The following is a 55,992-nucleotide window of genomic DNA, read 5'->3' on the forward strand; positions in this document are numbered from 1 at the left end:
ATCTTGTGCCTCTTCAAGGTTGCCGAAATATTGCCCCATGGCGACAAAGGCACGCCCAGGTTGCAGTGACAACCACTGCAAAGGCGACAAAACCAAGGCCACCCCCGAACGAATGGGTTGTGAAATTTGCAAACGGTGGTCAGCGGCCATCAGCAAGATGGACAACAAGCCCAACAGCAACATCTTCGAGGTCGAAGAAAGGCCCTGCCGAAAAATCGGCGGGGCGCTGCGCTCAATCGTATCCAGAGCCATGGTTCAGTTGCACCGGATGATGGGGGTCAATCGTCTGCAGGTCCACGCCCGAGCGTTGACCTGCAGTGCTTTACTCGCTGGTGAAAATGCTGCCCAGCTGGTCCATGCGCTCCAGTGCCATGCCACAACCACGCGCCACACAGGTCAGCGGGTCTTCGGCCACCAGCACCGGCAGGCCGGTTTCTTCGGCCAGCAAGCGGTCCAAGTCACGCAGCAAGGCACCACCACCGGTGAGCATCATGCCGCGCTCAGCAATGTCGGCACCCAATTCGGGCGGGGTTTGCTCCAGCGCGGTCTTGACGGCCGAGACGATTTGGTTGAGCGGATCGGTCAGGGCTTCAAGGATTTCGTTGGAACTGATGGTGAAGCTGCGTGGCACGCCTTCGGACAGATTGCGGCCTTTGACTTCCATTTCCTTGACTTCACTGCCTGGAAAGGCCGAGCCGATGTTTTTCTTGATCGATTCGGCTGTGGGTTCACCAATCAGCATGCCGTAGTTGCGGCGGATGTAGCTGATGATGGCTTCGTCAAACTTGTCACCGCCCACGCGCACGCTGCCTTTGTAGACCATGCCGCCCAGCGAGATCACGCCCACTTCGGTGGTGCCGCCGCCAATATCGACCACCATGGAGCCCGAAGCTTCTGACACAGGCAAGCCCGCGCCGATGGCTGCGGCCATGGGTTCTTCGATCAGGTACACCTCAGAAGCGCCTGCGCCGAGTGCCGATTCACGAATCGCACGGCGCTCGACCTGGGTGGAGCCGCAAGGCACACAAATGATGATGCGGGGGCTGGGGCGGAAGGTGCTGCGGGGGTGCACCATGCGGATGAACTGCTTGAGCATCTGCTCGGTGACGGTGAAGTCGGCGATCACGCCGTCCTTCATGGGGCGAATGGCTTCGATGTTGCCAGGCACTTTGCCCAGCATGGCCTTGGCTTCGTGGCCCACCGCTTGCAAGGTCTTTTTGCCTTGGGGGCCGCCTTCGTGGCGAATGGCCACAACCGATGGCTCATCAAGGACAATGCCTTTGTCGCGCACAAAAATCAGGGTGTTGGCAGTGCCCAGGTCAATGGCCAGGTCGCTGGAAAAATAACGGCGGAATGAAGAAAACATTCGGAAATCCTTAGGTGCCACAACCCATCCGCTTGGGGATTCAGGGTGGGTGCGCACAACAATCAAATCTGGGTTTGCGTGCAGTCAGGTGTCAAGAAGGTTCTTGTCACTGCAGCAAACACAGGATAATACCCGATCCCCTGGTCACTCGTACGCACACAAGCCTTGCGAAACCTGGAAAAACTGACCTTTTACCTCCCGTTTAAACCATGTCGCTGACCTCACAGGATATTGCCCGCATTGCAAACCTCGCCCGGCTGGAACTCAAGCCGGACGAAAGCGAGCGCATGCTCACTCAAATCAACGGCTTTTTTGGCATCGTGCAAGCCATGCAGGCGGTGGACACCACCGGCATCACGCCCATGGCCCACCCCGTGGCGGCCATTCAGGACATCACGCTGCGCCTGCGCCCCGACCTGGCGAGCGAACCCAACCAACGCGATCTGAACCAGCAAAGCGCCCCCGCCGTCGAGCGCGGCCTGTTCCTGGTCCCCAAAGTCATCGAGTAAGCCATGAGTGATCTGCACAACCTCAGCGTGAAAGCGCTGGCCACCCTGCTCCAAACCAAAGAAGTCAGCGCCGTCGAAGTGGCCACGCGCTTTTTGGCACGCATGGGCGGCAACCCGCACAACGCTTTTTTGGACATCGACAGCGAAGTGACGCTGGCCCAGGCCCAAGCTTCGGACGCCAAGCTGGCCGATGGCACAGCAGGCCCCCTCGAAGGCGTGCCTGTGGCGCACAAAGACGTGTTCGTCACGCAAGACTTTGCGACCACCGCAGGCTCCAAAATCCTGAGCGGCTACCGCTCGCCCTTTGACGCCACCGTGGTGCAGCGCCTGCGCACGGCGGGCATGGTCACTTTGGGCAAGCTCAACTGCGACGAATTCGCCATGGGTTCGGCCAACGAAAACTCGGCCTATGGCCCGGTGCAAAACCCTTGGGACACGGCCCGTGTGCCTGGCGGTTCGTCTGGCGGCAGCGCGGCCGCTGTGGCCGCTGGCCTGGCGCCTGCCGCCACGGGCACCGACACAGGCGGCTCGATCCGCCAGCCCGCCAGCTTTTGCGGCATCACCGGCATCAAGCCCACCTATGGTCGCGCATCCCGCTACGGCATGATCGCCTACGCCTCCAGCCTGGACCAAGCTGGCCCCATGGCCCGCAGCGCCGAAGACTGCGCGCTTTTGCTGAGTGCCATGTGCGGCGCGGATTTGGACCGTGACTCGACTTCGCTGGACATGCCCAGTGAAGACTTTTCGGCATCGCTCAACAGCTCCATTGAAGGCCTGCGCATTGGCATTCCCAAAGAGTTCTTTGGCGAAGGCTTGGCGGCAGATGTGCGCGCTGCGGTGGACAACGCCTTGCGCGAGTACGAAAAACTCGGCGCCAAGTTGGTGCCCATCAGCCTGCCGCGCACCGAGTTGTCCATCCCGGTGTACTACATCATTGCCCCGGCCGAAGCCAGCTCCAACTTGAGCCGCTTTGACGGCGTGAAGTTCGGCCACCGCGCCAAGGACTACACCGACCTGGTGGACATGTACAAAAAGACCCGCGCTGAAGGCTTTGGCAACGAGGTCAAGCGCCGCATCATGACGGGCGCTTATGTGCTGAGCCACGGCTACTACGACGCCTACTACCTGCAAGCGCAAAAAATCCGCCGCATGATCGCCGACGACTTCCAAAACGCGTTCAAAGAATGCGACTTGATCGCAGGCCCTGTGGCCCCCTCGGTGGCCTGGAAGTTTGGCGAGAACGCCAACGACCCGGTGGCCGATTATTTGGCCGACATCTTCACCCTGCCCGCCTCGCTGGCCGGCCTGCCCGGCATGAGCGTGCCCGCTGGATTTGGCGCGGGCAACATGCCCGTGGGCCTGCAGCTGATCGGCAACTGCTTCAAAGAAGCCCAGCTGCTGAACGCTGCGCACCGACTGCAACAAGCCACCGATTTCCACCTTCGCAAGCCACAAGGCATTTGAGCCATGCCCTGCCTCCTCAAAGCGTTCGCCCGCCCCTCGCTGAGTGCTGCGTCATCGCGAGCGAAGCGTGGCGATCCATGGACTGCCGCGTCGCATGCGCTCCTCGCAGTGACGGCCACAGGCCACTTGTGATTCACCGGATAAACACACCATGAGCAAACTCGTCCAAGGTTACGAAGTCGTCATCGGCTTCGAAACACACGCCCAACTCTCGACCCACAGCAAGATTTTCAGCCGTGCGCCCACCGCCTTCGGCGCTGAAGCCAACACACAAGCCTGCGCGGTGGACATGGCTTTGCCCGGCACGCTGCCCGTGATGAACATCGGCGCTGTGGAACGTGCGATTGAATTTGGCCTGGCCATCAACGCGCACATCGCCGAGCGCAGCATCTTTGCCCGCAAAAACTACTTCTACCCCGACCTGCCCAAGGGCTACCAGATCAGCCAGTTCGAGATCCCTGTCGTTCAAGGCGGCGAAGTGTCGTTCTTTCTGGAAGTGGGCAAAGAGACCGTGCGCAAAACCGTGCGCCTGGAACGTGCCCACCTCGAAGAAGACGCGGGCAAGTCGCTGCACGAAGACTTCATTGGGCAAAGCGGCATTGACCTCAACCGTGCAGGCACGCCCCTGCTGGAAATCGTGACCCAGCCCGACATGCGCAGCAGCGAAGAAGCCGTGGCATACGCCAAAGAGCTGCACAAGATCGTCACCTGGATCGGCATCTGCGACGGCAACATGCAAGAAGGCTCGTTCCGGTGTGATGCCAACGTGTCGGTGCGCAAACCTGGTGACCCGCTGGGCACACGCCGCGAGATCAAGAACCTGAACAGCTTCAAGTTCATGCAGCAGGCGATCGACTACGAAGTGCGGTGGCAAATCGACCAAATCGAAGACGGCCACACCATCCAGCAAGCCACCGTGCTGTTCGACCCCGACACGGGCGAGACCCGCGCCATGCGCACCAAGGAAGACGCCGCTGACTACCGCTACTTCCCCGACCCAGACCTGCCACCACTGGTGATCGGCCGCGACTGGGTCGAGCGCGTCAAAGGCGAGATGGCCGAGCTGCCGCGTGTCATGGCCGAGCGCTTCGTCAAAGACTACGCCCTGCCCGAATACGACGCCACACAGCTGACGCAAAGCAAGGCGGTTGCCGCCTACTTTGAAGCCACGGCCAAAGCCTGCGGCCAAGCCAAACTGGCCAGCAACTGGATCATGGGCGAAGTCTCACGCCGCCTGAACGCGAGCGAAATGGCGATTGAGCAAGCGCCCGTGAGTGCGGCCCAACTGGCCGCCCTGATCGGCCGCATCAGCGACAACACCATCAGCAACAACGCCGCGCGTCAGGTGTTTGAAGGCCTGTGGAACGGCGAAGGCGAAGTCGACGCCATCATCGAAGCCAAAGGCCTCAAGCAGATGAATGACACGGGTGAGCTGGAAAAGATCATCGACGACGTGCTGGCCGCCAACCCCAAGATCGTGGAAGAGTTCAAGGCGGGTAACACCAAAGCCCTGAATGGTTTGGTGGGTCCGATCATGAAGGCCAGCAAGGGCAAGGCTAATCCGGGGCAGGTGAACGCTTTGTTGATGAAGAAGCTGGGCTAAACATGGATTCGGCGATCACTGAAGTCCCACGACTTGTACGTGACTTGTACAAGGTGGTCGCTGAATTGGAGTTGCTGTTTGAGACCAAAAATAAAAAATTTACCCCAGACGGCCATCTTGTCGGAAGTCTTGGGGAAGTACTTGCTGCCCACACGTATGGGCTTGATCTGTATCCCAACTCGCACCCAGGCCATGATGCCGTCAGTAAGGATGGTCGAGAAGTTCAGATTAAGGCTACACAAGGTAACAGGGGTGTAGCACTGCGAAGCAAGCCAGAGCATCTGATTGTCTTGCGCATCTTTCCGAATGGACAGTCAGAGGAAATTTTCAATGGGCCAGGGGATTGTGTGTGGGATGTTTGTGGCAAAAGGCTGCAAAAAAATGGCCAACATCCTGTCGCCCTTTCAACTTTAAAAAAGCTGATGGATACACAGGTTACCCAGGCTCAGCGCTTGCCGAAATTGAGCTGATACCGCGTCCCCCGCCCCGCCCCGGTCTGCACCAACACCCCCATCTCGCACAGCGCCGTGAGTTCACGGTAAGCCGTGGCGCGCGACACGCGGCACAGGTTCACGTATTTCTCGGTGCTGATGCCGTTGGCAAATCCCTCAGGCCCCACGTCATAAAGTTTGTTGATCGCCTTGGTTTGTGTGGGCGTGAGCTGCGGGTGTTGCTCGCGCAGTTCTGACCAGAAGCGGGTTTTGCGCATGGCCGCTTGCATGTGGTCCCAGGTGGCATCGGCTGCTTTGTGCACACAGCCCACGAACCATTGCACCCAAGGCGTCACATCCATGTTGGCCTGTCCGGTGGCCGCTTGCAGCTGGGCGTAGTAGCCTGCCCGGTCCAACCACATTTGCTGCGACAGGCTCCACAAGCGTTTGTCGGTTTTCAGGTCTTGCGCCAGGGCCATTTCAACCAGCGCTCTTCCAACGCGGCCGTTGCCGTCTTCAAAGGGGTGAATGGCTTCGAGCCACAGGTGCGCCAGCGCCGCACGCACCAGTCCATCGGTTTTGCTCAAGCTGCTGTTGAACCATTCAATCAGCCGCGTCATCTGTGCGTGCACGTCGGCCGAATCGGGTGCCTGGTAGTGCACGATGTCGGGCTTACCCATGCGGGGCGTCACGATTTGCATGGGTTCGGCATGGTCGCGGTAAGCGCCAGTGCGTATTTTCTGGATGCCGCTGCGTCCGGTAGGGAACAAGGCAGCTTGCCAGCCGTACAGAGTGTCGTGGCTCAAGGGCTGCTGGCTTTGTTCGATGGCCGCCTGCAGCACGTCGAGCGTGGCTTCGGTCCTTGCATCACGATCTAGCGCTTTGGCGTCAGCCATGCGCAAGCGCCGGGCGGCTGAGGCCCGCACCGAATTGACTTGCAGAATCTCACCTTCGATCTGCGCCGTGGCGATGGCTTCGTCGGCCCAGCCTTGCAGTTCCAATGCGCCCAAGTCCATCAGTTGCAGATGGCTGGCGAGTCCCATTGACCGCCCTTGTGCATAGCGTGCAGCGGCCAACGCCGGTTGCAGCGCGGCCAGATCGACCTGAAATTCAGGCCAGTAAGGGAATTGCCAGAGGTACATGAAGCGTATTTTAGAGATTTGCGCTTCATTCGTGAAGCGTAAATGGCATTTTTACGCTTCAAACCCTATCGATAGACCTCACGCCGATTACCGATGCGCAGCACGCGCACCAGGATTTTCTGGTCCTGGATGTCACAGATGATGCGCCAGTCACCCACGCGGTATTTCCAGTAACTGCCCAAGCGCTGACCCGAAAGTGCTTCGCCGATGTCGCGGGGGTTGGTCAAGCTGCTGACGCGTGTGCGCAGAAAACCCACCAAACGGATCTGGATGGGCTGATCGAGTTTGCGCAGGTCCTTAAGGGCGTCCGGGTCAAATTCAATTTGCCAGGCCAAGCTCGCGCTCCACGTCTTCCAGTGAAATGGTTTTGCGGTTCTTGCGTGCGCGGGCCTCAGCCAGGAAATAGTCTTCCAGGTCATCGATGTGTTCGAGGATGGCTTCGCGCGCCAGCGCGGTCTTGGTCAGACCGGTCTCTTGGGCCAATTGACCCAAGCGTGTTTCGATGCTTTCGGGCAGGCGGATGGCAAGCATGGTTGATTCCCTTTGAACAGTTGCTATACAAGTATAGCCAGTCAATCTGTTTCCACCAACTCAACGAATCTGCAGCAACGCCTTGATCTTGGCGCGAACTTCCTGCAGCACCTCTTCAGACACCGCGCCCTTCTTTTGGGCTTTGCGCACGCGCCAGTCCAGTGACTTGACCTGGTCCGACAAAACCACACACGGCTTTGCGCTGATTTGAGTCAGTACTTCAAAAGGGTAGCCCTTGATTTGCGTGGACAAGGGGCAGCAGATCATTAACCCCTTTTTAGCGTTGTAAGCCGACGGACTGAGTACCAGTGCTGAGCGATGACCGGCATGCTCATGTCCCGCTTGTGGGTCGAGCTCTAGCCAAACAATGTCACCGGCTTCTGGCACATAGGCTCGCGTGACCATCAGAGGGCTTCCTGCCCAACTGGCCCGCCAAAGTCCACCGCGTCATGGGTGTTCTCGTCGGTCATGCCTGCCAACAGGTCTTCTAATTTGTATTCGGGCTGGGTAGCGGGCTCGATGACGATTCGACCTTTCGTTGCCGTGATGATGACGTGCTGCTCCAAGTCGAATGCGGCCGACTTCATGACTGCGCTTGGCAGGCGCAATGCAGGGCTATTGCCCCATTTGCGGATAACGGCATCCATGTCATTCTCCTTTTGTGTCTACATTGTAGATACATTCGGTGGATTTGAGGCTGCTTGCCGTTTTCCAATATGGCCGACTCTCAATCAAGCCATCACATCGCGTCATGAGCATCCAGTGCTTGCACCGGCACCGCAGCCTGCTTGGCCTCGAATTTCTGCTGGTTGGCGGGTGTCCGTGCCACATTTGCACGGCGCATTTTTCAGTGAACACCGTGCCAGTCTGCGCCGCTCTGCACTGACACAAAGTCGAGGCTGAAGCCAACGATCGACAACACCTGTGAAGATTGAAAACTTCACGCAGGTCGAATCAATTCACAAATCGGTTTTCAGGTCTGCACCATCCATCAGCCCAGAGCAGCACGCCACAGTTCATGCTGCACACGCTGCTGTGCGGCCTTTTCGCGCAAGTTGGCCGGCTTGCTGATGCGCAGTTTGTGGGGTGAACCTTGGCGCAACACCTCCATCGTCAGCCCCAGACCGGATTGACCAAACTCTTCAAGGATGTGTTTTCGCCGGGCCTCTGCCATGGCCAGCAACACGTTTGCGCTGTCGTGATTTTTCAGGAAGGTCATCACTTGTCGGCAATCGGCGCATTGACAGCGCATGACCGGCACCACCATGGACCAGTCGCCTTGCTCGGGCAGGGCTTTGGCCAGTGACAGATCCAAGGCCTGTTTCACACGTTCCCGCAAAGTGGACCAACCCGCAACAGCGTGCGCCACTTTGTCCAATTCGATCAACAGGGGGCTGAGCACAACGAGCGAGTGGGAGCCCAAACCTTCATTCAGTTGACGAACCACGTCAGCGGCCAGTGGGGTGCTGGGTAACAGCAATCCGATGCGAATGAGTTCGGCCGCAAATTGGCTGCGCCAAGGCCATGCCGTATCACGCGCTTGGGGCGTCAAAGTGATCCATTGGGATTCAAGTTGTTGCCAAAGCTGGCACCTGGCCTGTGCGAAGCGCTCAATCCAGGACAAGTCAAGCCCCGCTTGCATCATGGCGGGTATCAGCTCGGTCTGCCCCAGCAAATGCTCTCGCAATGTTGTACCGCCGTAGCTGTATGCCCATTCACTGAGAACGCGTTTTACCTGAGACTCCAGGTCATGCTTTTGCAGCCAACGACTGAGCAACTCATCGCAGAACTTCTGGCCATGCGCCTTGACCAAGACGGCCAAGCCACCGGCGTGCCCCGCGACAAACACCCATGGCGAGGCCGTCTCCAGCAACTCAAGCGCCAGTTGCGGGTCTGACAAACTGGCGGCAATCAGGCACTGGTCGGTAAAGCGTTGGGGGTTTTCGCTTTGAAAACGGAGCAATCGCGCTTTAACGGCCTGCACCGTGCTCAGAACTTTGGCCGCTTGCTCGGATTGGCCCGCCAGCGCCACCAAAGCTTGCAAGGCCTTGTCGGCATCCAGGTCAAACTGTTGCAGCAATTCACTCGACTGGGGCCACAACACCACTGCGGCACGCCGATACCAGTAGTCCAGCGTTTCGCCGTAATTGCCCATGTAGCCTTCATATTCGGAGTTGACCAGATCGTCTTCATCGGTCTCCCGGAGACTGACAATGTCGTGGTCACGCACTTGAAGGTGTCCGATTTTTTGCACCACATGGTTGGTGTCCACCCAATGGTCCAGCGTGGTGCTGTGCTCAATGAGTTCGTCACGCTCGGGCTCTGCCTGTCTTTTGTGAGGCCTGCGGTAGTCCACATCGCTCAGATTGGCCGTCCACATTTCGTGAATTTCGGCCAAGGCCAGGTAAACGCGCAAACCCAGCGCATCGGCTGCGCTGCGCAGGGCTTGTGCGTGCGTTCTGTCATGGCCCTTGAGCAAGCCCCAGCTCAATCCCTTTTGTGAATATTCGTGGTCCAGAAAGACCACCAGACGCTGTTTGGAAGATGCACCATCTTGCGGCTGAAAGTGCTGTTGCAAAGCCGCCTGCAAAGCCGGACTGTGTGCTGTCTTGGTCTGCGTTGAATCAGGGCGCAGGACCACGTTGAAGGTCAGCACCACCCGATGGCCTTGCTGGACAGGGCGCACCTCATGGTGGCAATCGGCATAAAAGGCACACCACTGGATCTGGTCCGTGTGCAAATGCTCGGACTGAAAGCGGTGCACATCGTCCCCCTGATGCAGCACCAAATGCCCCCCCAAATGCGCGCAGGGCCAGACCAGCACCAAGGTCAACACCATGCCCGGCATTTTTTCGGTGTCCTGGTGCATCTTGAAAAACTGCCCCGGCCCATAAACCAGCGCGTTGTGCAGGTGGGCTTGCAGGGGCACGCCTTGCAGCCCCATCGCTTGCTGTACAGACACTTCTATGTCTGGCCACACGGCGTCCCAACCCGAGAGCGTTATGGAAGAGGCTTTGATCTCGCTGGTATCGCGAACCGCCTTGTCGAGCAAGGTTTGATCGCGCAAACCGAACGAGGCTGCACTGGCCAATTCGCACAATCGGCCCAGCTCGGGAGCTTGCAAAAATGGCGGCAAGGCCCCCAGACCTTTCACGTTTACAGACAGCGCCTGCACAGGAAAAGCGCCTTGGGCATGGAAACTTATTGGCACCGATCCAGCCTTTGGGGCCGGAAGATCAAGGGGTGCTTCAGCGATGAGGGCTTGAACAATGGCGGGGATCGTCATACAAAAACAGAACAAGACGTCACGGGATTGGACACAGTGTTTTGATTTTTGCACAGATGGTTCACGCCTTTGAATGGCGTCAACATGGCGTCAAGACAACGTGCCTATCGGCGCAGGGCAAGCGCCAATAGCGTTTTCAAACACGCTGTTGTGACGCCATCCGCCCATGCCGATGACCGATGCGCTGATCAATTGAAAAGACTTTTTGCTTGCAAGTCACCCTAGCAAAGGCACCACTTCCTGCTCAATCACTCCAAACACGCTCTCACCGTTCAGGCCTTTCATCTCGATGCGGATGGTGTCGCCGTACTTCATGTATTCGGTGCTGGGCTGGCCGTCCTGGATGGTTTCGATGGCACGTTTTTCGGCGATGCAGCTGTAGCCTTTGGGCCATTGTGGCTTGCCCTTGACTTGCACACTCTTGTTGCTGACCGTACCGCTGCCCACGATGGAACCTGCGCGAACATGGCGGGTTTTGCAAAGGTGCGCGATCAGCTGGCCAAAATGAAAGGTCATTTCGGGTCCGGCTTCGCACATGCCCACTTTGCGGCCATTCCAGGTGCATTGCATGGTCAAGTGCACGCGTCCCCCTTTCCAAGCCTCACCGAGTTCATCGGGCGTCACGGCCACAGGGCTGAAGGCAGTGGCAGGTTTGCCTTGCAAGAAGCCAAAGCCCTTGGCCAACTCGTTCGGAATCAGGTTGCGCAGGCTCACGTCGTTGGCCAGCATGATCAAGCGCACGGCCTCGATGGCATCGTCGGCGGGGGTTTGCATGGGCACATCCCCCGTGATGACCGCGATCTCGGCCTCAAAGTCGATGCCAAACGCTTCGTTGGCGCACACCACCGGGTCACAGGGGCCCAACAGATCATCGCTGCCGCCCTGGTACATCAGAGGGTCGGTGTAAAAGCTGCTGGGCACCTCGGTGTTGCGTGAGGCCCGTACCAGTTCCACATGGTTCAAATACGCTGAGCCATCGGCCCACTGGTAGGCACGCGGCAAAGGGGCCATGCAGCGCTCGGGGTCAAAGGGAAAAGCGTGACGGGCTTTGCCTTGATTCAAGGTGGTGTACAGGTCTTGCAGTTGGGGTGCCAGAAAATTCCAGTCATCGAGCGCTTGCTGAAGCTTGCTGGCGATGCCCGTCGCATAATGCGCGGTGCTCAGGTCACGCGAGACCACCACCAACTGACCATCGCGTGAGCCGTCTTTGTAGGTCGCCAATTTCATCTTGAAGGTGTCCTTGTGTGGTGGCCGCTGCTCACATGGGGAAACACGGCAAAATTACGTATTGTTAAACTCATTTAACTAAACGGAAAAATTAATTTTAGACCATATGCCCAGCCCAAGACCCGCAGACACCCCCCTGATTGAGGACAAAGAACGCGCGGGCATCCAGTCGGTTGAGGTGGGCTTTGCACTGCTCGATGTGCTGGCACAAGCCCCTGGCCCTCTCATGCTGCGCGACCTCGCGGGCTCGGCGGGCATGAGCGCAGCCAAGGCACACCGTTATTTGGTGAGTTTTCAACGCCTGCACTTGGTGGTGCAAGATGGCAACACCCGCTACGAACTCGGCCCGGCCGCGTTGCGCTTGGGACTGGCCTCATTGTCTCGGTTGGATGCGGTCAAGCTGGCGCGTGAGCGATTGCCAACATTGCTGGACCAAACCGGCCACACTTTGGCTTTGGCGGTCTGGGGAAACCGTGGCCCAACGCTGGTCCATTGGCAAGAGACCCCCTTGACCGTGCCGGTCAATTTGCGCTTGGGCGATGTGATGCCTTTGCTGTCGTCCGCCACCGGCCGTTGTTTTGCCGCCTTCATGGGCCACGGCGGTGGGGTCGACAAAGCCCAACCCATGATCGAATCGGAGTTGGCTTTGGTTCGCAAACTCGGTCGCACCGACTTGCCCTCGACACAGGCCCAAGTGCGTGCCATTTTGGAAGAAACCCACCACCAAGGGTTGGGTCGGGTGGTCAACGTCTTGTTGCCCGGCATCTCGGGCTTTTGTGCGCCTGTGTTCAATGCCGACGGGCATTTGGCCTTGGGCGTGGTGGCTTTGGGTTCTTCTGCCACGCTGGACACGGACTGGCACGGCTCGGTGGCCAAACCTTTGCGTGCATTTGCCGCCTTGCTTTCCAGCGATTTGGGTTGGCGTCCAACTTGAGCACGGCGTCCATGACGGCCCCGCACCCCTTCTCTTCACGGACGGGCAGACCCGCCAAAAAGACGCTCTTGCTTTTGGCGGTGGCGGTGCTGGCTGTGCACATGGCTTTGCTGTTGGGCATGGGTGATGCTCGGATCTGGCGTTTGCAAGACCCGCCCACGCGCGTGGGTGCCATGCAAACCCGCACCATTGCAAGCGCCACCGTCAGCCCCATACGTCTTTCAATGCCCAAACCTCAGGCGCCCAGCCAAACCCGCATAGCGCAAGTGGTCAAGCCCCCTGTTGCACCCAAGCCTTCACTACCGGTGCCGGCCCCAGCCCAAAGTCCAGAGCTGGCAGTCACCGCCACCCCTGACGACGTGGCCAAAGCACCCGATGAAGCCCCACCGGATGCCTCGGCTTCAGCCCCCCATTCAGCGCCCTTGGCCCAGCTTGATCCCAACAACACCAACACAACCGATCTACCGACCAGCGCCCCCCCCACTGAGGTGACTCCCCCCGTCAATCCAAGGGTGGACGCATCGTCACCGGCCGAACCCCAAGCTGTGCCGATCACGCCAGCGGAGCCGATTGCGTCGGCCACCATGGCCCTGCCCGGCATCCCTTTGGGCGCAGTGCCATCTTCGACTTTGCTCAGTTACCGCTTAACAGGCCAAGAAAAAGGCCTCCAGTACACCGCCAGTGGCAGCTTGAGCTGGCAACACAACGATGCCCGCTACGACATGACACTGACGGTCAAAGCGTTTTTGCTTGGCTCGCGGCAATGGCGCAGCCAAGGACAAATTTCATCCACAGGACTGCAGCCCATCCGGTTTTCGGACAGTTGGCGCAGCGAACGTGCCAGCCATTTTGACCAGGCTGGCCAGCGCATCGTGTTCAGCAGCAATGCACCAACGGCCGTTTTGCAAGCCGGTGCGCAAGACCAAATCAGCCTGTACGCCCAATTGGCGGCTGCCATGGCCGCCGATGGCGCACGTTTTGTGCCGGGCACCCGTTTGCAAATCCAGATTGCCACCGTGCGCGACGCTTTGCCCTGGCTGCTGACCTTGGACAAGGTGGAAACCATCACCGCCAATGGCGTGGACCTGCAGGCCACCAAATGGGTGTGTCAACCGCGCAACCGTTTTGACGCCCAAGTCGAGTTTTGGGTGGCCCGCGAACACCAGTGGTTGCCCGTGCGCATTCGCATCACCCAAGTCAACGGCAACTTCATTGACCTGAACCTGATAGGCCAAGCCCCCTTGTCCCCTTTGCCCGCCAGCAACACACCCGGTTAAAAACCCCTTGCGACTCACGTTGTTACAAACCGCCTGACTTGACGGGGACAACTTGAGGGAGAATAAAGTCATGAACTTGCTCTATGAATCTGAAACTTTTGCTGTGATGCACATGCTGGCCAATGCACCCAGCGAATCATCGCCCGCCCCCAGCAAACCCATGCTGGAGCGACATGGTTTTGAAATCGTGGACAAACGCTCGGGCAAAGAGGTGTACCTGGACGGCTCTTGGGCCGAAATGTTTCAGCAACAAATTCAAGCCTGGCAGCAGCACACCCCTACGCAAGAAGAAGTCGAAGACACGCTAGAAGGCTACACAGGTCTGGCCCAGCAGCCTGTGGTAGTGCACTGACCCCACTTGGCGATGGCTCCAGGTCGGTGGCTTCAGCCCCGACCAACACCGGTGATCCATCCTGTCGGGGCTCAAGCCACCAAGCTGCAAAAAACCGCCCTCAGGCGGTTTTTTTACGCCTGTTGATCCACTGGAACAGCGGCCCCACCAACATCAGCACCGCCACCAGACGGCAAACCTGAAACGCCGTGACCACGGGCACCCCCAACTGCAAGACCTTGGCCGTGATCGCCATCTCGGCAATGCCACCGGGCGAAGTGCCCAAAATCAGCGTGGCCGGGTGCAGCCCGGTGGCCCAGGCCAGCAAGCCGCCAAACCCGACGGACAAAGCCATCATGACCCCACTGCCGATCGCGGCCGACACCAACCAGCGCGGCGCGGTGTGCAAAAACTCACGCTGAAACCGCACCCCCAGACTCACGCCAATGACCAACTGCGCGGCATTCGACAAGTCCGTCGGCACCGCCGACCAGTTCACGCCCGACAGAGTCAGGCACATCGAGGCCAGCAAAGCGCCCATGAACCACGGGTTGCTGCGCTTGAGCCACCTCATGACCAGCGCACCTGCTGCCGTGGCCAGCCCCAGCCAAAACAAGCCAGGCCACTGCGCCACACGCGGTCCCGACAACAAACGCGCATCGACCTGCAAGCCCCAATGGCTTTGCGCCCACTGCATCGCAAAAGGCACCGACATCACCACAATGACCAGCCTTACGCTGTGCGCTGCCGCCACCAAATCGGTGCGTCCCCCATGGCGCTCGGCCAGCAAGGTCATCTCGGACGCGCCGCCAATGGCACTGGCAAAGTAGCTGGTGGCTCGCCCTGCACCGGGCGGCAGGTGCGCAAAATCGGCCGCATGTTGACGCTGCAGCCACAGGCCAAACAAGCCGCCCAGCACCAGCGCCCAAAGCACAGCCAGCACAATCGCCCACCACAGGCTGACCACCAGTGCGCTGACTTGCGGCGTGAAATACAGGCCCAAAGCTGCGCCAATGACCCATTGCCCGGCGTTGCGCAGCATGTGGGCACTGCGTGTGGGCGCACCCAGTACCGAAGCCAGCGCCGTCGCCAACAAAGGCCCCAGCATCCAGGGAATGGGGGTGTGCAGCCACACGCACAGCTCGGCAGCAACCAGCGCCAGCAGCAAGGTCAGCGCCACACGGGTCAGGTCATGAAAATTCATCGGCTCAAAAAAAGACCGCCCAAACGGGCGGTCGGGTGATGGTCATCAAAGGGCCGTCAGGCGTGACGGCGGATGCTGTCGGCCACGGTCTGCACAATCTGGTCGATGTGCGCGTCTTCCACGATGTAGGGCGGGCAAATGACAATGTTTTCGCCCGCAGGTCGCACCCAAACGCCTTTGTGGAAGCAGTCCATGAAGATGTCATAGGCCCGCTTGCCAGGCGTGCCGGGGATGCTGGCCAATTCGACCGCGCCAGCCAGACCCAGCGTGCGGATGCCAATGACGTTGGGCAAGCCCTTCAAGGCACTGTGCATCGCGTCGCCCAGCACCCGGCCTTGCTGGCCCGCGCGGGCAAACAGGTTTTCTTCCTTCATCAAGTCCAGCGTGGCAATGGCCGCTGCGCAAGCCACAGGGTGACCGGAATAGGTGTAACCGTGGAAAAACTCGATGGCATGCTGCGGTGAATTGGCGTTCATCATCGCGTCGTAGATGAAATCGCGGCAAATCACACCGCCCAAGGGAATCACGCCGTTGGTCACGGCCTTGGCGAAGTTCAGCATGTCGGGCACCACGCCGTAAAAGTCAGCGCCAAAGTTCACACCCAAGCGACCAAATCCGGTGATCACCTCGTCAAAAATCAGCAAGATGCCGTGCTTGTCGCAAATCTCGCGCAGGCGCTTGACATAGCCTTGGGGCGGGATGTACCAGCCCGCGCTGCCTGCAATGGGCTCGACGATCACGGCGGCCACGTTGCTCGGATCGTGCAACACCAAAATGCGGTTTTCCAGCTCCAGCAGCGGGTCTTCGGCCCACACAGGTTCTTCGTGGTGGATGTAGGGGTGGTTGACCGGGTCATGAATGAAGCGCATGTGGTCAACCCGGGGCAGCAGTTGTGCACCGAATGCCTTGCGGTTGGCCGGCAAGCCACCCACGCTCATGCCGCCAAAGTTGACGCCGTGATAACCCTTTTCACGCCCAATGAACACCGTGCGGTGCCCCTCGCCCCGAGCGCGGTGATAGGCCAGCGCCACTTTCAGGGCGGTGTCGGCCGCTTCCGAGCCGGAGTTGCAAAACAGCACCTTGTTCAGGTCACCAGGGGCCATGTCGGCAATCATCTGCGCTGCTTTGAAGGCCTTGTCGTTGCTGGCCTGAAAAGCCGTGGCGTAGTCCAGCGTGTCCAGCTGGTTTTTGATGGCCTCGTTGATGGGTTTGCGGTTGTGTCCCGCGCCCACGCACCACAGGCTGGAGATGCCGTCGATGACCTTTTTGCCATCGTGCGTGGTGAAGTGCATGCCTTCGGCCCCCACAAAGACCCGGGGGTCCTGGCGGAATGTGCGGTTGGGGGTGAAGGGCAACCATTGGTTGTCCATGGGGATGTCATGGTTGTTCACGAACGCACTCCTTGGGTTGAATCAGGTGGAATCCTAGTTTAAAGGACGGCCACGCCCCATGCAGGCGCGTGAATGACACAAAGCCAATGCAGGGCTGATGAGACCGAGACCTCAATACCCCCTCTCAAAGCCACTTTGACACACCGTTTGCAGCATTTTTCTTCTCCCCGAACGGATACCCCCTGTTCCTGACGACCAGAATCCATCAAAATAAAAGAATGCTTTTTAATTAAATATGAGGTGGTATGCACACATCAAAAACAATGCCATGGATTCTGCTGTGGGCCGCGCTGGGCTCCAGCGTCTTGGCAGCACAAGAGCTCAAAGTCAAAATCACGCCCACTTTGAGTGCTGTGGATGTGGTTCATGGGGGGCAAGCCGTGCGGATACAACGCATCCAAGACACGGGCCACAAAATCATTGACGACTTCGCCAAAACCTCTCGCCCCTGTCCGGAGTTCTGTATCCATGCGATGGTCGTCGCGCCTGGCGTGGAAACCTTGGGCGAGTTGGAATTGTTGGACTTCATGAGCCAGCAAGTGCCCAGCGGCAGAGGCTTGGTGATCGACGCTCGCTTGCCTGATTTCCACAAAATCGAAACCATCCCCACCTCCATCAACATTCCCTTCACGGTCATCAAAGCCGACAACCCGCACATTGGCCAGATCCTGAGCGCCTTGGGGGCAGAACAAGGCAGCAACAAACGTTGGAACTACCAAAAAGCCAAGTCCCTGGCCTTGTGGTGTAACGGTCCTTGGTGCGACCAATCTTCGCGTGCCATTCGGTCATTGCTCAGCTTGGGCTATCCGCCCGCCAAGCTCAAGTACTACCGGGGTGGCATGCAAGCCTGGAAGTCCTTGGGCCTGACCACCGTGGTGCCCGCTGCGGTGACCCCCTCCTGAGAAGTCCTCACCTGTCCCTTTTTTTGGAGAACCCTCATGCAAGCCATTCCTGACGTTGTCATCAAAAACGGGCGCATCGTCACCGCCCACGAAGCCGAACATCGCCGCCTTTACAAAGCCGCATGGCTCGTCGCCACCTTGCTCGCCACCGGCATGGGAGGCTATTTGTTCGGCCAATACCAAGCCACGCCACCAGCCACCACACCTTCAGTGGCCACACTGTCCGTGTGGCCAGCCCCTGTCCAACCCACATCGTCTTTGGCCGCAACGGCGCCCACGACCCCATTGCCCCAAGCTGCGGCTTCATCGTTGACGCAAACCCGCCCCTCACCCACAAACAGCACCTCAACCCTGCAAGCCGCCGTTTCGGCCTCTTTGCAAAATGTCTCCCCACCATCGGGCAACGAGAAGCAATTTGTTCAGGCACAACAAGACTACTTGCGACAGTCACAAGAAACGCCGGAACAAGTCAAAGCGCACCTGGACCGTTTGGCTACCCAACCTGACGCCCTGCAAGCGCACAACCGATCAGTGACCAATCGCGTCACCGCCACCGCAAGCCACGCCTCAGCCCAAGATTTAGAAAAAGCGGTGCTTGCCTCGCACAAAGCTTCACAAGCCCTTCCCACCCAAGATGCACTGACCGGTGCACTGAAAAAAGAGGCCACCCTGCACGAGGCCGAAGCACAAACCTACGTTGTGCGTACAGGTGACACCCTTTGGGCGATTGCCAGACGCATGTACGGCGACCCCCACCAATACAAACGACTGTTTGAAGCCAACCCCAGGGTGCTGGCCGCCCCCGAACACATTTTCCCGGGCCAAGTTCTGCGGGTCCCAGCTTGAAGGTTTGATGGGGTCGGATGGCAGGTACTTTGTGCAATGCGCGACAATCTCACCCCATGAATCCCATTGCGACGACCACCTACATCCTGACCCTCTCCTGCCCTGACCGCACCGGCATCGTGCACGCCGTCTCGGGTTTTTTGCTGGAGCGAGGGGGCAACATCGAAGAAGCGGCCCAGTACAACGACCACGACACGGGTCTGTTTTTCATGCGCGTTCAGTTTGCCTGTGACCAGATCGACGGCGACACCCTGAACGCCCAGTGGGCCGCATTTGCCCAGACCTTTGACATGAAGTGGGACCTGCACGCCACAGCGCAGCCCATGCGCACCGTGATCATGGTCAGCAAGGAAGGCCACTGCCTGAATGACCTGCTGTTTCGCTGGAAAAGTGGCTTGCTTCCCCTGGACATCCGCGCCATCGTGAGCAACCACCGCGAGTTCTACCAACTGGCGGCCAGCTACAACGTGCCCTTTCACCACATTCCGGTGACCGCCGCCACCAAGCAACAGGCTGAAGCCAAGCAATTCGAAATCATCCAGGCCGAAGGTGCCGAGCTGGTGGTATTGGCCCGTTACATGCAAATTTTGAGCGACGACCTGTGCCGCAAGCTGGCCGGTCGCGCCATCAACATCCACCACAGCTTTTTGCCCAGCTTCAAGGGGGCCAAGCCTTATTACCAAGCGCACGACCGGGGCGTGAAGCTGATTGGGGCCACCGCCCACTACGTGACGGCCGATCTGGACGAAGGCCCGATCATCGAACAAGACGTGGCCCGTGTGGACCACAGCAAGACGGTGGAAGACCTCACGGCACAAGGCCGCGACACCGAAAGCCAGGTGCTGGCGCGCGCCGTCAAGTGGCACAGCGAGCACCGCGTGCTGATCAACGGCCACAAAACCGTGATCTTCAAATAAAAAAGGCCTGCTGTCATGTCTGCCAACTCACGCATCCCGCCCATTCAGTGCCTTTTGACTTTTGAAGCCCTGGCGCGATTGCGCAGCGTGACGCAGGCGGCCGAAGAGCTGTGCGTCACGCCCAGCGCGGTGAGCCACCGAGTCAAGCAGCTCGAACAAATCATTGGCACCAAACTGTTTGGCCGGGCCGATTTTTCGCTTACCACCGAAGGCAATGAATACCTGGCCCATGTGCGTGAAGGCCTGGTGTCGCTGCAGCGCTTTCCCAGCGCCAGCAACACGCCCGGCCGCCGCAAGCTGCGCCTGGCGGTCACGCCCACTTTTGCCCGCTCGGTGCTCATGCCCAGGCTCAAACATTTTCTGGACGCTTACCCCGAAATTGACATCACCCTGCAGGTCAGCATTCCCCTGCTGGACGTGGTGGCCGAAGACGCCGATTTGACGGTGCGTTTTGGCACCGGACGCTATTCGGACGTGGAGCACATTTGCCTGGCCAAAGACGATGTGACGCCCTTGGCCTCGCCCGCCTGGCTGCGCGAAAACGGACCGTTCAGCAGCGTGGAAGATCTGCAGCGCGTGCCCTTGTTGCGCAGCCCGCTGGAGCCTTGGCGCACCTGGTTCGCCGCGCACGACCTGGACTGGCCTGAGCCCATCGACGGCTCGTCCTTCAATGACATCGGCCTGATGTGCGACGCCGCAGCCCAAGGCCTGGGCGTGGGCCTGATCCGCACCAAGCTGGGCGCTCCTTGGGTGGAAAGCGGCCAACTGGTGCGCCTGTTCGAGCGCAGCGTGCCCAGCCCGCACGCCCACTACCTGTGCTGGCGCACCGGCACCATGGAGCGCTGGGAATGCGCGACTTTTGCCGACTGGTTGAAAAAAGCACTGGCCTGAAGGGCATTTCTCTTGAGAAACGGCACCCTCGCCGCGATCAGGCTTTCGCTGTGCACTGGCATTCACCCCGAGGGCGGGGCTCTCACATTTGAGCCTCGGCGATGACACGACCCATGCCGCATGCGAGCAAATTCACAAGTCCCTCAAAGATTCTTCAGCCCCACGCACCGGGCTTGCGCTTACAGTTGAAGCTTCACCAAAGGTCTTGACTGCCATGAGCGCCCACACCCCTGACGAAACACAGCAACTGACCGCCACCGAACGTGCCGAGCGCCAACGCGCCGTGGTGCAGGCCCTGGGCCGGGTGCTGCCGTCTGACGCCATCCTCTACACCCCTGAAGACACCACGCCCTATGAGTGTGACGGCCTGACCGCCTACCGCGAGCGGCCTTTGGTGGTGGCATTGCCCGAAACCGAAGCGCAAGTGCAAGCCGTGCTGCGGGCCTGCCACGCGCTGCAAGTGCCCGTGGTGGCGCGCGGCGCAGGCACGGGCCTGTCGGGCGGGGCCATGCCGCACCGCATGGGCGTGACCCTGTCGATGGCGCGCTTCAACCAAATCAAGACCGTCGACCCCGTGAGCCGCACAGCGGTGGTGCAGTGCGGCGTGCGCAACCTGGCCATCAGCGAAGCGGCAGCGCCCCATGGCCTGTATTACGCGCCGGACCCGTCCAGCCAAATCGCCTGCACGATCGGCGGCAACGTGGCCGAAAACTCGGGCGGGGTGCACTGCCTCAAATACGGGCTGACGGTGCACAACGTGCTCAAAGTGCGCGGCTTCACCATCGAAGGTGACCCGATTGAATTTGGCAGCGACGCGCTCGACACCTCAGGCTACGACCTGCTGGCCGTGCTGGTGGGCAGCGAAGGCATGCTGGCCGTGACCACCGAAGTCACCGTCAAGCTGGTGCCCAAGCCCCAACTGGCCCGCTGCATCATGGCCAGCTTTGACGATGTTCGCAAAGCGGGCGATGCGGTGGCCGCTGTCATTGCGGCCGGCATCATCCCGGCGGGCTTGGAGATGATGGACGGCCCCATGACCATTGCCGTCGAAGACTTTGTGCACGCAGGCTACGACCTGAGCGCAGCGGCCATTTTGCTGTGCGAGAGCGACGGCACGCCCGAAGAAGTGGAAGAAGAAATCGGCCGCATGAGCGATGTGCTGCGCGGCTGCGGTGCGACCGCCATCACCGTGAGCCGCGACGAAGCCCAGCGTATGAAGTTCTGGAGTGGCCGCAAGAATGCCTTCCCGGCGTCGGGCCGCATCAGCCCTGATTACATGTGCATGGACTCGACCATCCCGCGCAAGCGCCTGGCCGACATTCTGCAAGCCATCTCCGAGATGGAAACCAAATACGCGCTGCGCTGCCTGAACGTGTTCCACGCGGGTGACGGCAACCTGCACCCGCTGATCCTGTTCGACGCGAACGACGCCGACCAGCTGCGCCGCTGCGAACTGTTTGGTGCCGAGATCCTCGAAACCAGCGTGGCCATGGGCGGCACCGTCACGGGCGAGCACGGCGTGGGCATCGAAAAAGTGAACAGCATGTGCGTGCAGTTTTCAGCCGAAGAAAACGAGCAGATGTTCGCGGTCAAACGCGCCTTTGACCCGCAGGGCTTGCTCAACCCCGGCAAAGTGATTCCGACGCTGAACCGCTGCGCCGAATACGGCAAGATGCTGGTGCGGGCGGGGGCCATCAAGCACCCGGATTTGCCGAGGTTTTGAACTGTTGGTTTTTTGTAGGTCGGCGGCTTTGGCCCCGACGTGCGGCCTTGGCAAATCTGGCATCGCCGACGCCACCAAGACGTCGTCGGAGCTGAAGCTCCGACCTACGTGAAACCCGTGGATTTGTAGTCTTCTGTAGGTCGGCGGCTTTAGCCCCGACGTGCGACCTTGGCAAATCTGGCATCGGCAACGCCACCGAAGGCGTCGTCGGAGCTGAAGCTCCGACCTACGGAAAACCGTGGCTTGGTAGTCTTCTGTAGGTCGGCGGCTTTAGCCCCGACATGATGAACCGCTCGCACTTGTCGGGGCTGAAGCCGCCGACCTACAAACGCTTCACTCTCTGACGCCAGGCAACACGCTGGGGCCCGTGCCCCAATCAGCAGGGTAAATGCCGTTCTTCACATACCGATGAAAAGTGCTGTGCGGCCAATCGCACACCTGCGGCACAAGCCCATGCTTGACCGGGTTGAAATGGATGTAGTGCGTGTGCTGCTCCACATCCCGCTCGTCACGCAAGGTGTGTTCCCAAAAGCGGGATTGCCATAAGGCCTGAACGCCATTGCGCCCGCGCAAGCGATGCACAACGCCTTGCTTGATCAGCATCCAGCGGGTCGAAAAATCAGCGTCATCGGCAGGCAAGCGCCAGATGCAATGCAGGTGATCAGGCATCACCACCATCGCCAGGGTCTCAAAGGGCCGGTACTCGCGCACTTTCCTCATCACATCACCCAAGGCGGTCACCGCACACGCCTCTCGCAGCCACGGTGCACGCTGATGGGTCACGACGGTGAAAAAGTAAGTGCCACCTGGAATGTTCGATCGACGGTATTGCATGGCGGGCTCTCCCTTTTTGACTGGATTGAGCCACTCTTTTTATGAGTTATCAAGCATTCATTTTGACAAGGCATTTGCAGGTCGGTGGCTTCAGCCCCGACAAGTGCATGTGGTCCACCATGTCGGGGCTGAAGCCACCGACCTACAAAAATTCATCAACCCCAATTGGTTGCGTGCGCAACCAAATTACCTTAATATATCCCGTCTACAACCCGCTCATTTCATGAACACGCCACTCGACCGCACGCTGACCTACCGCCTGCACCAACTGCACAAGCTGACCGACATGGACAGCCAGTCGGTCTATCCAGAGCGCACGGGCCTGTCGATGAGCGACGGGCGGTGCCTGACAACCATTGGGACTTTTGAACCTTTGTCGGTCAAAGAACTGGCCGACAAAGGCAACCTGAACAAGGGCCAAGCCAGCCGCGCAGCACAAGCGCTGGTCGATCAAGGGCTGGTCCTCAAAGCCGACCACCCGGGTGATGGCCGGGGCGTGGTGTTGACGCTGACACCGACCGGACGCGAGGTGTTCGAGCGTGCCATGGCCATGGTGCACCAACGTAACCAAGACATTTTTGGCTGCCTGACCGACAAAGAACAAGCCACATTGAGCAGCCTGTTTGACCGGCTGATTGCCCATGCCCGGCCGGGCGTTGTCACGGAGGCCCCGCAGGGTGCCCAGTCAACCATCCAGCACCGCTGATCCTCAAACCTCAACACCAGACCATGCACACCCCCAACACCGAAGCCCGTCCTTCGCTCTATTACAACTACCAGGTTTTCAAGCCTTGGCTGCCCTCGGCACACCCCGCACAAGACCGCCAAAAGGTCGTGATCGTCGGCGCAGGCCCCGCCGGCATGGTCACGGCGCTGGAGCTGGCCCGTCACGGCGTGCCCAGCGTGGTGCTGTCAGCCGAGTTGCAGTTCTCGCAGGGCAGCCGGGCAATTTGTTTCACCCGCCGCTCGATGGAAATCCTGCAGCAAGTCGGCGTGGCTGACCGCATGACCGCAGGCGGTCTGCCTTGGCGCTTTGGCAACTCTTACTACCGGGGCCAGCGCGTGTTCCGCATGGAAGCGCCGCACGACCCCGATGACCGGTTTTTCCCGATCATCAACGTGCAGCAGCAGTTCATGGAGGAGTACCTGCACGACGCTTGCAAAGCCAACCCCCTGATCGACTTCCGCTGGGGCAACAAGCTGGAAAAAATTGACCAGAAGGACGGCTATGCCGTGCTCGAAGTGGACACACCCGAAGGCCCTTACGCCTTGGAGAGCGACTGGGTGGTGGCCGCCGATGGTGGCCGCTCAAGCATCCGCAGTGCCATGAACCTGCAAATGGAAGGCGCTTCTTACGAAGGCTTTTTCGTGATCGCCGACATCAAAATCGATCTGCCCTTCCCCACCGAGCGCCTGGCCTTTTTTGACCCCGAGTGGAACCCCGGTAACACCATCTTGATGCACCGCGAACCCAACGGCATGTGGCGCGTGGACTACCAGCTGCCCCCGGGTGAAACGCCCGAAGAGGCGCTTCGCCCCGAATCGCTCAAGGCACGCATTGACGCGCAGCTGGCCATGATCGGCCACGCGGATCTCAAGTGGGAGATGGACTGGTCTTCGGTCTACTCGGCCCGCACACTCACCTTGCCCGACTTTGTGCACGGCAGCGTCATCTTCACCGGCGACGCAGCGCACCTGCTGCCCATTTTTGGGGTGCGCGGGGCGAACACGGCCTTCCAGGACGCCCAGTCGCTGGGCTGGCATCTGGCTTTTGTGGTCAAGGGCTTGGCGGGTAAAAACCTGCTGGCAAACCACAGCGCCGAACGTGTGGGCGCAGCCCGCGAGATCATCACCGAAGCGGGCAAAAGCACCCGATTCATGGCACCACCCAGCCCGGGCTTTCGGTTGCTGCGCGACGCGGTGCTGTCGCTCTCGCTCACCCAAGAGTTTGTGCGACCGCTGTACCACTGGCGCACGTCCAGGCCCCATGAGTACACCCACTCCCTGCTCAACAGCACGGGCGACGACAACGGCTTGTTCAAGAGCGGCCCGGCGCACGGCGCACCGCCGCAAAACGTGCGTCTGGGCGCGAACGACTTTTTGCTCGACCATCTGGGCGGCGGCTTTGACCTGCTGTACTTCACCGACAGCGCATTGCCCGAGGCGCTGCAACAGGTGATCAGCGCAGCGCGCTTGACAGGCATGCCATTGAACGTGACCGCCATCGGTGCGACTCAGCCTGTAGCGGGTGCCGACCAGTACTTGCCCGACGCAGACGGCCACCTGCGCCAGCGCTACGGTGTGCCCGCCAACGGCGGCGCGTATTTGCTGCGCCCCGACCAGCACATCTGTGCACGTTGGCTCACACTGGACGCCACACGCCTGCAAGCCGCGCTGACCAAGGCGCTGTCGCATTTTTGATCAGGCCCGATGATGTTGGCATCGAATCCACCCAGTAGAGTAGGAGCGGTGCCCTCGCCGCGATCGGGCCTTGCAGACCACCCCCCATCGCCCCGAGGGCGGGGCTCCCACATTGGCACAAAGGACAGACCGTGATCCCCCAAAAATGCCTTGACCGTCAAACCTCACAGGACCAGATCCTTGAAGAACAACCATGACCAACACACAACTCACCATCGGCGGGCTTGAAACCGTCTACGACGCACTGGCCACCGCCATTGACCAAGCGGGGGCTGACAAGGCGCAGTTGTTCCTTGTGAAACTCGCGCTGCTCAACGCCAACGCCCTGGGCGACGAAACCCTGTTTCAGCAGCAGATCACCGCCGCCCTGCAAGACCTCTGACCCACCCCCCTTTCTCCAGGAGACTTCCATGCTCGTTCAATCCGTTCACCACGTCGCTTACCGCTGCAAAGACGCCAAAGAAACCGTTCTTTGGTACCAAAAGCACCTCGACATGAAATTCGTGCTGGCCATTGCCGAAAACGAAGTGCCCTCCACCAAAGCGCCCGACCCGTACATGCACATCTTTCTGGATGCGGGCCATGGCAATGTGTTGGCATTTTTTGAACTGCCCAGCCAGCCCGAAATGGGCCGGGACGAAAACACCCCCGCCTGGGTGCAGCACCTGGCGCTGAAAGTGGACTCGATGGCAACGCTGCTGGCGGCCAAAGACAAGCTGGTGGCGGGCGGTGTCGAGGTGCTCGGCCCGGTCGACCACACCATCTTCAAGAGCATCTATTTCTTCGACCCGAGCGGCCACCGCCTGGAGCTGGCCGCCGACTGCGGCACGCCCGAGATGATGCAAAAGCTCGACGAGGTGAAGTGGGACATGCTCGAAGAGTGGAGCCAAACCAAGCGCGCCCCCAAGCACGCCGCCTGGATGCACGACGGCAGCATGGCCTCCTGAAAACCTTCACACGCCCGATACCGATCACGCCTGTACACACACGACTTGCGCCACTCAACAACTGCCATGAACTTCCTGAACGAAACCCACGACCCCAAACACCAGAGCTGGGTGGCCTCGGCCAACCCCGCCGGTACCGACTTCCCCATCCAGAACCTGCCATTTGCGGTGTTCCGCCGCAAAGGTGCTGGCGAAGCCTTTCGGGGCGGCGTGGCCATTGGCGACCAGATCCTGGACCTGGCGGCCGTCTCCCAATCAGGCGTGCTGACAGGCGAAGCTGCTGCTGCAGCGCAAGCGGGCGCACAAGACAAGCTCAATGCGCTGATGGCGCTGGGCACATCGGCCTGGAGCGCCCTGCGCCTGGCCCTGTCACGCGCCCTGCGTGAAGGGTCAGCAGACCAAGCCGCACTGCAAGGGTGCCTCGTGCCGCAAGCCGAAGCCGAATACGACGTGCCCGCCCGCATTGGTGATTACACCGACTTCTACACCTCGGTCTACCACGCGACCAACATCGGCAAGCAATTCCGCCCCGACAACCCGCTGCTGCCCAACTACAAATGGGTGCCGATTGGCTACCACGGCCGCGCGTCCAGCATTGGCGTGTCGGGCCAGCAGTTCCGCCGCCCGGTGGGCCAAACCATGCCGCCCGGCGCCACTGAACCGGCGTTCGGCCCCTGCAAGCGACTGGACATCGAGCTGGAGCTGGGCATCTTCATCGGCAGCGGCAATGCGCTGGGCGATGCAGTGGACATGAACGAAGCCGAAGACCATGTGTTTGGCATCTGCCTGCTCAACGACTGGTCGGCCCGCGACATTCAGGGTTGGGAATACCAGCCGCTCGGCCCTTTCCTGGCCAAGAACTTTGCCTCCACCGTGTCGCCCTGGGTCGTCACACTCGAAGCGCTGGCCCCTTACCGCACAGCCTTCACCCGGCCCGAGGGCGACCCGCAGCCCATGGCTTATCTGGACTCCCCCGCCAACCGCAGCTGCGGCGCTTTCGACATTCAGCTGCAGGTGGGCCTGCAAACGCCCAAGATGCGCGCAGACGGCCAGCTTGAGGCCAGCATCTGCCGCACCAGCTACCGCCACGCTTACTGGACAGTGGCACAAATGGTCACGCACCACACGGTGAACGGCTGCAACCTGCAGCCGGGTGACCTGCTGGGCAGCGGCACGCTCTCTGGCCCCACACTCGACCAGGCGGGCGCGCTGATCGAGCTGACCACGGGCGGCAAGAACCCGATCGCCCTGCCCAATGGCGAGCAGCGCACCTGGCTGGAAGACGGCGACAGCGTGGTGCTGCGCGGCTGGTGCGAAAAAGCGGGTGCTGCGCGCATTGGCTTTGGCGAGTGTGCGGGCACGGTATTGCCTGCACGGGCGTTGAAGGGCTGAACGGCAGCGGCTCATCGCGACGAGGGCGTCGCTCCTACACGGGGCAGGCATCACCCTTTTGTAGGAGACCCGCCCCCGGGGCGATGGGGGGTGGTCTGCCAGGCTCATCGCGACGAGGGCGTCGCGCCCACCAGAAACAGGGATCACCTCTTTGTGGGAGCCCCGCCCCCGGGGCGATGGGTTGTGGTCTGCCAGGCTCATCGCGACGAGGGCGTCGCTCCTACACGGGGCAGGCATCACCTCCCTCGCTCACCAGGTGTCGATGGCCAGTGCGCCATCGAAGGGCCTGACTTGCCCCGCCTCTAGCCCAGCCACCAGCCAATCACGCGTGGTGGCCGGGTCGATGACCGCATCAATTTCTAACGTGGCCGCCATATTGATCGCGCTGCCGTTCTCGTATTGCTGAGCCAGCAGCTGATCAAACAACGCTTCGCGCTCAGGGCCTTCGGGCAGGGCTGCGAGTTCCTTGCGGTAACCCAGCCGCACCGCGCCCTCCAGGCCCATGCCGCCAAACTCACCCGTGGGCCAGGCCACCGTGCTCAGGGTTTCATGAAAGCCTCCGCCGGTCATGGCCATCGCGCCCAGGCCATAACCCTTGCGCAGCACCACACTCAGCAGTGGCACCCGCAGGTGCGCGGCCGCCACAAACATGCGCGAGACATGGCGCACCTGTGCCAGCGCTTCGATGTCAGGCCCGACCATGAAGCCAGGCGTGTCCACCAAGCTCACGATGGGCAAACCGTGTGCATTGCACAGCTGCATGAAACGCGCGGCTTTGTCGGCACCGTCGGCATCGATCGCGCCGCCCAGGTGCAACGGATTGTTGGCCATGAGGCCCACCGGACGCCCCGCGATTCGCGCCAATGCCGTGTGGATGCCTACGCCAAAACCGTTGCGCAAATGCAAAAGGCTGCCCTCGTCGGCAATGCCCTGCATGGCGGCGCGGGTGTCGTACACGCGCACACGGTTTTCGGGGACCACATGGCGCAGCGCCTCGGCAGGCGGCGCTTGCCATTCGGTTTGCGCGCCTTGAAAGCACAACAGGTAATGCCGCGCTGCCGACACCGCTTGCGCTTCGTTGTCCACCAGAATGTCGATCACGCCGTTGCCGTGCTGCACATCGCTGGGGCCAATCTGCTCCGGCTTGAAAACGCCCAGTCCTCCGCCTTCGACCATGGCCGGGCCGCCCATGCCGATGTTGCTGCCTGCCGTCGCAATGATCACGTCGCAGCAACCCAGCAAAGCCGCGTTGCCCGCAAAGCAGCGCCCCGCCACCACGCCCACCACCGGCACTCGGCCATTGAGCCGGGCAAACGAGGCGAAGGTGGCCAGGTTCAAACCCGCGACGATGGCCACATCCACATCACCGGGTCGGCCGCCGCCACCTTCGGCGAACAGCACCACGGGCAACTTGTTTTGCAAGGCCACGCCCAGCATGCGGTCGGTTTTTTGGTGGTTGCGCATGCCTTGCGTGCCGGCCAGCACTGTGAAGTCATAAGCCATGACCACAGCGCGCTGGCCGTGGATGCAACCAATGCCGGTGACCATGCCGTCGGCAGGCGTGTTGCGCATCAGGTCGTCCGCCGTGCGGCGGCGGCTTTGCGCGGCCACGGCCAAAGCGCCGTATTCCACAAATGAGTCAGGGTCACACAGATCGACAATGTTCTCGCGCGCGGTGCGCAAGCCCGTGGCATGGCGCTTGGCCACCGCTTCGGGGCGCTGTGCGTCTTGCGTGAAAGCCAGGCGGTCTTGCAACTTTTTCAGATCGGCCCGTTCGGCAGGTGCCACCGGCGGCTCAACAAGCCGGGACTGATCGGGCGCAGGGTTGGCCACAGGCTCAGACAAGGGTGCCAATGACACCAGCACATCGCCATCCCCCACCGTCTCACCCACCTGGAAATACAGTTCGGTCAAGCATCCAGCATGGGGCGAGCGGATTTCGTGCTCCATCTTCATGGCTTCCAGAATCACCAGCACATCGCCCGTGGCCACGGTATCGCCGGCAGCCACCAGCCACTGCACCACTTGTGCTTGAAGGGGAGATCGAATGTCTTGCATCCAACGATTGTGCGGCGCGCCCCGAAGGGCCACCGGTCAAGTTCGGGACAATGGCGCAACCTGATCAGGCCCCATCACCCAAGGCCCTTGATCTTGGTGCCTCAGTGGCCGCTGCCGACGCTGCGCACCCGCGCTACAGCGCTTTCCAGCGCGGTCCAAGCGGGTTGTTGAGGGGCATAGCGCTGACGCATGTAGCGTGCCAGATCGGCGATTTGCTGGTCGTTGAGCGCATGGCGGAAACCCGGCATGAACCCCACTTGTGGCCCCGGCACTTCCTGCACGCCATCCAGGATCACACGCAGCAAGTTGTCAGGCCGTTCGCTGTGCAGGTTGGTGTTCAGCGCCAAAGGCCGGTTCACGCCCAGCAGCTTGGGGCCATCGCCTTCGTGGTGGCAGGCACTGCAAGCGCCATCAAACAAACGCTGACCGGCGCTGCCCACCAGCCGGGTGCGCTGCTCGGCCGCTTGTTGCACCACCTGCCGGGCCAAGGTGGCACTGTCGGTTTCGGGCGGGTTGAAGCTGGCCAGGTAGATGGCCATGGCACGAATGTCGCTGTCGGGCACCTGGGCCAGTTGCTGCACCACCGGGGCCATGGGGCCTGCAGCCATGCCATGGTGTTCGGTGTGCCCATGGCGCAGGTAGCGGTACAGCTCTTCGGCACTCCAGGGCACGGGCGCACGCGACAAAGCCGTCAGAGCTGGCGCTTCCCATCCGTCCACCATGGCACCGCTCAAAAATGCCTGGCCGCTGCGCTCTGCCCCCAAAGCGTTGCGCGGCGTGTGGCATGCACCGCAGTGGCCCACAGCGTTGACCAGATAAGCACCGCGGTTCCATTCGGCGGGTTGGTCAGGAGTGGGCACCCAGGGCTTTGCATCGTGGAACAGGCCATTCCAAGTCGCCATGAAAGCACGCTGGTTGAAAGGAAAGTCCAGCGATGTGGTGGGCGGAGCCGACGCCACGGCAGGCTGGGCCATCAGGTAGCCGTAAAGCGCCATCAGGTCGTCGTCGCTCATTTTGGCAAACGAGGTAAAAGGGAAAGCCGGGTACAAATGCCGACCGTCACGCGAGATGCCTTCGCGCATGGCGCGTTGAAAGGCGCTGAACGACCATTGCCCGATGCCGTGCTCGGGGTCGGGCGTGAGGTTGGTGGTGAAAACGGTGCCAAACGGGGTGCTCATGGCGCGCCCCCCGGCGTTGGGCACGCCGCCCGGTGCAGTGTGACACACCACGCAGTCTCCGGCTGCGGCCAACTGGCGGCCCCGCTCAATGGTTTCGGCGGTGTACAAAGTGCCGGGGCTGTAGCTGACCGGCGCAATGGCCGCACGCCCGCCCAGCAGCGCAAAAGCGGTGCCCAAGACCCCCAACAAAACCGCACCGGCTCGCGACCAGACCGGCCAGCGCTGGGGCCAGCGCACGCCTTGCGGCATCACCGTGGGCGCGCGCATGGGCTGGGGCGTCGGCGACTCGGGTGGGGGGGCGTCGCCGTGCAAGGCCGCACGCACCCGCTCGGGGGTGAAGGGCGGCTCCCGAAAGCGAACCCCGGTGGCGTCAAAAATCGCATTCGCAATGGCCGCCGTGCCGGGCACAGAAGACGACTCACCCGAACCCAAGGGGGCTTCGTGCTGGCGGGGCATGGTGACGACCTCGACCACCGGCACATTGCGAAAATTCAAAATCGGGTAGCTGCCCCACTCTTGTGTGGCCACGGTGTTTTTGAGCGGCTCGATTTGCACTTGCTCATGCAATGCGCGGCTGGTGGTCTGCAACACGTTGCCGTGGATCTGGTGTTCCACGCCAGCGGGATTGATCATCATGCCCGCGTCATGGCCCACCACCACGCGGCTGACATGCACCTCGCCCGTGCGCCGGTTGACCTCGACATCGGCCACCCAAGCCGCCCAGGCCGCGCCAAATCCCGGCCACTTGCTGTGCACATAGCGCGCATAGGCCACGCCTTGGCCCCGCACCACCTCACCGTTTGTGCCCGCCACCGCTTGCTGCCGGGGCGCTGTGCGCTGCTGCCAGCCTGCGCGCTCGGCGGTGGTCGCCAGCAACTCGGCTGCACGCGGGTCTTTGAGGTACTGCAAACGGAATTCGAGCGGGTCCACCCCGGCGGCGGCGGCCAGCTCGTCGATGTAGCTTTCGTGGGCAAACGAATTGGGCAAGGCCGACACACCACGCAACCAAGAGGCCCGCAAAATCGGAGCCATGTCGTTCACACTCACCCGCAAATTGCTGTAGTCGTAGGGTGGGCGTGCGGTGCGGTCACCCATTTCATAGGCTTGCGCCAGAGGCTCCACCGTGCGGGTGAGCAAAAGCGCCAATGTGGGCGCACCGTTGGAGGGGTAGCTGGTTTCAAAATCATAGGCCGCCACCGAACCATCGGCGTTCAGCCCACCACGCACATCCATCAGCTGGGCTGCGCCCTTGGGTTCCCAGGCATGTTCTTGTTCGCGCGTGAGTTGCACACGCACAGGCGCGCGCGCCGCACGGGACAGCAAGGCGGCATCGGCGGCCACATCGTCGGCGCCGTTGCGGCCATAACAACCGGCCGCCTCCATGCGGACCACATCGATGGCGGTGTCGGTCAAGCCCATGAGCCGGGCCAGGTCAGCGCGCAGCACATGCGGGTTTTGTGTGCCCGCCCAGACGATGAGGCCAGGCTGGTTGGGAGGCGTCGCCTCTGCAGCATCCGGCGCTTGCCCCTGCCACAACGCCACGGCACAAGACGGACCGATCGAGCCGTGCAGCTGGTAGGGCCACACATAGGTGCGCGACAAACGCTGTGAGGCCTGGGCCAACGCCGCGTCCACATCGCCCTCGTCCACCAGTCGGCGCTGGGTGGACGGGTTGTTGCGCAGGGCTTGCTGAACATCGTCCAGCGCAGGCAGTCCGGGCCAGTCTTTCCATTGCACACGCAACTCGCGCATGGCTTGCTCGGCCTGCTCTTCGCGCTCGGCGACCACCCCCACAAAATCACGGATCACCACCACCGCACGCACACCCGGAATGTGCGCGATGGAAGACTCGTCCACAGACGCCAGCGTATTGCCGATGAAGTCCCCATGGTCAGCCCCGGCATACGGGGGCCTCACCACGCGCCCGTGCAGCATGCCGGGCACACGCATGTCGTGCACAAACACCTGCTCACCGCTGACCTTGGCGGGAATGTCCACCCGGTGCACGCTCTGACCAATGAGGCGGTGCTCACTGGCGGGCTTCAAAGGCGTCGCCAGCTCCAGGGTGAGGGCGACGTGTTGCGCCTGCAGCAGCTGGCCATAGGCGCACTGCCGCGATGGGTCCGAGCGCGAAGACACCACACCGCCTTGCACTTGCAGGTCATCGGCCGGAACACCCATTTTGACTGCGGCCTGAGCCAGCAACCAGGCGCGGGCCTGCGCCGCAGCGGCTCGCAAAGGCACGGCATGGATTTGCAGCGTGGCACTGGCAATGGTGGCCCCCTGGTTGGGGGCCAGCGTGGTGCTGCCCAGCACCGTGTGCACCTCGGACAGCGCCACATCCAGTTCATCGGCCACAAGCTGCGACAGCGCGGTGCGAATGCCCGTGCCCAAGTCCACATGGCCGTTGAGCGCAGTCACACTGCCGTCGTCCCACACGGCCAACAATATTTCCACTCCCTCGGCCGGGTTGCCCGGCACCGCCATGGGCTGCCCTTTGACGGGTGGCGGCGGGGGTGGCGGCTCACGCGTGATGAGCAACACGCCCTGTGCCGCATGAAAATCAGCGCGCCGCTTTGGCAATTCGGCTCGGCGTGTCATGTCGGTTGGCCCATGCGTTCGGCAGCCAACAGCACCGCCTGGATGATTTCAAGGTGCGTGCCGCAACGGCACAAATTACCGGACAACTCTCTGCGCACATCGGCCTCACTCGGGTTTGGATTGCGGGCCAACAAGGCGGCTGCCATCATGACCATACCATTGAGGCAATAACCGCACTGGGCAGCCTGGGCGTCGACAAAGGCTTGCTGAACCGGGTGCAATTCGCCCTCTCCAGCGTGCAGCGCGGGCAAGCCCTCCAAGGTGGTGATGCTGCGCCCAGCCACCCCATGCGCAGGGATCACGCAGGCTCTTGCGGCCACCCCGTCCACCCACACGGTGCAGGCACCACACTCGCCCAGGCCACAGCCGTATTTGGGACCGTTCAGCTGCAGGTCATTGCGCAGCAATTGCAGCAAGGTGGCGCGGCGCGTGGTCTCGGTCAAGGCATGCCGGACCTGATTGACTTGAACAAAGGCTTCGGTCATGGCAAGGGCATGCTGGGTTGAAGCAGTTCAAACGCTCAGATACGAGCGCCTGACCTCTTCGTTGGCGGCCAATTCCTGCATGCTCGCCTGGTAGCGGATCTGGCCTTTTTCAAGCACATAGGCCCGGTCAGACACCAGCTCGGCAAAGTGCATGTTTTGCTCGGACAGCAAGATGCTCACACCCTGGGCCTTGAGCGCCAGAATCATCTGCACCATCTGCTCCACGATGACCGGCGCCACGCCTTCTGAAGGCTCGTCGAGCAACACCAAAAACGGATTGCCCATGAGGGTGCGGGCCACGGTGAGCATTTGTTGCTCGCCGCCGCTCATGCTGCCACCGTGGCGCTGCGGCATTTCGCCCAGGTTGGGAAACAGCTCAAACAGGCGCTCGGGCGTCCAGTGCGGAGCAACCTTGCCATCGGGCCACTGGCGCACGCGCTGACGGCCGACTTCCAGATTTTCCATGACGGTGAGATCGGTGAACACCCGGCGGTCTTCCGGCACAAAACCCAGACCCAGCCGCGCGGCATGGTGTGGTTCGCTGTGCGACAGGTCATGCCCCATGAATGTGATTTGTCCGCGTCTGCGCCCGAGCATGCCGATCAAGGCCTTGAGGGTGGTGGACTTGCCCGCGCCGTTGCGCCCCATGAGGGCCACCACCTCGCCACGGCGCACCTGCAGGTCCACGTCGTACAGGATTTGCGCTGCGCCATACCAGGCGGCCAGGCCTTTGGCGTCGAGCAGAATGTCTGATGTGCTCATGCCTTGCTCTTTTCAAATGTCTTGCCGGTGCCGAAATAGACTTCCTGCACCTTGGGGTGGTCCCGAATTTCCAGGGGTTTGCCTTGCGCAATCAAGCGGCCCCGGGCCAGCACAATCATGCGGTCGGCATAGGCAAACACCACGTCCATGCTGTGCTCGGTGAACAACACCGCCATGCCGCGCTGGATGACCAGGTCTTTGGTCAGGGCCATGAGTTCATTGCGCTCTTTGGGCGCCATGCCTGCGGTGGGCTCGTCCATCAACAAGAGCTTGGGGCTGTTGGCCATGGCCACCGCCAACTCCACCCGTTTGACATCGCCATAGGCCAGCACATTGCAAGGCCGGTCGGCCTGCGCCTTCATGCCCACCTGGTCGAGCAGAGCCAGCGCGTCATCACGGCGGTGGCCTGCGGCACGGCGCCACATGGACAACAACAGGTCATCGTGCGAGAGCAAAGCCATTTGCACGTTTTCCACCACCGTGAGCGAGGCGAAGGTTTCTGCAATCTGGAAGGTCCGCCCCACACCCTGTCGCCAGATGTCGCGGGGTTTTCGGCCCACCAGTTCTTGGCCCTGGAGCTGGATGGAGCCCTGGTCGGCTTTCAGCTGACCGTTGACCATGTTGAAGGTGGTGGTCTTGCCAGCCCCATTGGGGCCGATCAGGGCCAGCAGTTCGCCCGGGGACAGATCAAAGCTGATACCGTCGACGGCCTTGATGCCGCCAAAGGACTTGCCCAGGTTGTTCACTTGCAAAAGTGGTGCGCTCATGATGCGTTCCTCCCTGCAGTCGAAGATGCGGCCGAAGATCTGGACCGCAGTCGCTCCCACAGCCCTTGCACCGATCCGGCAATGCCTTGGGGGAACAAGAGCACCAAAATCAGGATGATGGCACCCAGCATGGCACGCCAATAATCGGTGTTGCGCGCCACCACGTCATGCAGCCAAGTGAAGCTGAAAGCGCCCACCACAGGCCCTGCCAGAGTTTGGATGCCCCCGAGCAAAACCATCACCAGACCATCCACCGACTTGGCCACACTCAAGGATTCGGGCGAGATGCTGCCTTTGGAGAAGGCATACAGCGCCCCCGCCAGACCGGCCACACCGCCCGCCATAATGAAGGCCAGCCATTGCATGCGCTTGACATCGATGCCAATCGCATCGGCCCGCAGCACCGAGTCACGCCCAGCACGCAAGGCATAGCCAAAAGGTGAGAACAAGACACGGCGCAGCCACAACACACCCGCCGCCACCAGACCCAGGGTGAGCCAGTAATACATGCGCTTGTCGCTGAACAACTCGGAAGGCCACACGCCCGTCAAGCCATTGCTGCCACCGGTGAAACTGTCCCACTGGTAGGTGATGGCCCAAGTGATCTGCGCAAAAGCCAGCGTGAGCATGGCCAGGTAAACGCCCGACAAGCGCACGGCAAACCAGCCAAAAATCAAAGCACCCAAGGCCGCCACCAGCGGCGCGACCAGCAGCGCCATCTCCATGGACAAGCCTAAAGCGCGCACCAACAGCGCCGCGCCGTAAGCCCCCAAACCAAAGTAAGCCGCATGCCCGAAAGAATGCATACCCGCAGGCCCCATGATGAAGTGCAAGCTGGCCGCAAACAACGCAGCAATCAGCAAGTCAATCAAAAGCACCGTGGTGTAAGGCGAGCTGGCCGTGAGCAGGGGCATGGCCACCATCACCAGACCAAAAACCGATGCGGCCACCAAGTAGGCCTTGCTGGCGGGGCGCAAAGGCTCCTCGCGCATGCCCACATAGCGGCTGGGTGCTTGGGCTTTGCCCAGCAGCCCCCAGGGCCGCCACACCAGCACCACCGCCATCACCAAAAAGTCCACCACCAGGGTGAGCTTGGAAAAAGACACCGACACACCGAACACATCCACCACACCGAGCCAGATGCACACGGCCTTGACCTCGGCAATCAGCAAGGCCGCCAGATACGCCCCGGGGATCGAGCCCATGCCCCCCACCACCACCACGACAAAGGCCGCACCGATGATGTGCAGGTCCATCTCGAGGTTGGCGGGCTCGCGGGGCAACTGCAAGGCACCGCCTAAGCCAGCCAGCAAAGCACCCAACGCAAACACGGTGGTGAACAACCAGGCCTGGTTCACGCCCAAGGCACTGACCATTTCGCGGTCTTGCGTGGCCGCACGCACCAGCGTGCCAAAACGTGTGCGGGTGAGCAGCAGCCACAGCAGCGCCAGCACCACCGGCCCCGCCACGATCAAAAACAGGTCATACATGGGAAACTGCCGACCCAATATAGAGACCGAACCGGCCAGGCCCGGCGCGCGTGGCCCCAACAGTTCTTCAGGGCCCCACAGCCACAGCACCGCGTCTTTGAGCACCAGCACCAAGGCAAATGTGGCCAGCAACTGGAACAACTCGGGGGCCTTGTAAATGCGGCGCAACAGCAGCATCTCGATGACCGCCCCCAGTACACCCACAGCCAGGGCAGCCACGGCCAGCGAAGGCCAAAACCCGATGCTGCTGGAGAAGCGCTCCACCACGCTGTAGGCGATGTAGATGCCCGCCATGAAAAACGAGCCGTGCGCAAAATTCACAATGCGTGTCACGCCAAAAATCAGTGACAAACCCGCCGCCACAAAAAACAGCGAGGACGCCGCAGCCAAACCATTGAGGAGTTGAACGAGAAATCCGGAAAAGCTCATGAGGGGATCATTTCAAGAAAGGCCCGGTCGTGGCACCCCCTGGGGTACGGCCCCAGGGGGTGTCCATCACTCAAGCGTGAATCCAATCGGTCAATCCGCGTTGCGCGACTTCTTGACTTCGGCGGCTGGAGGTTGGTACTGCGCACCATCCAGATAACGCGAATCAACCATCACGCCTTTGCCACCTTCGTTCTTGGTGCGGCCCACAAAAGCACCCATGGTCGACTGGTGGTCTTCAGCGCGGTAGGTGATCTTGCCAAACGGTGTGTCCACCTGCAGGCCACGGAAGGCCACACGCAGTTTTTCAGAATCGGCGCTCTGGGCCTTGGCCACACCGGCAGCCACCGACTTGATCATGGCGTAACCCACCACGGAGCCCAAGCGAGGGTAATCCTTGAACTTGGCTTGATAAGCCTGCAAGAAAGCGTTGTGCTCTCGGGTGTTGTGATTGTTCCAGGGGTAACCCGTCACGATCCAGCCGTTCGGGGTTTCGTCCTTGAGTGGGTCCAGGTACTCGGGTTCGCCGGTCAGCATGCTGACGACTTCACGCCCCTGGAACAAGCCTCGGGTATTGCCTTCACGCACAAACTTGGACAGGTCGGCACCAAACAACACGTTGTAGATCGCATCGGGCTTGGCATCAGCCAGGGCCTGCACCACGCTGCCCGCGTCGAGCCTGCCCAGCGGTGGGGCCTGCTCGGCCACAAACTCAACGTCAGGCTGGGCGGCTTTGAGCAAGGTCTTGAATGCGGCAGCAGCTGACTGGCCATATTCATAGTTGGGGTAAACCACAGCCCAGCGTTTTTTCTTGAGCTTGACCGCCTCAGGCACCAACATGGCCGCCTGCATGTAGGTGCCGGGGCGCAAACGGAAAGTGTAGGCGTTGCCGCCTTGCCAGGTCAGCTTGTCGGTCAGCGGTTCCCCGGCCAGGAAGAAAGCTTTTTTCTGCTTGGCAAAATCGGCCACGGCCAAACCGGTGTTGGACAGGAATGTGCCTGTCAGCACATCGATCTTTTCACGCGAGATCAGCTCTTCGGCCACGCGCACAGCATCACCCGGGTTGGCGTTGTCGTCGCGCGTGATCAGCTCGAACTTCTTGCCCATCACGCCACCCGCTGCATTGATCTCTTCAATGGCCAGCTCCATGCCCTTCTTGTAGGGCTCCAGGAAAGCGGGCTGGGCTTTGTAGCTGTTGAGTTCTCCGATTTTGAAGGTGTTTTGGGCCTGCGCGGGCACGGCGACCCAGGCAAGTGCCGCCAGCGCAATCGCGCGGCGGAGAGGGTTGGCTGCTTTCATGAAGGATCTCCTTGGGTAGGGTGAAAAAAACGATCTCTGAATAAGGGGGTCTGCACGTCAGCGCAAACCGTCCTGACCTTGAATCTCATGCACTTGCAAACCGCCGATGCGCGGCAGTGGACGACCGCTGTCCGTGACCACCACAGCGACCACAATTTCTTGGGCGCGCGGCGCATCGCTCACACGCGCTTCCATGGCATCAAAATGACTGCGCACAAAAGCCGCATCCTTGTGGCCCAAGGGCACATCAATGGTGGTGCCCATGCCGCCACGTTTTTTGGCCGAAGGCACCAGTGCCGCGCCTTTTTCAACCGCTGCGCGCAAGGGCGCACCCAGCTTGGGGTGCAAGATGGCGGCGGCGTGTTCCAGCTCACCGGCTTCACCCACGATGGCGGCCTTGCCATAACTTTGCGCCTGGCCAGGCTCGATCCCCAAAGCCTGCACGCATTTTTGCCCCAGCAGGGCGCCCAGCTCTTCGCCTATGGCGATCAACTCGTCCAGGTTTTCGCTGTAACGCCCGGCATAGGGGTTGGCAATCACGGCCATGGCCAAAGCGCGACGCGTGGGGGGGTTGACGGCACGGCCCATTTCAAGCCGTGTCTCGTCCACTTGAACAATGATTTTTCGGATTTGTGCGGGCATCGAAGACGTCTCCTTGAGGGTGTGTGGGGTGGTCGTGCGGAATCAGCGCAGGCCGTTCCACTGGTTGATGTCTTTGGCACGCAAGCCACCCACGCGATCATGGATGCGGTAGCCGGTGGTCATGGCCAGAATGAAGACGATTTCATCAGGCAAAGGGGCACCAGGCACACGCACCTCGATGGCGTCAAACTGGCCGCGCACATAAGAAGCATTGATGTTGGTCAGCGGCACGTCGAGCGTGGCACCAGGCGGGCCGACTTTTTTGGTCGAAGGCACGATGGCCAAGGCATTGCCGGGCTGGCCGGTGGGCTTCTCGTCGACCTTGCCTGACTTGTACGCGGCGCGGTCACCCTTCCAGCCCAGCAATTCGCGCATGGCGTAGCCACCCGGCACATGCCACAGCGCGCCATGTTCGAGCTCACCCAGCTCACCCACAATCGCCCCCTTGCCATACGTGGCAATGCGTTCGGCTGGCACATCCATGGCCACCAGCAGCTGGCGCGCCATGTCAATGCCCACATCCTGCAAGGCATCCATCATCGGCAAGATGTTGGGCTCGTAACGGCCCGCGTAGGGGTTGGTCATCACCGCACCGATGGCGCCGCGCAGCAGGGGCTGGTCCGGTGCAGGACCGAATTCATGGAAAATTTCTTCCACTTGGGTGAACACACGTCGTATTTCAATCATTTCGTCACCATAAGCATTTCTCAGGCCAAGGCCAGAGGATTGTCCTCAAAGGATAAGGGCTCAGCCGCTGCCGCCATGGGCAACAAGCGCGTTTGCCCCTGACACACCAGAGCCGCCGCTGCGATCAAGCCCTGCGCCTGACATTCTCGTGCTCGCTGCCAACCCGCCTGAAGGGCGCGCTGTACCCACTCTAAAGGCAAGCTCGGCACCTCCACTGTCACCGCCAAATCATCCAGATCAGTCATGTCGCGCAGGCTGTTGGCGGGCTGACGAACGATGCCTGGATGCGCCACATTGACCGCATTGGCAATGATGCTGGCCGCCGCATCGGCTTGCGCCGCCGTAGCGGCCAACACCGTCACGCTGTCGGCAATGCCCAAAGAAAAACTGCGGCCCCGCCAGCCACTGGTAGCCACGCCGCGCACGGGCATGGTGTGGGCAATTTCAAATGCACCATCGAGCTTCAGGCCATGCATCAACTCCTGCACTTGTAAACGCGCCAAATCGGCATACAAGCCCACCCGCACCGACTGACCGGGTGCCAGGTGCAAGGCGATGTCACCACCGTTGTTGACCCACGCCCGCGCCACACCAGCACGGGCATAACAAGCCAACAGCTCTTGAGCCACACTGCCCGCCACTGCGGCCATGGGCGTGATGTAGGTCTGGTCGGCCCAAGGTGCGCAAGCCTGCCACATGCGGCGCGCCACGCTGCCTTGCAAAGGACATGCCGTACCCGCTTGCACAGGCAAGCGCAAAACTTGCCACTGTGCCATCAACTCCGCCAGCAAGGGCTCAAAGCGCGTCCAGGCTTGTTCGTGCGCGAGCGCCACGGCCAATTCACCGTCCGGCCCCCAAGGTTCGGCACCGATCACGATGTCCATGGGGCCATGTTGGAAATGCCAGCGGCCGTCGGGCAAGCGGTGACGAGTAGCACTCACGCGGGGCACCTCATCCAAGCATCGGGTCTTGCCCGAGCGGCCAGGGGTTGGCCTGCGCTTGGGCCTGCCATGACAGGGCCGTTGGGGCGCCGTCGCTGTGCCAGGAACCTTGCTTCAAGACATCCTGCAACGAGCGCACATACGCCATGTGTCCTCCCAAGGCCTGGTAGTCGGACAGTCGCATGCTGAATTCAATCGGGGCAATGATGGCGGGCGTGGGCACCGTGCCAAAACTGTTGTCTGGCATGCGCAACACATCCGACATCACGGTGATGCCGCCACCTGGCCAGACAAAAGCTGGGGCTCCGCCACACGTCACATTGACCAAAGCCTGCTTGATGGCACGTGTGAGCAAGACCGGGTTTTCGGTGACGCCGGCACGCAAACTGCCACCCGCCCCCCCCAGAAACATCACACTGCACAACGAAGGCTCGCAATTCTCGCCAATGCGTTCAACAATGACCCGCACCGCTGCAGGCATGTCTTGCTGCACGGCCTGCAGTTGCTCGTTCAGTACATACCAAGCTGCATGCTCGCCTGTGGTCGAGGTCATGAGCATTCGCAAGCCCGGCCAGGCCACCTGTGGGTCCCAGCCTTCGATGATGGACAAGGGATCGTCAATGTCGGTGCCCCCCCAGCCATTGCCCGGGTTGGCCACCTGAAAGTACCGCCCAGGGGTCGATTTGCGTCCCCGCATGTCGATGCCCGAGGGCTTCATGTTCAGGCAGCGCCCCGCCTGGTGCTCGGTCAGGACGCCGGTGATGTGGTCGTCCAACACCACCACCTCGTCGGCCAAGCCCAAAAATTGCTTGGCAAAAATACCCACCACGGCCGAGCCGCAGCCCACGCGCATGCGCTGCTCCTGCACGCCGTTGACGATGGGCGCGTGCCCAGCCTGGATCACCAGCTGCGCGCCGCCATCAATGGTCAGTTCTACCGCCTGCTTGTTGCCCAACGCCTGCATCATGTCCACGGTGACGCGGCCTTCTTTTTTGCTGCCGCCGGTCAAGTGGTGCACCCCGCCGAGCGAGAGCATTTGCGAGCCATATTCAGCGGTGGTGACATGCCCCACCACCTCGCCCTTCATGCGCACATTGGCTTGCTCAGCACCCAGAAAACGGTCGGTGTCGATCTTCACCTTGAAACTGCAGTAGCTGAAAATGCCTTCGGTGACCACCGTCACCATGTCCACCCCGTCGACCTGCGAAGACACGATGAAAGGCGCTGGCTTGTAGTCGGGATAGGTGGTGGACGAGCCCACGCCCGTCACAAACACCTGATCGCTGTTCAGCAGATCACCGCTCCACGCCGTTGGCCCTTCATCGGATGCACCTGCAGCAAACGGCACGAGCACTGGCTCATCTTTCTCGAGCGTGCGCCGCAAAAAAACCACCGGGTCCACACGCACCAGCAGCCCTTCGCGGTTGGCATAACGGTCACAGGCCCCGAGCCGTCCTTCTGAAATTTGGCAAAGGACGGGGCAGGCATTGCACTCGATCTTGGCACCACTCATGCGCTCATTGCGCAGCTTGGCACGCTCTGGCACTTGCGGCATCGCAAGTGTTTCCATGCCGGGAAGCCCATCGGTTTTTGAGTGTTCGGTCATCTCGGTGTGTGCCTGTGAAAAAGCCGAAGTGCGCGCTTGCACGACGTTTTCATTTTGTGTAGCATTCACAACACCAAAATGTTGTGTTCACTACATTAAAGTTAATGTAGCGCATCCTGTTTTGCTGTGCAACAGTGTTTTCCCCAAGCTGTCCTGCACAGCCCTGCAAAGGGTTTTTGCTTTGTTCAACCTGACCTTGATAGACCATGAGCGCCTTTCTTGAAGAACGCGTATTGAGCGTGCACCATTGGACAGACCGCCTGTTTTCATTTACCACCACACGCGATCCATCGCTGCGTTTTTCAAATGGTCACTTCACCATGATTGGCCTGCGCTTGAATGGCAAACCGCTGCTTCGGGCTTACAGCATCGCCAGCCCCAACTACGAAGAGCATCTGGAATTTCTGAGCATCAAGGTCGAAGAAGGCCCCTTGACATCCCACCTTCAGCACATCCAGGTGGGCGACACCATCATCGTTGGCAAAAAGCCCACAGGCACCTTGCTGATCGACTACCTGACGCCAGCCAAACGCTTGTACCTGCTGTCAACGGGCACGGGCTTGGCGCCCTTCCTGAGCATCATCCGAGACCCCGAGACCTATGCAAAATTTGAAAGCGTGGTGGTGGTCCATGGTGTGCGTCAGGTGGATGAGTTGGCCTACCACGACCTGATCATCGATCACTTGCCGCAACACGAATTTCTGGGCGAAATGATTGGCCAGCAGCTGCGCTACTACCCGACAGTCACGCGCGAGACTTACCGCAACATGGGCCGTGTGACGGCGCTGATTGAAAGTGGCAAACTGTTTACGGACCTGGCCCTGCCCGCCATAAACCCGACCGAGGACCGGGTCATGTTGTGCGGCAGCCCGGGCATGCTCAACGACCTCAAGCACATGCTGGAGACTCAGGGCTTTGTAGAGGGCAACACCAGCATTCCTGGTGACTTTGTGATTGAACGGGCATTTGTCGAGAAATAAATACACATGGTGACTGCAGCACGCCAACCCAAGTCCAGCCTGGCCAAGCCTGGTGCCAAGCGCGTGGTAGGGGTGCGCGAACACAGCGCGCAACAAACACGTGAAAGCATTTTGCGCGCCGCCATCAAGGTTTTTGCGCAGCACGGTTACGAAGGCGGCAGTGTCGAAAAGATTTCGCGGCAGGCCAAGTCCTATGACCGCATGATCTATTACTACTTCGGCAGCAAGGAAGGCTTGTTCATCGAAGTGCTGGAAACGATTTACCGCCGCATGAACGATGCTGAAGCGCAATTGGCCATCGATGTGAGCACACCCCTGCTTGCCTTGGAGAAAGTGATTCATTTTGTCCTCGACTACTACCGCAATCATCCGGAGTTCGTCACCCTGCTCAACACGGAAAACCTGCACAAAGGCAAGCACATCGTGAAGTCGCTTCGCGCGCGCGAGTTCTCTTCACCGGCGATCGCCGTGATCCATGACATCTTGCGCGCCGGTGTATCGCAGGGTCTGTTTCGTGCCGACATATCGGCACGCGACGTTTACCTGTTGATTGCGGCCACCGGTTATTTCTACATGTCCAACCGGTACACCTTATCGGCATTTTTGGGCGAAAACATCGACGCGCCACAGGCTGTCGCGCAGTGGAAATCTTTCGTCATTGACACCGTGTTCCGCGTGGTCAATGTCCCCCATCCATCCAATCCCTAAGGAGCCCCCTCATGGCAGACATCAGCACCACCGGCGCATCCGGCAAAGTCGTCATCAAAAACATTGGCTTGTTGCTCTCGGGCGACTTGGATCAGCCCATCTTGCAGGCTGACACCATCGTCGTGCAGGACGGCCTCATCACCGCCGTAGGCCGCGAAAAAGATTGCGATCTGGAAGGAGCCCAAACCGTGATCGACGCCAGGCAAACTTGTGTCTGCCCGGGTTTGATCGACAGCCATGTACATCCGGTGTTTGGCGATTGGACGCCGCGCCAAAACCAGATCGGCTGGATCGACTCCACCATGAACGGCGGCGTGACCACCATGGTGTCGGCCGGTGAAGTGCATTTGCCCGGCCGCCCCAAAGACATCGTGGGCCTCAAAGCCCTGGCCATCACGGCACAACGCGCTTTTGACAACTTCCGCCCCGGAGGCGTGAAAGTGATCGCGGGCGCGCCCATCATAGAAAAAGGCATGACCGAGCAAGACTTCAAGGACCTGGCCGACGCGGGCGTCACGCTGCTGGGCGAAGTCGGCCTGGGCTCGGTCAAGGCAGGGTACGAGGCCCAGCAAATGGTGGCCTGGGCTCGCAAGCACGGCATCCAAAGCACGATCCACACCGGCGGTCCCTCGATTCCGGGCTCGGGCATGATAGACAAGGATGTGGTGCTCGAAGCCGATGCCGACGTCATTGGTCACATCAACGGCGGGCACACCTCGCTGCCTGAGGCCCATGTCTGCGAGTTGTGTGAAAAATCCTCACGCGCCATCGAGATCGTGCACAACGGCAACGAACGGGTGGCCATTGCAGCGGCGCGTGCGGCGCTCGAACTCAAGTGCCCGCACCGCATCATTTTGGGCACCGATGGCCCGGCAGGCTCTGGCGTGCAACCCTTGGGCATGTTGCGCATGGTGGCCTTGCTGTCGAGTCTGGCCAACATCCCGGCCGAGTTGGTTTTTTGCTTTGCGACAGGCAACACGGCACGCATCCGCAACTTGAACTGTGGCTTGATCGAAGTCGGTCGGGCAGCCGATTTTGTATTCATGGACCGCGCACAGCACACCGCAGGCAAAACCCTGCTGGAGAGCGTTCAGCTGGGCGACATTCCCGGCATTGGCATGGTCATGATCGACGGTCTGGTGCGTTGCGGCCGCAGCCGCAACACACCCCCCGCCACCGAAATTCCGGTGGTGCTGGGCAGCCATTGACACTGCGGCTGCAACGCTGGCAGCCTTTTTTCATCCCGCTGATCACCCTGCCCCAGCGCTTTCGCGGTGACAGCGGTGCAAGGGATGGGCATTTTCCACAAGCTTTCAACAAGGACCTCCGGCCCCATGAACTTTCACCCCCTCATTGAGCTGACCCGCAATGGCATCCAGGAATGCGTGCACATGGGTGCCCTGGCCGTGACCGACACCGAGGGTCGCGTGCTGGCTCAGGTGGGCAATCCGCACTGGCTGTGCTTCACCCGCTCCACCCTCAAGGCCATGCAGGCCTTGCCGCTGATTCAATCGGGCGGTGTGGCGCATTTTGGCCTCACGCCTTCAGAACTTGCCATGATGTGCGCCAGCCACAACGGTGAAGAAATGCACGTTGAACAGGTGTCGTCCATCCTGCGCAAAAGCGGCTGCAGCACGCGCCAGATGCGCTGCGGCTGCCATGTGCCTTACCGCTTCACGTTTTTCGACCACCCCATGCCTGAGGGCTTTGCCTACGACGAGCGGCACCACAACTGCAGCGGCAAGCACAGCGGCTTTTTGGCGTATTGCGTGCAGCACGGCTTGCCCACCGACAGCTACACCGAGGTGGACCATCCGCTGCAACAAAAAATTCGCCAGGCCGTGGCGCACTTGGCGGGGTTAGATGAGCAAGAGCTGGCGCTGGGCATCGACGGTTGTTCCGCACCCAACTACGCCATGCCTTTGTCACGGTTGGCGCGCAGCTATGCCCGACTGGCGCAACCCGAATCGGACGGCCTTTACGGCGAGAGCCTGCAGCAGCTTGGCCAGGCCATGAGCGCCCACCCCGAGCTGGTCTCGGGCACCGGCCGCAACGATGCCGATTTCATGCGCGCCGGTCGGGGCGACTGGGTCACCAAGGTGGGCGCGGACGGCGTGCAGGTGGTGGGCAGCCGCTCAAGGGGCCAGGCCCTGGCCATCAAGATCATGGATGGCAACAAAGCGGCGCTGTTTGCCGCGACCGTGGAGGCCTTGGACCAACTGGGTTGGCTGGACGATGCGCAGCGCCAGGAACTGGAACCCTGGCGTGCGCAGGTGCTGCTGAACGTGGCGGGGGTGCCGGTGGGTGAACGGCGCAGTGTGTTTCAGCTACAGACTTTTGATTGATCCAGTCCCTGGGCGGTGGGTGATGGGTGGTGGTCTGAGAGCGGTTTTTCGCGACGAGGGCGTCGCTCCTACAAGATCAGGCATCACCCAAAAGGTCAGGCATCACTTCTTTGTGGGAGCCCCGCCCCCGGGGCGATGGGTGGTGGTCTGAGAGGGATGGCATCTTCAGCGGCGGCCAAAAATCGCCGTGCCCACCCGCACCATGGTGCTGCCTTCGGCAATGGCGGCCGCCATGTCGGCGCTCATGCCCATGGACAAGGTGTCCAGCGGCAAGCCTTGCTGGCGCAATGATTCAAACAAGGCTTTGGCTTGGGCGTGCACTGCCCGCATCTGGGCGTCGGTCTCGGCGGGCTCAGGAATGGTCATCAGGCCGCGCAACTGCAAGCGCGGCAAAGCGGCCACGGCCTGTGCCAGTGCGGGGAGTTCCTGCGGGCTGATGCCCGATTTGGTCTCGCCGCCGTCCACATTCACCTGGATGCACACCTGCAAGGGCGGCAAATGGGGCGGGCGCTGCTCACTCAGGCGCTGGGCAATTTTGAGGCGGTCCACGCTGTGCACCCAGTCAAAGTGCTCAGCCACCAAGCGTGTTTTGTTGCTCTGGATGGGGCCAATGCAGTGCCATTGCAGGGGCAAGTCGCGCAAGGCCACGATCTTGTCCACCGCTTCCTGGATGTAGTTTTCGCCAAAAGCGGTCTGTCCTGCGGCATGGGCGGCCCGCACGGCCTCTGCCCCCCAGGTTTTGGACACCGCCAACAAAGACACGCTGTGAGGCAGGCGGCCAGCAGCCTGGCAAGCGGCTTCCATTTGCGTCCGGACACGCGACAGGTTTTCGGCAATGGAGTTGTTCATGGCCTGAGCGTACCAAACCTCGAACAAGCCTTCTTGACGCGCGTCCAACTGTCGCCAACCCGGCAGACAAAAGCACCCGGCACGAACCTGTGCACTGCCAGACTGCTAAATTAGCCCCTTTCAACGACCCCCAGCGAGACAAACATGAGCCAGATTGCAGCCAAAACCTACGAACCCACCCCCGCCCGGAAAGTGGCCTTTTTGGGCCTGGGCGTCATGGGCTACCCCATGGCGGGCCACTTGGCCCGCGCCGGTCACCACGTCACCGTGTACAACCGCAGCGCCGCCAAAGCCGCCGCTTGGACCGCCGAGTGCCCCGGCAACGCCAGCGCACCCACCCCGCGCGAAGCGGTTACCGGTGCCGACATCGTGTTTGCCTGCGTGGGCAATGACGCCGATTTACGCAGCGTGGTGCTCGGTGCCGATGGCGCTTTTGCCGGGATGAAACCCGGCGCGATTTTTGTGGACCACACCACGGCGTCCGCCGAAGTGGCCCGCGAGCTGTATGCCCAAGCCCAACAGCTGGGCCTGCACTTTGTGGATGCGCCTGTCTCAGGCGGCCAAGCCGGTGCACAAAACGGCATGCTGACGGTGATGTGTGGTGGCGACGCCGCGGCGTTTGACGATGTGAAGCCCGCTGCCATGGCGTTTTCTCGGGCCTTCACCTTGCTGGGTGCATCGGGCGCGGGTCAGCTGGCCAAGATGGTCAACCAGATTTGCATTGCCGGTTTGGTGCAAGGCCTGTCCGAAGCCATAGCGTTCGGTCAACAAGCCGGCTTGGACATGCACCAGGTGCTGGACGTGATCGGCAAGGGTGCTGCGCAAAGCTGGCAACTGGACAACCGGGGCAAGACCATGGCCGACGACAAGTTCGAATTTGGCTTTGCGGTGGACTGGATGCGCAAAGACTTGGGCCTGGTGCTGGACGAAGCCAAGCGCAACGGCGCCCGCCTGCCCATCACGGCCCTGGTGGACCAGTTTTACGCCGATGTGCAAAAAATGGGCGGTGGCCGCTGGGACACTTCGAGCCTGATCCGCCGTTTGCGCTGAGCTTCAGGGCTTTCTCAACCCCATTCGGCTCAGCCACTTTGGGGTTGAGCCGGACTCACCTTGGGAAGCGGTGTGACAGGCTTAACGGGTTGGACGGCTCAGGCGTTCCAGCTCTTGCTCAGAAATTTCTTCAAACACACGCACCACCTTGGTCACACCCCCGATGCTGCGGGCGATGTCGGTGGCCCGTTTGGCTTCCCGGGTGGTGACCCGCCCCATCAAATACACCACGCCACGCTGCGTGACCACCTTGAAGGCGTTGACCTGCAAATCTTTGGCATCCACAAACGCCGCTTTGACTTGGCCCGTGGTGACCGTGTCTTTGGACAACTGCGTCAGGGATGAGGTGGGCATCACGGCCAAGTCGTTGACCACCGACTGAACGTTTTCCTGGCTTTGCGCCAACTTCTCAGCTCTGTCTTTGTCTGCCGCCGAACGCGCCTCACCGCTGAGCAACACTTTGCGGTTGAAGCTGGTCACCGTCAGGTTCACACGCTCGCCCAGCTCTTGGCGAACAGCGCTGGCGACCTTGATTTCGATGCTTTCATCTTCGACCTGTGTGCCAGCGGTGCGGCGGTCTGTGGCGACCACACCCGTCATGACCGCCCCCCCCACAATCAAGGGGGCACAGGCGCTCAAACTGGACAAGACAGCGGTCAAAACGGCACCCGAAAGCACCAAGGACTGAAGATTGCGTTTCATTTAAAGAGGCTCCTGTTCACCCAACAACTGGGTGTCAATTCCATCACACAGACAATGCAGCACCAAATGTTGCACCTCCCGAATGCGTGCCACACGGTCATGGGGCACACACACATGCACATCCGTTTCGCGCAGTTGACGCGCCAACACGCCACCTTGGTGACCCGTCAACGCCACCACACTCATTTCCCGCTCGTGAGCAGCATGGACAGCCTGGACCAAAATGGGCTCGTCGCCGAGGGCACTGATCAAAAACAGCACATCGCCGGTGTGGCCCAGCGCCCGCACCTGACTGGCCAAACCTTGTGCATCGGACCACAGTGTGGCCATCAAAGCATCGGCCGACAAGGCCAGAGCCGACAAACCCGGCCGCTCACGCTCAAAGCCCCCCACGAGCAAGCTGGCCAGGTACTGCGCCAAGCCTGTCGAAGGCCCCATGCCGGCGGTGAGCACTTTGCCCCCGCCCGTCACACAAGCGAGGACTGCTTGAACGGCGGCTTCCACCGGTTTGGCCAAGCCCTGTGCCACCTGGTAATGCAGGTCGGCACTGTCGATGAAATGCTGTTGAATGCGCAGGTCTAACATGGCCGCGATGATAACCGCCAGCGCAAGCAAACTTTCGCTTTGCCCCGCCCGGTGTGTGTCCAATCACCGGATGGCCTCAACCGGCATCAAAGGCCGCTTGTAACCACTGGGGGCCCGCCCCGTCCAAGGTCACCACATCGAAGCGGGCCGGGGGCAAGCGAGACCAACTCAAAAAGTAATGCTGGGCCGCAAAAACAATGCGCCGCCGCTTGGTCGCACCAATGGTCGCTGCCGCCCCTCCAAAGTCGCTGCGGCTGCGCTTGCGCACCTCAACGAACACCACCGTCCCGTCGGCCGTTTGCATGATCAGGTCGATTTCTCCCCCACCCCGCCCGGGCGTCCGATAATTGCGCTGCAGCAAGCGCAATCCCTGTGCTTGCAAATAAGCCAGCGCCTCGTCTTCGCCCGCATCGCCTTGGGCCTTGGTCGTGGTGGCTCTGCCTGTGTTTTTTTTGAGGAATTGCATTGACTCCGTCTCCCTTGTCTGCCTCGTTTGCCAAAGCCCTGGAGGCGGCGCACGACGCTGCCGGGTCACAAAACCACCCGGCCAGCACACTGTATGTCGTGGCCACCCCGATTGGCAACCTCGCCGACATCAGCCTTCGCGCTTTGCACGTCCTGTCGCGCGTCGATGCCGTGGCTTGCGAAGACACCCGCCACACCCAACAGTTGCTGCGCGCATATGGCCTGGAACGCCCCTCTGCTCAACTGTTGGCGGTTCACCAGCACAACGAGGCGCAATCGGCCCAAAGCGTGATTGACCGCTTGGCCCAGGGAGAACGGGTCGCCTATGTCAGCGATGCGGGCACGCCAGCGGTCAGTGACCCCGGCGCACGCTTGGTGGCGGCCGTCAGGCAAGCGGGTTTTCGGGTGTTGCCTTTGCCTGGGCCCAGCAGTGTGACCACCGCCCTCAGCGCTTCGGGCATGACGGGCGAGACAGGCTTTGTTTTTGCGGGTTTTTTGTCCAGCAAATCAGGCGAGCGCATGCAAGCCGTCCAAGCCCTGGCACAAGAAGCACGCGCAGTGGTCTTGTTGGAGGCCCCTCATCGCATTGAAGCCCTGGCCCTGGCGCTGAGCGCTTTGGGTTCGCGCCCTGTCACGGTGGGGCGCGAGTTGACCAAGCAGTTTGAACAATTGCACACGCTGGCGGCCGCCGATTTGCCCGCTTGGCTGGCCGAAAAGCCCGAACGCCAGCGCGGGGAATTTGTGCTGGTGCTGCACAACACCCCGGTCAGCGAGTCCACCGGCCAAGGCCTGAAGGTGTTGCAATTGCTGCTGGCCGAATTGCCATTGAAGACCGCTGTCAAGCTGGCCGCAGACATCACCGGCGAATCCAAAAACGGGCTTTACGAACAAGCCTTGGCGCTCAAAAATCGTTGATTTTCAGGGGATTTCACTTCGGTTTTTTCTTTTTTATCTCTGAAATTTATGAATACCTTTGTATTTTTATTAAAAGTGAAATAGCTTTTTATTGTCATATTTGAATCGCAAGCTTGGATAATCGGGGGATGACCCTTGCTGACATGGCCTTGCCCAACTTTCGCTGTTCACGGTTTGATTTTTCACCAAGCCCCACGCCACCTTCGCAGCACACCGCCCGAGGTTCTTGTCTCCCCCGTTGGGCTGGCGCTGTTGTCTGGCCGCAGGCCCCTGTCCCACCCATTCTGGCTCTGGCCTGCGGCACGCAGGCATGACGATCCAAGCATCACCATACCTGCCAAGGCGCAGGGTGATCCTCGTTTTTCTGGCGTTTGCACTGGCCTACTTTCTGTCATCCTTGATCCGGGCCATCACAGCGACCTTGTCGCCCAGCCTGACGGCTGAATTTGCCCTGAGTGCACAAGACTTGGGTTTGTTGGCGGGTGGCTATTTTTTGGGGTTTTCACTGACCCAACTGCCTCTGGGTCGATGGCTGGACCTGCACGGCCCCAAAAAGGTGATTTTGGCCTTCTTGAGCGTTGCAGTGATGGGCTGCCTGGCCTTTGCGTGGGCAGAGCAATTTCACAGCTTGCTGGCGGCCAGGGTGTTGTGCGGCATGGGTGTGAGCGCCTGCTTGATGGCACCCTTGACAGCCTACCGGCGCTGGTTTGATCGCAACACCCAGCTCAGGGCCAATTCATGGATGCTCATGACCGGCTCTACGGGCATGCTGGCGGCCACTTTGCCTGTGCAATGGCTCATGCCGCTTTGGGGCTGGCGGCCCTTGTTCATCGTGTTGGCCGCCATGGTGGTCGTCACCATGGCGCTGGTCTTGTTGCTGGTACCCCACTGGTCGCCTCCTTCCCAACGCGCCGACCCGGTCGCGCTGAACACCACAACATCCGACGGTTACCGCTTGATTTGGCAAAGCCCTTATTTTTGGCGAATGGTGCCGATCGGCTTTTTTTGTCATGGGGGCATGGTCGCCATTCAGACTTTGTGGGCAGGCCAATGGATGACCCAAGTGGCTGGTTGGAACGCCACAGACGCGGCGGGCGGCTTGTTTCTGATCAATCTGGGCATGCTCATCAGTTTTTGGCTGTGGGGCCTGATCACGCCACGGCTGGCCAAGGCCGGTGTCCGCATGGAGACCCTGATCACCTGGTGTTTGCCCATGACCTTTGCCGCCTTGTTGGTCTTGGTGACGGCAGGTCCAGCGGTGGGATCAGGGGCCGCTGCCGTATTGACCGTGTTTTGTGTGGGCAGTTCGGTCGTCTCCTTGATTCAGCCTGCCGTCGGCTTGAAATTTCCCGTCCATTTGGCTGGCCGGGCTTTGTCGGCCTACAACTTGGTGGTGTTGTCCGGCATTTTCTGCGTGCAATGGGGCATTGGCCTGGTCATTGACTTGGGGCTGGCCATGGACTTGTACCCTGTCATGGCCTATCGGGTGGCCCTGATGACTTTTGCGGCTTGTTCCGTGCTGTCCTGGCTGTACTTCATACTCAAGCGCGTGCGGCCAGGCAGCGCCCCCAAACCACTGAACCCTGGTCCTTGAAACCCGGGTCCAGCGGCAGAAAAGGCCCTTTCAGCGTTTTCGCAAACCCAGCCACATGACTGTGGCCACCACCACCGCCGCCCCCAGCAATTGCATGGGGGCGATGGCCTGACCCAGCAGCGCCCAAGCCAGCACCAGTGCAAAGATGGGCTCCACATTCATGATGGCCGAGTTGCCCACCACGCCCAGCTTGGGCAGCACGGTGAACATGATGGTGAAAGCGGTGCCGTACAAAAAGGTGAGTAGCCCCAGCCCCCACCATCCGGGCACAGCCTGCGGCCACTGAAACCCGCCTTGTGTGAGCGCCACGCTGGCGGCCAGCACACCCACGGTGGCCATGGTGGTGAAGGTGCGCAGACGCCCGTCCACCCCCACCGTCTCGTGCTGGGTGAGCACCAAGGCCAGGCCAAAAGTGGCCGAAGCAGCCAATGCAAAACCCACACCCGCCCCGATTTCTGCCCAGTGACGCGCCGCGCCCAGGCCCGAGGCCGCGCCCAGCACGTCCAGCGCCAAGGCCAGCCCGGCCATCATCACCGGCATGGCCCACAGCACGGCGCGTTCCGGTTGGTGGCCGTACAAAATCCTGGCCCACAAGGCCGTGGTCAGCGGGTACGTGTTGAAGGCCAACAAGGCCAGCGCCACGGGCAAACGCGCCACCGCCGAGTACAGGCACACGCTTTGCACCGCGATCAGCAGGCCCACCGTGCCCAGGTATTTGCGCTGCCCGGGCAAAACACGCCAGGCCACCTTTTGCTGCCACAAGATCAGCACCACCACGGTGGCCGTGATGACGCTGCGCACCGTCACCGCCGTCACCACATCCAGCCCGTGGTTGAAAGCGGTGCGGGCGGCCACATGGTTGGCCCCCATCATGAAGGCGATCAGCAGCAAGGTGCCAAAGGCCGCGCCGCTCAAGCCCGGTTTGGCCATTGTGCTCACGGGTAGAGACCCAGGCCCCGGGCATGCAGGCGAGACAGGCCCAGCAAGGCATCGGTGAAGGGGGTGGCCACATGGCTCAGCTGGCCCAGCTCGCGCACGGCGGCCACCAGGGCGTCGAGCTCGACCGGTTTGCCCGCGTCCACGTCTTGCAGCATCGATGTGCGAAACGCCCCCAGCTTGCGCGTGACGGCGTGGCGGTCTTCGGGGGTTTGCGCAATCGGGATGCCGATGTGCTCACCAATGGCCTTGGCTTCGAGCATGATGCGCGAGACAAAATCGCGCACCAGCGGGTCGTCCAAAATCACGTCGGTCGTGGCTCCGGTGAAGGCGCTGATGGGGTTGATGGTCATGTTGCCCCAGAGCTTGTACCAGACGTCTTTCTGGATTTGGGGCGAGACCGTGGCGTTGAAACCCGCTTGCACCAACAAGGCGGCCAGCGCCTGCACGCGGGGCGTATCCACCCCACTGGGCTCACCCACAATCAGGCCATTGCCAAAGTGGTGCCGGATCACGCCCGGCACATCGACCGAGCAGCTGGCGTGCACCACGCCACCCACAATGTGCGCCGCCGGGATGTGCTGCGCGATCACGCCGCCCGGGTCCACCGAGTCCAGATGGGTGCCAGCCAACGCACCACCAAAGCCCTGCAAAAACCACCACGGCACGCCGTTCATGGCCGTCAGCACCACGGTGTTGGGGCCGATGAGTGGCCCGATGCGCCGGGCCACGTCGGCCATGGCGGGGGCTTTCACGGCCACGATCACCAGGTCTTGCACGCCCAGATCGACCGGGTTCTCGCGAGCCACCAATGAGGTGTGGATTTCCTGGTCACCTTGCAACAGCACCAAGCCGTTTTGTTGCAGGGCTTCGAGTGTGGCGCCTCGCGCCACCGCGCTCAGGCTGCAGCCTTGCTGCGCCAGGTGCGCCCCGATCCAGCCGCCAATGGCGCCTGCGCCGTAGATACAAACTTTCATGCGCGCCACCCTGTGTCTTGTCGGTCAATCTGGCGAACCAGTGCTTGGAAAACGTCTTCGCCCGCGCCGTGGTTCGGGTTGAACTGCAGCGCGTCACGGGTGCATTGGTCCGCAACCGCTTCGGGCACCACAATGGGCTGGCCCATGCTCAGCGTGGCCATTTGGATTTCGCAGGCACGCTGCAAAGTCCAAATCACCGCAAAGGTTTGCGGCAAGGTGTGGCCCCAGGCCAGCAGACCGTGGTTGCGCAAAATGACAGCCTGCTTGTCGCCGATGCTGCGCAGCAGGCGCGGCGCTTCTTCGGCGTGGATGGTGATGCCTTCAAAGTCATGGTAGGCCACCATGTTGTGCAACTGCGCACTGTAAAAATTGGTCTGCTGCAAGCCGCCTTGCAAACAGGCCACCGCCACACCTGCCGTGGTGTGGGTGTGCATCACGCAATGCGCCCCGGCCAGGCCTTCGTGCACCGCCGCATGCACCGTGAAACCCGCCGGGTTGACGGGGTAGGGCGAGCCATCGAGTTTGCGTCCTTGCACGTCGATCTTGACCAAATTGCTGGCGGTGACTTCGCTGTAGTGCAGCCCGAAGGGGTTGATCAAAAAATGCTTGTCACCCCCCGTGACGCTGTCCGGCAGGCGCAGCGTGATGTGGTTGTAGATCATCTCGGTCCAGCCGAGCAGTGCGAACACCCGGTAGCACGCGGCCAGCTGCAAACGCGCTTGCCATTCATCGGGGTGCACCTGCGCTTGCAGCGAGGGCACCAAGGGTTGGGGGGTGGGGAACATGGTGGGTTTCCTTGTGTTTTTGAGTGTCATCCAGAACCAGATCGTTGCCTTTGTAACCCCAAGCCCGTCACCCCGGACTCGATCCGGGGTCCATATTGGCCACTGTGGTCAATTGGATGCCGGATCAAGTCCGGCATGACATTGATTAATTGGGGTCAGATCCCAATTAATATGTTGCGCCTTTGGCGGGTGCAGCGGCTGACAAGTTTGACTTGAAATGCGCTGCCAGATCGGTGGTGTGGCGCATCAAGAGTTGGGTATCCAGACCCACAGCCACAAACACCGCACCCAGCTTCAGGTAATGGGCGGCCAGAGCGCGGTCGGGCGTGAGGATGCCGGGGGCTTTGCCCGCTTTCAAGATGCGGGCGATGGCGTCTTCGATGGCCGCTTGCACTTCGGGGTGAGCGGCATTGCCCACATGGCCCATGGAGGCCGAGAGGTCGGCCGGGCCGATGAACACACCGTCCACGCCGGGCGTGGCGACAATCGCGTCCAGGTTCTTCAGTGCTTCACGCGATTCGACTTGCACCAAGAGGCAGACTTCTTCGTTGGCACGCTTGAAGTAATCAGGGTAATGGCCCCAGCGCGAG

55 protein-coding genes (2 of these 55 only partly in view) are annotated in these 55,992 nt (G+C 61.0%); 24 read left to right on the forward strand and 31 right to left on the reverse strand.

What is annotated here, in order from left to right:
* Together mreC and AMM41_RS01045 are read right to left on the reverse strand one after the other, a co-directional pair.
* Positions 1-252, reverse strand: the 5' portion of a protein-coding gene (mreC, locus tag AMM41_RS01040; RefSeq protein WP_089952091.1) for a rod shape-determining protein MreC. 687 nt of this gene lie to the left of the window's left edge; only the first 252 of its 939 coding nucleotides appear in the window; its start codon is at positions 250-252; its stop codon lies off the left edge, out of view.
* Between the two features lie 70 nt (positions 253-322).
* Entirely contained in the window at positions 323-1,366 is a 1,044-nt protein-coding gene (locus AMM41_RS01045; protein ID WP_089952093.1) for a rod shape-determining protein, read from the reverse strand.
* Between the two features lie 209 nt (positions 1,367-1,575).
* Between AMM41_RS01045 and gatC the strand changes: the two genes are divergently transcribed.
* From gatC to AMM41_RS01065, 4 genes are all read left to right on the forward strand, one after another.
* Complete coding sequence (gene gatC / locus AMM41_RS01050) at positions 1,576-1,875, forward strand: Asp-tRNA(Asn)/Glu-tRNA(Gln) amidotransferase subunit GatC (protein ID WP_089952095.1); 300 nt, start codon at positions 1,576-1,578, stop codon at positions 1,873-1,875.
* Positions 1,876-1,878: 3 nt separating this feature from the next.
* Entirely contained in the window at positions 1,879-3,339 is a 1,461-nt protein-coding gene (gene gatA, locus AMM41_RS01055; RefSeq protein WP_089952097.1) for an Asp-tRNA(Asn)/Glu-tRNA(Gln) amidotransferase subunit GatA, read from the forward strand.
* 151 nt (positions 3,340-3,490) lie between these two features.
* Entirely contained in the window at positions 3,491-4,942 is a 1,452-nt protein-coding gene (gene gatB, locus AMM41_RS01060) for an Asp-tRNA(Asn)/Glu-tRNA(Gln) amidotransferase subunit GatB (RefSeq protein ID WP_089952099.1), read from the forward strand.
* 2 nt (positions 4,943-4,944) lie between these two features.
* The gene (locus AMM41_RS01065; protein ID WP_089952101.1) at positions 4,945-5,412 is read left to right on the forward strand and encodes a DUF6998 domain-containing protein; all 468 of its coding nucleotides are present in this window, start codon (positions 4,945-4,947) and stop codon (positions 5,410-5,412) included.
* Here the strand turns inward: AMM41_RS01065 and AMM41_RS01070 are convergent.
* From AMM41_RS01070 to AMM41_RS01100, 7 genes are all read right to left on the reverse strand, one after another.
* Positions 5,388-6,515: a DUF4172 domain-containing protein gene (locus AMM41_RS01070; RefSeq protein ID WP_089952103.1), complete on the reverse strand. Its 1,128-nt coding sequence runs from the start codon at positions 6,513-6,515 to the stop codon at positions 5,388-5,390. The two genes, AMM41_RS01065 and AMM41_RS01070, sit on opposite strands and share 25 nt — an antisense overlap.
* A gap of 65 nt (positions 6,516-6,580) precedes the next feature.
* The gene (locus AMM41_RS01075; protein WP_089952105.1) at positions 6,581-6,850 is read right to left on the reverse strand and encodes a type II toxin-antitoxin system RelE family toxin; all 270 of its coding nucleotides are present in this window, start codon (positions 6,848-6,850) and stop codon (positions 6,581-6,583) included.
* Positions 6,834-7,046 (reverse strand): type II toxin-antitoxin system RelB family antitoxin, encoded by a 213-nt coding sequence (locus AMM41_RS01080; protein WP_089952107.1) that lies wholly within the window; start codon positions 7,044-7,046, stop codon positions 6,834-6,836. Before AMM41_RS01080 ends, AMM41_RS01075 begins: the two co-directional genes overlap by 17 nt.
* A 60-nt stretch (positions 7,047-7,106) precedes the next feature.
* Positions 7,107-7,451: an endoribonuclease MazF gene (gene mazF / locus AMM41_RS01085; RefSeq protein ID WP_089952109.1), complete on the reverse strand. Its 345-nt coding sequence runs from the start codon at positions 7,449-7,451 to the stop codon at positions 7,107-7,109.
* A complete protein-coding gene (locus AMM41_RS01090) occupies positions 7,451-7,693 on the reverse strand; it encodes an AbrB/MazE/SpoVT family DNA-binding domain-containing protein (RefSeq protein ID WP_089952111.1) in 243 nt (80 codons plus the stop codon). Before AMM41_RS01090 ends, mazF begins: the two co-directional genes overlap by 1 nt.
* Positions 7,694-8,037: 344 nt before the next feature.
* The gene (locus AMM41_RS01095) at positions 8,038-10,257 is read right to left on the reverse strand and encodes a 2OG-Fe(II) oxygenase (protein WP_194944557.1); all 2,220 of its coding nucleotides are present in this window, start codon (positions 10,255-10,257) and stop codon (positions 8,038-8,040) included.
* Positions 10,258-10,548: 291 nt separating this feature from the next.
* Positions 10,549-11,559, reverse strand: coding sequence for a fumarylacetoacetate hydrolase family protein (locus AMM41_RS01100; protein ID WP_089952115.1), 1,011 nt, complete (start codon positions 11,557-11,559; stop codon positions 10,549-10,551).
* Positions 11,560-11,665: 106 nt separating this feature from the next.
* Between AMM41_RS01100 and AMM41_RS01105 the strand changes: the two genes are divergently transcribed.
* The 3 genes from AMM41_RS01105 (at position 11,666) to AMM41_RS01115 (ending at position 14,122) form a co-directional block, all read left to right on the forward strand.
* Entirely contained in the window at positions 11,666-12,493 is an 828-nt protein-coding gene (locus tag AMM41_RS01105; RefSeq protein WP_089952117.1) for an IclR family transcriptional regulator, read from the forward strand.
* Positions 12,490-13,770, forward strand: a complete 1,281-nt coding sequence (locus AMM41_RS01110) for a DUF3108 domain-containing protein (RefSeq protein WP_228769038.1) — start codon at positions 12,490-12,492, stop codon at positions 13,768-13,770. Before AMM41_RS01105 ends, AMM41_RS01110 begins: the two co-directional genes overlap by 4 nt.
* Positions 13,771-13,840: 70 nt before the next feature.
* A complete protein-coding gene (locus AMM41_RS01115; RefSeq protein WP_089952122.1) occupies positions 13,841-14,122 on the forward strand; it encodes a BTH_I0359 family protein in 282 nt (93 codons plus the stop codon).
* Between the two features lie 100 nt (positions 14,123-14,222).
* Here AMM41_RS01115 and AMM41_RS01120 read toward each other — a convergent pair whose 3' ends face one another.
* Together AMM41_RS01120 and AMM41_RS01125 are read right to left on the reverse strand one after the other, a co-directional pair.
* Entirely contained in the window at positions 14,223-15,305 is a 1,083-nt protein-coding gene (locus AMM41_RS01120) for an AbrB family transcriptional regulator (RefSeq protein ID WP_089952124.1), read from the reverse strand.
* Between the two features lie 56 nt (positions 15,306-15,361).
* Positions 15,362-16,675, reverse strand: coding sequence for an omega-aminotransferase AptA (locus AMM41_RS01125; protein WP_089952577.1), 1,314 nt, complete (start codon positions 16,673-16,675; stop codon positions 15,362-15,364).
* A gap of 284 nt (positions 16,676-16,959) precedes the next feature.
* Here AMM41_RS01125 and AMM41_RS01130 point away from each other — a divergent pair, with 284 nt between their 5' ends.
* The 5 genes from AMM41_RS01130 to AMM41_RS01150 all read left to right on the forward strand — a co-directional run bounded on the left by AMM41_RS01130 (position 16,960) and on the right by AMM41_RS01150 (position 21,975).
* Positions 16,960-17,598, forward strand: coding sequence for a rhodanese-like domain-containing protein (locus AMM41_RS01130; protein ID WP_089952579.1), 639 nt, complete (start codon positions 16,960-16,962; stop codon positions 17,596-17,598).
* A gap of 36 nt (positions 17,599-17,634) precedes the next feature.
* Entirely contained in the window at positions 17,635-18,444 is an 810-nt protein-coding gene (locus AMM41_RS01135) for a LysM peptidoglycan-binding domain-containing protein (RefSeq protein ID WP_089952126.1), read from the forward strand.
* A gap of 56 nt (positions 18,445-18,500) precedes the next feature.
* Positions 18,501-19,361 carry a formyltetrahydrofolate deformylase gene (gene purU / locus AMM41_RS01140; RefSeq protein ID WP_089952129.1) on the forward strand — a complete coding sequence of 287 codons (861 nt, stop codon included), beginning with the start codon at positions 18,501-18,503 and terminating at the stop codon, positions 19,359-19,361.
* 15 nt (positions 19,362-19,376) lie between these two features.
* Positions 19,377-20,252 carry a LysR substrate-binding domain-containing protein gene (locus AMM41_RS01145; protein ID WP_089952130.1) on the forward strand — a complete coding sequence of 292 codons (876 nt, stop codon included), beginning with the start codon at positions 19,377-19,379 and terminating at the stop codon, positions 20,250-20,252.
* A 214-nt stretch (positions 20,253-20,466) separates the two neighbouring features.
* Entirely contained in the window at positions 20,467-21,975 is a 1,509-nt protein-coding gene (locus tag AMM41_RS01150; protein ID WP_089952132.1) for an FAD-linked oxidase C-terminal domain-containing protein, read from the forward strand.
* Positions 21,976-22,308: 333 nt separating this feature from the next.
* Here AMM41_RS01150 and AMM41_RS01155 read toward each other — a convergent pair whose 3' ends face one another.
* Positions 22,309-22,809: an REP-associated tyrosine transposase gene (locus tag AMM41_RS01155; protein ID WP_089952134.1), complete on the reverse strand. Its 501-nt coding sequence runs from the start codon at positions 22,807-22,809 to the stop codon at positions 22,309-22,311.
* A 223-nt stretch (positions 22,810-23,032) separates the two neighbouring features.
* Here AMM41_RS01155 and AMM41_RS01160 point away from each other — a divergent pair, with 223 nt between their 5' ends.
* The 5 genes from AMM41_RS01160 to fahA all read left to right on the forward strand — a co-directional run bounded on the left by AMM41_RS01160 (position 23,033) and on the right by fahA (position 27,569).
* Positions 23,033-23,515 (forward strand): MarR family winged helix-turn-helix transcriptional regulator, encoded by a 483-nt coding sequence (locus AMM41_RS01160; RefSeq protein WP_089952138.1) that lies wholly within the window; start codon positions 23,033-23,035, stop codon positions 23,513-23,515.
* 23 nt (positions 23,516-23,538) lie between these two features.
* Positions 23,539-25,230: an FAD-dependent monooxygenase gene (locus tag AMM41_RS01165; protein ID WP_089952140.1), complete on the forward strand. Its 1,692-nt coding sequence runs from the start codon at positions 23,539-23,541 to the stop codon at positions 25,228-25,230.
* 193 nt (positions 25,231-25,423) lie between these two features.
* Positions 25,424-25,612, forward strand: a complete 189-nt coding sequence (locus AMM41_RS01170; RefSeq protein WP_089952142.1) for a DUF2783 domain-containing protein — start codon at positions 25,424-25,426, stop codon at positions 25,610-25,612.
* A gap of 28 nt (positions 25,613-25,640) precedes the next feature.
* Complete coding sequence (locus AMM41_RS01175) at positions 25,641-26,177, forward strand: VOC family protein (protein WP_089952144.1); 537 nt, start codon at positions 25,641-25,643, stop codon at positions 26,175-26,177.
* Positions 26,178-26,243: 66 nt separating this feature from the next.
* The gene (gene fahA / locus AMM41_RS01180; protein WP_089952146.1) at positions 26,244-27,569 is read left to right on the forward strand and encodes a fumarylacetoacetase; all 1,326 of its coding nucleotides are present in this window, start codon (positions 26,244-26,246) and stop codon (positions 27,567-27,569) included.
* 249 nt (positions 27,570-27,818) lie between these two features.
* Here fahA and AMM41_RS01185 read toward each other — a convergent pair whose 3' ends face one another.
* The 11 genes from AMM41_RS01185 to AMM41_RS01235 all read right to left on the reverse strand — a co-directional run bounded on the left by AMM41_RS01185 (position 27,819) and on the right by AMM41_RS01235 (position 42,511).
* Complete coding sequence (locus tag AMM41_RS01185; RefSeq protein WP_368664956.1) at positions 27,819-29,618, reverse strand: carboxyl transferase domain-containing protein; 1,800 nt, start codon at positions 29,616-29,618, stop codon at positions 27,819-27,821.
* Between the two features lie 110 nt (positions 29,619-29,728).
* The gene (locus AMM41_RS01190) at positions 29,729-33,406 is read right to left on the reverse strand and encodes a molybdopterin cofactor-binding domain-containing protein (RefSeq protein WP_089952150.1); all 3,678 of its coding nucleotides are present in this window, start codon (positions 33,404-33,406) and stop codon (positions 29,729-29,731) included.
* Positions 33,403-33,891: a (2Fe-2S)-binding protein gene (locus tag AMM41_RS01195; protein WP_089952152.1), complete on the reverse strand. Its 489-nt coding sequence runs from the start codon at positions 33,889-33,891 to the stop codon at positions 33,403-33,405. Before AMM41_RS01195 ends, AMM41_RS01190 begins: the two co-directional genes overlap by 4 nt.
* Positions 33,892-33,918: 27 nt before the next feature.
* Positions 33,919-34,653 carry an ABC transporter ATP-binding protein gene (locus AMM41_RS01200; RefSeq protein WP_089952154.1) on the reverse strand — a complete coding sequence of 245 codons (735 nt, stop codon included), beginning with the start codon at positions 34,651-34,653 and terminating at the stop codon, positions 33,919-33,921.
* A complete protein-coding gene (locus AMM41_RS01205) occupies positions 34,650-35,420 on the reverse strand; it encodes an ABC transporter ATP-binding protein (RefSeq protein ID WP_089952156.1) in 771 nt (256 codons plus the stop codon). Before AMM41_RS01205 ends, AMM41_RS01200 begins: the two co-directional genes overlap by 4 nt.
* Positions 35,417-37,339, reverse strand: a complete 1,923-nt coding sequence (locus tag AMM41_RS01210) for an ABC transporter permease (RefSeq protein ID WP_089952158.1) — start codon at positions 37,337-37,339, stop codon at positions 35,417-35,419. The genes AMM41_RS01205 and AMM41_RS01210 overlap by 4 nt, the downstream gene beginning before the upstream one ends.
* A gap of 90 nt (positions 37,340-37,429) precedes the next feature.
* Positions 37,430-38,635, reverse strand: a complete 1,206-nt coding sequence (locus tag AMM41_RS01215) for an ABC transporter substrate-binding protein (protein ID WP_089952160.1) — start codon at positions 38,633-38,635, stop codon at positions 37,430-37,432.
* A gap of 57 nt (positions 38,636-38,692) precedes the next feature.
* The gene (locus AMM41_RS01220; protein ID WP_089952162.1) at positions 38,693-39,277 is read right to left on the reverse strand and encodes an amino acid synthesis family protein; all 585 of its coding nucleotides are present in this window, start codon (positions 39,275-39,277) and stop codon (positions 38,693-38,695) included.
* A 42-nt stretch (positions 39,278-39,319) separates the two neighbouring features.
* Complete coding sequence (locus AMM41_RS01225; protein ID WP_089952164.1) at positions 39,320-39,964, reverse strand: amino acid synthesis family protein; 645 nt, start codon at positions 39,962-39,964, stop codon at positions 39,320-39,322.
* Between the two features lie 20 nt (positions 39,965-39,984).
* Positions 39,985-40,905: a UPF0280 family protein gene (locus AMM41_RS01230; protein ID WP_089952582.1), complete on the reverse strand. Its 921-nt coding sequence runs from the start codon at positions 40,903-40,905 to the stop codon at positions 39,985-39,987.
* 10 nt (positions 40,906-40,915) lie between these two features.
* On the reverse strand, positions 40,916-42,511 hold the full coding sequence (locus AMM41_RS01235) for a 6-hydroxynicotinate reductase (RefSeq protein WP_089952584.1): 1,596 nt from the start codon (positions 42,509-42,511) through the stop codon (positions 40,916-40,918).
* Positions 42,512-42,717: 206 nt separating this feature from the next.
* Here AMM41_RS01235 and AMM41_RS01240 point away from each other — a divergent pair, with 206 nt between their 5' ends.
* From AMM41_RS01240 to AMM41_RS01255, 4 genes are all read left to right on the forward strand, one after another.
* The gene (locus AMM41_RS01240) at positions 42,718-43,491 is read left to right on the forward strand and encodes a ferredoxin--NADP reductase (protein WP_089952166.1); all 774 of its coding nucleotides are present in this window, start codon (positions 42,718-42,720) and stop codon (positions 43,489-43,491) included.
* Between the two features lie 6 nt (positions 43,492-43,497).
* Positions 43,498-44,199 (forward strand): TetR family transcriptional regulator, encoded by a 702-nt coding sequence (locus AMM41_RS01245; RefSeq protein WP_089952168.1) that lies wholly within the window; start codon positions 43,498-43,500, stop codon positions 44,197-44,199.
* 11 nt (positions 44,200-44,210) lie between these two features.
* On the forward strand, positions 44,211-45,407 hold the full coding sequence (locus AMM41_RS01250; RefSeq protein ID WP_089952170.1) for an amidohydrolase family protein: 1,197 nt from the start codon (positions 44,211-44,213) through the stop codon (positions 45,405-45,407).
* 126 nt (positions 45,408-45,533) lie between these two features.
* The gene (locus AMM41_RS01255; RefSeq protein WP_089952172.1) at positions 45,534-46,544 is read left to right on the forward strand and encodes an asparaginase; all 1,011 of its coding nucleotides are present in this window, start codon (positions 45,534-45,536) and stop codon (positions 46,542-46,544) included.
* Between the two features lie 165 nt (positions 46,545-46,709).
* On the opposite strand, the gene AMM41_RS01260 is transcribed toward AMM41_RS01255, so the two are convergent.
* Entirely contained in the window at positions 46,710-47,393 is a 684-nt protein-coding gene (locus AMM41_RS01260; RefSeq protein ID WP_089952587.1) for a YggS family pyridoxal phosphate-dependent enzyme, read from the reverse strand.
* Between the two features lie 144 nt (positions 47,394-47,537).
* Here AMM41_RS01260 and AMM41_RS01265 point away from each other — a divergent pair, with 144 nt between their 5' ends.
* Positions 47,538-48,443, forward strand: coding sequence for an NAD(P)-dependent oxidoreductase (locus tag AMM41_RS01265; protein WP_089952174.1), 906 nt, complete (start codon positions 47,538-47,540; stop codon positions 48,441-48,443).
* Between the two features lie 81 nt (positions 48,444-48,524).
* On the opposite strand, the gene AMM41_RS01270 is transcribed toward AMM41_RS01265, so the two are convergent.
* The 3 genes from AMM41_RS01270 to AMM41_RS01280 all read right to left on the reverse strand — a co-directional run bounded on the left by AMM41_RS01270 (position 48,525) and on the right by AMM41_RS01280 (position 50,196).
* Complete coding sequence (locus AMM41_RS01270; protein WP_089952176.1) at positions 48,525-49,145, reverse strand: BON domain-containing protein; 621 nt, start codon at positions 49,143-49,145, stop codon at positions 48,525-48,527.
* The gene (locus tag AMM41_RS01275) at positions 49,146-49,730 is read right to left on the reverse strand and encodes an SIS domain-containing protein (RefSeq protein ID WP_089952589.1); all 585 of its coding nucleotides are present in this window, start codon (positions 49,728-49,730) and stop codon (positions 49,146-49,148) included.
* 76 nt (positions 49,731-49,806) lie between these two features.
* The gene (locus AMM41_RS01280; RefSeq protein WP_089952179.1) at positions 49,807-50,196 is read right to left on the reverse strand and encodes a YraN family protein; all 390 of its coding nucleotides are present in this window, start codon (positions 50,194-50,196) and stop codon (positions 49,807-49,809) included.
* Between the two features lie 14 nt (positions 50,197-50,210).
* Between AMM41_RS01280 and rsmI the strand changes: the two genes are divergently transcribed.
* Both rsmI and AMM41_RS01290 read left to right on the forward strand, forming a co-directional pair.
* Entirely contained in the window at positions 50,211-51,110 is a 900-nt protein-coding gene (rsmI, locus tag AMM41_RS01285; protein ID WP_089952181.1) for a 16S rRNA (cytidine(1402)-2'-O)-methyltransferase, read from the forward strand.
* Between the two features lie 310 nt (positions 51,111-51,420).
* A complete protein-coding gene (locus AMM41_RS01290; protein WP_089952183.1) occupies positions 51,421-52,704 on the forward strand; it encodes an MFS transporter in 1,284 nt (427 codons plus the stop codon).
* Positions 52,705-52,734: 30 nt separating this feature from the next.
* Here AMM41_RS01290 and AMM41_RS01295 read toward each other — a convergent pair whose 3' ends face one another.
* The 4 genes from AMM41_RS01295 to AMM41_RS01310 form a co-directional block, all read right to left on the reverse strand.
* Positions 52,735-53,634: an EamA family transporter gene (locus AMM41_RS01295; protein WP_089952185.1), complete on the reverse strand. Its 900-nt coding sequence runs from the start codon at positions 53,632-53,634 to the stop codon at positions 52,735-52,737.
* A 5-nt stretch (positions 53,635-53,639) separates the two neighbouring features.
* On the reverse strand, positions 53,640-54,617 hold the full coding sequence (locus tag AMM41_RS01300) for a 2-dehydropantoate 2-reductase (RefSeq protein ID WP_089952188.1): 978 nt from the start codon (positions 54,615-54,617) through the stop codon (positions 53,640-53,642).
* Positions 54,614-55,402 (reverse strand): class II aldolase/adducin family protein, encoded by a 789-nt coding sequence (locus tag AMM41_RS01305; RefSeq protein ID WP_089952591.1) that lies wholly within the window; start codon positions 55,400-55,402, stop codon positions 54,614-54,616. The genes AMM41_RS01300 and AMM41_RS01305 overlap by 4 nt, the downstream gene beginning before the upstream one ends.
* Before the next feature lie 166 nt (positions 55,403-55,568).
* On the reverse strand, positions 55,569-55,992 hold the 3' portion of the coding sequence (locus AMM41_RS01310) for an aldolase/citrate lyase family protein (protein ID WP_089952190.1). 392 nt of this gene lie beyond the right edge of the window; the window shows 424 of its 816 coding nt (coding positions 393-816); the start codon falls outside the window, past its right edge — the gene reads right to left on this strand; the stop codon is at positions 55,569-55,571.

This window comes from Limnohabitans sp. 2KL-3, from assembly GCF_001269405.1.
In the GTDB taxonomy this organism is placed as follows: Bacteria; Pseudomonadota; Gammaproteobacteria; order Burkholderiales; family Burkholderiaceae_C; genus Limnohabitans_A.

What these genes read in the sequence shown, in the direction of transcription:
- AMM41_RS01045 (WP_089952093.1), bottom strand. Translation starts at nt 1,366, where the DNA reads ATGTTTTCTTCATTCCGCCGTTATTTTTCCAGCGACCTGGCCATTGAC.
- gatC (WP_089952095.1), top strand. Translation starts at nt 1,576, where the DNA reads ATGTCGCTGACCTCACAGGATATTGCCCGCATTGCAAACCTCGCCCGG.
- gatA (WP_089952097.1), top strand. Translation starts at nt 1,879, where the DNA reads ATGAGTGATCTGCACAACCTCAGCGTGAAAGCGCTGGCCACCCTGCTC.
- gatB (WP_089952099.1), top strand. Translation starts at nt 3,491, where the DNA reads ATGAGCAAACTCGTCCAAGGTTACGAAGTCGTCATCGGCTTCGAAACA.
- AMM41_RS01065 (WP_089952101.1), top strand. Translation starts at nt 4,945, where the DNA reads ATGGATTCGGCGATCACTGAAGTCCCACGACTTGTACGTGACTTGTAC.
- AMM41_RS01070 (WP_089952103.1), bottom strand. Translation starts at nt 6,515, where the DNA reads ATGTACCTCTGGCAATTCCCTTACTGGCCTGAATTTCAGGTCGATCTG.
- AMM41_RS01080 (WP_089952107.1), bottom strand. Translation starts at nt 7,046, where the DNA reads ATGCTTGCCATCCGCCTGCCCGAAAGCATCGAAACACGCTTGGGTCAA.
- mazF (WP_089952109.1), bottom strand. Translation starts at nt 7,451, where the DNA reads ATGGTCACGCGAGCCTATGTGCCAGAAGCCGGTGACATTGTTTGGCTA.
- AMM41_RS01090 (WP_089952111.1), bottom strand. Translation starts at nt 7,693, where the DNA reads ATGGATGCCGTTATCCGCAAATGGGGCAATAGCCCTGCATTGCGCCTG.
- AMM41_RS01100 (WP_089952115.1), bottom strand. Translation starts at nt 11,559, where the DNA reads ATGAAATTGGCGACCTACAAAGACGGCTCACGCGATGGTCAGTTGGTG.
- AMM41_RS01105 (WP_089952117.1), top strand. Translation starts at nt 11,666, where the DNA reads ATGCCCAGCCCAAGACCCGCAGACACCCCCCTGATTGAGGACAAAGAA.
- AMM41_RS01115 (WP_089952122.1), top strand. Translation starts at nt 13,841, where the DNA reads ATGAACTTGCTCTATGAATCTGAAACTTTTGCTGTGATGCACATGCTG.
- AMM41_RS01120 (WP_089952124.1), bottom strand. Translation starts at nt 15,305, where the DNA reads ATGAATTTTCATGACCTGACCCGTGTGGCGCTGACCTTGCTGCTGGCG.
- AMM41_RS01125 (WP_089952577.1), bottom strand. Translation starts at nt 16,675, where the DNA reads ATGGACAACCAATGGTTGCCCTTCACCCCCAACCGCACATTCCGCCAG.
- AMM41_RS01130 (WP_089952579.1), top strand. Translation starts at nt 16,960, where the DNA reads ATGCCATGGATTCTGCTGTGGGCCGCGCTGGGCTCCAGCGTCTTGGCA.
- AMM41_RS01135 (WP_089952126.1), top strand. Translation starts at nt 17,635, where the DNA reads ATGCAAGCCATTCCTGACGTTGTCATCAAAAACGGGCGCATCGTCACC.
- purU (WP_089952129.1), top strand. Translation starts at nt 18,501, where the DNA reads ATGAATCCCATTGCGACGACCACCTACATCCTGACCCTCTCCTGCCCT.
- AMM41_RS01145 (WP_089952130.1), top strand. Translation starts at nt 19,377, where the DNA reads ATGTCTGCCAACTCACGCATCCCGCCCATTCAGTGCCTTTTGACTTTT.
- AMM41_RS01150 (WP_089952132.1), top strand. Translation starts at nt 20,467, where the DNA reads ATGAGCGCCCACACCCCTGACGAAACACAGCAACTGACCGCCACCGAA.
- AMM41_RS01155 (WP_089952134.1), bottom strand. Translation starts at nt 22,809, where the DNA reads ATGCAATACCGTCGATCGAACATTCCAGGTGGCACTTACTTTTTCACC.
- AMM41_RS01160 (WP_089952138.1), top strand. Translation starts at nt 23,033, where the DNA reads ATGAACACGCCACTCGACCGCACGCTGACCTACCGCCTGCACCAACTG.
- AMM41_RS01165 (WP_089952140.1), top strand. Translation starts at nt 23,539, where the DNA reads ATGCACACCCCCAACACCGAAGCCCGTCCTTCGCTCTATTACAACTAC.
- AMM41_RS01170 (WP_089952142.1), top strand. Translation starts at nt 25,424, where the DNA reads ATGACCAACACACAACTCACCATCGGCGGGCTTGAAACCGTCTACGAC.
- AMM41_RS01175 (WP_089952144.1), top strand. Translation starts at nt 25,641, where the DNA reads ATGCTCGTTCAATCCGTTCACCACGTCGCTTACCGCTGCAAAGACGCC.
- fahA (WP_089952146.1), top strand. Translation starts at nt 26,244, where the DNA reads ATGAACTTCCTGAACGAAACCCACGACCCCAAACACCAGAGCTGGGTG.
- AMM41_RS01190 (WP_089952150.1), bottom strand. Translation starts at nt 33,406, where the DNA reads ATGACACGCCGAGCCGAATTGCCAAAGCGGCGCGCTGATTTTCATGCG.
- AMM41_RS01195 (WP_089952152.1), bottom strand. Translation starts at nt 33,891, where the DNA reads ATGACCGAAGCCTTTGTTCAAGTCAATCAGGTCCGGCATGCCTTGACC.
- AMM41_RS01200 (WP_089952154.1), bottom strand. Translation starts at nt 34,653, where the DNA reads ATGAGCACATCAGACATTCTGCTCGACGCCAAAGGCCTGGCCGCCTGG.
- AMM41_RS01205 (WP_089952156.1), bottom strand. Translation starts at nt 35,420, where the DNA reads ATGAGCGCACCACTTTTGCAAGTGAACAACCTGGGCAAGTCCTTTGGC.
- AMM41_RS01210 (WP_089952158.1), bottom strand. Translation starts at nt 37,339, where the DNA reads ATGAGCTTTTCCGGATTTCTCGTTCAACTCCTCAATGGTTTGGCTGCG.
- AMM41_RS01215 (WP_089952160.1), bottom strand. Translation starts at nt 38,635, where the DNA reads ATGAAAGCAGCCAACCCTCTCCGCCGCGCGATTGCGCTGGCGGCACTT.
- AMM41_RS01220 (WP_089952162.1), bottom strand. Translation starts at nt 39,277, where the DNA reads ATGCCCGCACAAATCCGAAAAATCATTGTTCAAGTGGACGAGACACGG.
- AMM41_RS01225 (WP_089952164.1), bottom strand. Translation starts at nt 39,964, where the DNA reads ATGATTGAAATACGACGTGTGTTCACCCAAGTGGAAGAAATTTTCCAT.
- AMM41_RS01235 (WP_089952584.1), bottom strand. Translation starts at nt 42,511, where the DNA reads ATGACCGAACACTCAAAAACCGATGGGCTTCCCGGCATGGAAACACTT.
- AMM41_RS01240 (WP_089952166.1), top strand. Translation starts at nt 42,718, where the DNA reads ATGAGCGCCTTTCTTGAAGAACGCGTATTGAGCGTGCACCATTGGACA.
- AMM41_RS01245 (WP_089952168.1), top strand. Translation starts at nt 43,498, where the DNA reads ATGGTGACTGCAGCACGCCAACCCAAGTCCAGCCTGGCCAAGCCTGGT.
- AMM41_RS01250 (WP_089952170.1), top strand. Translation starts at nt 44,211, where the DNA reads ATGGCAGACATCAGCACCACCGGCGCATCCGGCAAAGTCGTCATCAAA.
- AMM41_RS01255 (WP_089952172.1), top strand. Translation starts at nt 45,534, where the DNA reads ATGAACTTTCACCCCCTCATTGAGCTGACCCGCAATGGCATCCAGGAA.
- AMM41_RS01260 (WP_089952587.1), bottom strand. Translation starts at nt 47,393, where the DNA reads ATGAACAACTCCATTGCCGAAAACCTGTCGCGTGTCCGGACGCAAATG.
- AMM41_RS01265 (WP_089952174.1), top strand. Translation starts at nt 47,538, where the DNA reads ATGAGCCAGATTGCAGCCAAAACCTACGAACCCACCCCCGCCCGGAAA.
- AMM41_RS01270 (WP_089952176.1), bottom strand. Translation starts at nt 49,145, where the DNA reads ATGAAACGCAATCTTCAGTCCTTGGTGCTTTCGGGTGCCGTTTTGACC.
- AMM41_RS01275 (WP_089952589.1), bottom strand. Translation starts at nt 49,730, where the DNA reads ATGTTAGACCTGCGCATTCAACAGCATTTCATCGACAGTGCCGACCTG.
- AMM41_RS01280 (WP_089952179.1), bottom strand. Translation starts at nt 50,196, where the DNA reads ATGCAATTCCTCAAAAAAAACACAGGCAGAGCCACCACGACCAAGGCC.
- AMM41_RS01290 (WP_089952183.1), top strand. Translation starts at nt 51,421, where the DNA reads ATGACGATCCAAGCATCACCATACCTGCCAAGGCGCAGGGTGATCCTC.
- AMM41_RS01295 (WP_089952185.1), bottom strand. Translation starts at nt 53,634, where the DNA reads ATGGCCAAACCGGGCTTGAGCGGCGCGGCCTTTGGCACCTTGCTGCTG.
- AMM41_RS01300 (WP_089952188.1), bottom strand. Translation starts at nt 54,617, where the DNA reads ATGAAAGTTTGTATCTACGGCGCAGGCGCCATTGGCGGCTGGATCGGG.
- AMM41_RS01305 (WP_089952591.1), bottom strand. Translation starts at nt 55,402, where the DNA reads ATGTTCCCCACCCCCCAACCCTTGGTGCCCTCGCTGCAAGCGCAGGTG.